General features: G+C 67.5%; 48 protein-coding genes, 1 tRNA gene and 1 pseudogene (1 of these 50 running past the window's edge). 27 read left to right on the top strand and 23 right to left on the bottom strand.

Going from position 1 to position 57,452, the window contains the following annotated elements; all coding sequences use genetic code 11:
• The 4 genes from DA1_RS12145 to mdlC form a co-directional block, all read right to left on the bottom strand.
• Positions 1-77: the beginning of a Bug family tripartite tricarboxylate transporter substrate binding protein gene (locus DA1_RS12145; protein WP_034390581.1), read on the bottom strand. It extends 922 nt beyond the left edge of the window; only the first 77 of its 999 coding nucleotides appear in the window; its start codon is at positions 75-77; the stop codon falls past the left edge of the window.
• A gap of 78 nt (positions 78-155) precedes the next feature.
• The gene (locus tag DA1_RS12140; RefSeq protein WP_034390580.1) at positions 156-1,130 is read right to left on the bottom strand and encodes a Bug family tripartite tricarboxylate transporter substrate binding protein; all 975 of its coding nucleotides are present in this window, start codon (positions 1,128-1,130) and stop codon (positions 156-158) included.
• 42 nt (positions 1,131-1,172) lie between these two features.
• Positions 1,173-2,111, bottom strand: coding sequence for a ketopantoate reductase family protein (locus DA1_RS12135; RefSeq protein WP_034390578.1), 939 nt, complete (start codon positions 2,109-2,111; stop codon positions 1,173-1,175).
• 28 nt (positions 2,112-2,139) lie between these two features.
• A complete protein-coding gene (gene mdlC, locus DA1_RS12130; RefSeq protein WP_172642968.1) occupies positions 2,140-3,774 on the bottom strand; it encodes a benzoylformate decarboxylase in 1,635 nt (544 codons plus the stop codon).
• 130 nt (positions 3,775-3,904) lie between these two features.
• Between mdlC and DA1_RS12125 the strand changes: the two genes are divergently transcribed.
• Both DA1_RS12125 and DA1_RS12120 read left to right on the top strand, forming a co-directional pair.
• Positions 3,905-4,834, top strand: a complete 930-nt coding sequence (locus DA1_RS12125; RefSeq protein ID WP_034390577.1) for a LysR family transcriptional regulator — start codon at positions 3,905-3,907, stop codon at positions 4,832-4,834.
• A 157-nt stretch (positions 4,835-4,991) separates the two neighbouring features.
• On the top strand, positions 4,992-5,774 hold the full coding sequence (locus DA1_RS12120) for a 3-hydroxybutyrate dehydrogenase (protein ID WP_012203473.1): 783 nt from the start codon (positions 4,992-4,994) through the stop codon (positions 5,772-5,774).
• Positions 5,775-5,800: 26 nt separating this feature from the next.
• On the opposite strand, the gene DA1_RS12115 is transcribed toward DA1_RS12120, so the two are convergent.
• The 8 genes from DA1_RS12115 to DA1_RS12080 all read right to left on the bottom strand — a co-directional run bounded on the left by DA1_RS12115 (position 5,801) and on the right by DA1_RS12080 (position 14,333).
• Complete coding sequence (locus DA1_RS12115) at positions 5,801-6,805, bottom strand: tripartite tricarboxylate transporter substrate-binding protein (RefSeq protein WP_034390575.1); 1,005 nt, start codon at positions 6,803-6,805, stop codon at positions 5,801-5,803.
• Positions 6,806-6,984: 179 nt separating this feature from the next.
• Positions 6,985-7,866, bottom strand: a complete 882-nt coding sequence (gene nadC / locus DA1_RS12110) for a carboxylating nicotinate-nucleotide diphosphorylase (protein ID WP_034390574.1) — start codon at positions 7,864-7,866, stop codon at positions 6,985-6,987.
• Positions 7,867-7,990: 124 nt separating this feature from the next.
• Positions 7,991-8,941, bottom strand: coding sequence for an NUDIX hydrolase (locus DA1_RS12105; RefSeq protein WP_034390572.1), 951 nt, complete (start codon positions 8,939-8,941; stop codon positions 7,991-7,993).
• 198 nt (positions 8,942-9,139) lie between these two features.
• Positions 9,140-10,288 (bottom strand): PDDEXK nuclease domain-containing protein, encoded by a 1,149-nt coding sequence (locus DA1_RS12100; RefSeq protein WP_034390570.1) that lies wholly within the window; start codon positions 10,286-10,288, stop codon positions 9,140-9,142.
• Positions 10,289-10,718: 430 nt separating this feature from the next.
• Complete coding sequence (locus tag DA1_RS12095; protein WP_034390569.1) at positions 10,719-11,597, bottom strand: SMI1/KNR4 family protein; 879 nt, start codon at positions 11,595-11,597, stop codon at positions 10,719-10,721.
• A 5-nt stretch (positions 11,598-11,602) separates the two neighbouring features.
• Positions 11,603-12,145, bottom strand: a complete 543-nt coding sequence (locus DA1_RS12090) for a CbrC family protein (RefSeq protein WP_034390568.1) — start codon at positions 12,143-12,145, stop codon at positions 11,603-11,605.
• A gap of 157 nt (positions 12,146-12,302) precedes the next feature.
• Positions 12,303-13,397, bottom strand: coding sequence for a redox-regulated ATPase YchF (ychF, locus tag DA1_RS12085; protein WP_012203464.1), 1,095 nt, complete (start codon positions 13,395-13,397; stop codon positions 12,303-12,305).
• 69 nt (positions 13,398-13,466) lie between these two features.
• Positions 13,467-14,333 carry an MOSC domain-containing protein gene (locus DA1_RS12080; RefSeq protein ID WP_034390566.1) on the bottom strand — a complete coding sequence of 289 codons (867 nt, stop codon included), beginning with the start codon at positions 14,331-14,333 and terminating at the stop codon, positions 13,467-13,469.
• A 174-nt stretch (positions 14,334-14,507) separates the two neighbouring features.
• On the opposite strand from DA1_RS12080, the gene DA1_RS12075 reads away from it, so the two are divergent.
• The 6 genes from DA1_RS12075 to DA1_RS29615 all read left to right on the top strand — a co-directional run bounded on the left by DA1_RS12075 (position 14,508) and on the right by DA1_RS29615 (position 20,274).
• On the top strand, positions 14,508-15,653 hold the full coding sequence (locus DA1_RS12075) for an FAD-dependent monooxygenase (protein WP_172642969.1): 1,146 nt from the start codon (positions 14,508-14,510) through the stop codon (positions 15,651-15,653).
• A gap of 146 nt (positions 15,654-15,799) precedes the next feature.
• Positions 15,800-16,516: a DsbC family protein gene (locus DA1_RS12070; RefSeq protein WP_034390564.1), complete on the top strand. Its 717-nt coding sequence runs from the start codon at positions 15,800-15,802 to the stop codon at positions 16,514-16,516.
• Between the two features lie 130 nt (positions 16,517-16,646).
• A complete protein-coding gene (locus DA1_RS12065) occupies positions 16,647-18,566 on the top strand; it encodes a M61 family metallopeptidase (protein WP_034390563.1) in 1,920 nt (639 codons plus the stop codon).
• Between the two features lie 74 nt (positions 18,567-18,640).
• A complete protein-coding gene (locus tag DA1_RS12060; protein WP_034390562.1) occupies positions 18,641-19,420 on the top strand; it encodes an enoyl-CoA hydratase in 780 nt (259 codons plus the stop codon).
• 129 nt (positions 19,421-19,549) lie between these two features.
• A tRNA-Met gene (locus DA1_RS12055) sits at positions 19,550-19,626 on the top strand.
• A 483-nt stretch (positions 19,627-20,109) separates the two neighbouring features.
• Positions 20,110-20,274: a hypothetical protein gene (locus DA1_RS29615; protein WP_162269877.1), complete on the top strand. Its 165-nt coding sequence runs from the start codon at positions 20,110-20,112 to the stop codon at positions 20,272-20,274.
• 278 nt (positions 20,275-20,552) lie between these two features.
• Here the strand turns inward: DA1_RS29615 and DA1_RS12050 are convergent, their stop codons facing one another.
• The 4 genes from DA1_RS12050 to DA1_RS12035 form a co-directional block, all read right to left on the bottom strand.
• Positions 20,553-21,752: a DUF1513 domain-containing protein gene (locus DA1_RS12050; protein WP_034390561.1), complete on the bottom strand. Its 1,200-nt coding sequence runs from the start codon at positions 21,750-21,752 to the stop codon at positions 20,553-20,555.
• Positions 21,736-22,821, bottom strand: coding sequence for an imelysin family protein (locus DA1_RS12045; protein WP_034390559.1), 1,086 nt, complete (start codon positions 22,819-22,821; stop codon positions 21,736-21,738). The genes DA1_RS12050 and DA1_RS12045 overlap by 17 nt, the downstream gene beginning before the upstream one ends.
• A complete protein-coding gene (locus DA1_RS12040) occupies positions 22,821-24,332 on the bottom strand; it encodes a di-heme oxidoreductase family protein (RefSeq protein WP_034390558.1) in 1,512 nt (503 codons plus the stop codon). Before DA1_RS12040 ends, DA1_RS12045 begins: the two co-directional genes overlap by 1 nt.
• 104 nt (positions 24,333-24,436) lie before the next feature.
• Complete coding sequence (locus DA1_RS12035) at positions 24,437-25,633, bottom strand: imelysin family protein (RefSeq protein WP_034390556.1); 1,197 nt, start codon at positions 25,631-25,633, stop codon at positions 24,437-24,439.
• A gap of 727 nt (positions 25,634-26,360) precedes the next feature.
• Here DA1_RS12035 and DA1_RS12030 point away from each other — a divergent pair.
• Entirely contained in the window at positions 26,361-27,518 is a 1,158-nt protein-coding gene (locus DA1_RS12030) for an MFS transporter (RefSeq protein WP_224986381.1), read from the top strand.
• Positions 27,519-27,611: 93 nt separating this feature from the next.
• Here the strand turns inward: DA1_RS12030 and DA1_RS12025 are convergent, their stop codons facing one another.
• From DA1_RS12025 to DA1_RS12015, 3 genes are all read right to left on the bottom strand, one after another.
• Entirely contained in the window at positions 27,612-28,022 is a 411-nt protein-coding gene (locus DA1_RS12025; protein WP_034398186.1) for a hypothetical protein, read from the bottom strand.
• A gap of 107 nt (positions 28,023-28,129) precedes the next feature.
• Entirely contained in the window at positions 28,130-28,405 is a 276-nt protein-coding gene (locus DA1_RS12020; RefSeq protein WP_034390552.1) for a hypothetical protein, read from the bottom strand.
• Positions 28,406-28,586: 181 nt separating this feature from the next.
• Positions 28,587-29,411 carry a TOBE domain-containing protein gene (locus tag DA1_RS12015; protein ID WP_034390550.1) on the bottom strand — a complete coding sequence of 275 codons (825 nt, stop codon included), beginning with the start codon at positions 29,409-29,411 and terminating at the stop codon, positions 28,587-28,589.
• A 103-nt stretch (positions 29,412-29,514) separates the two neighbouring features.
• Here DA1_RS12015 and modA point away from each other — a divergent pair, with 103 nt between their 5' ends.
• From modA to DA1_RS11970, 9 genes are all read left to right on the top strand, one after another.
• Positions 29,515-30,276: a molybdate ABC transporter substrate-binding protein gene (gene modA, locus DA1_RS12010; RefSeq protein ID WP_013804075.1), complete on the top strand. Its 762-nt coding sequence runs from the start codon at positions 29,515-29,517 to the stop codon at positions 30,274-30,276.
• A gap of 151 nt (positions 30,277-30,427) precedes the next feature.
• On the top strand, positions 30,428-31,108 hold the full coding sequence (gene modB, locus DA1_RS12005) for a molybdate ABC transporter permease subunit (protein ID WP_034390547.1): 681 nt from the start codon (positions 30,428-30,430) through the stop codon (positions 31,106-31,108).
• A complete protein-coding gene (gene modC, locus DA1_RS12000; protein WP_034390545.1) occupies positions 31,105-32,235 on the top strand; it encodes a molybdenum ABC transporter ATP-binding protein in 1,131 nt (376 codons plus the stop codon). Before modB ends, modC begins: the two co-directional genes overlap by 4 nt.
• A gap of 52 nt (positions 32,236-32,287) precedes the next feature.
• Positions 32,288-33,220, top strand: a complete 933-nt coding sequence (fdhD, locus tag DA1_RS11995; protein WP_034390543.1) for a formate dehydrogenase accessory sulfurtransferase FdhD — start codon at positions 32,288-32,290, stop codon at positions 33,218-33,220.
• Positions 33,221-33,293: 73 nt separating this feature from the next.
• Positions 33,294-33,692, top strand: a complete 399-nt coding sequence (locus tag DA1_RS11990; protein ID WP_034398183.1) for a hypothetical protein — start codon at positions 33,294-33,296, stop codon at positions 33,690-33,692.
• Positions 33,693-33,859: 167 nt separating this feature from the next.
• Positions 33,860-35,188: a tRNA (N6-isopentenyl adenosine(37)-C2)-methylthiotransferase MiaB gene (miaB, locus tag DA1_RS11985; protein WP_012203445.1), complete on the top strand. Its 1,329-nt coding sequence runs from the start codon at positions 33,860-33,862 to the stop codon at positions 35,186-35,188.
• A 203-nt stretch (positions 35,189-35,391) separates the two neighbouring features.
• The gene (locus tag DA1_RS11980; protein WP_034390540.1) at positions 35,392-37,680 is read left to right on the top strand and encodes a tetratricopeptide repeat protein; all 2,289 of its coding nucleotides are present in this window, start codon (positions 35,392-35,394) and stop codon (positions 37,678-37,680) included.
• Positions 37,677-38,915 carry a hypothetical protein gene (locus tag DA1_RS11975; RefSeq protein WP_034398180.1) on the top strand — a complete coding sequence of 413 codons (1,239 nt, stop codon included), beginning with the start codon at positions 37,677-37,679 and terminating at the stop codon, positions 38,913-38,915. The genes DA1_RS11980 and DA1_RS11975 overlap by 4 nt, the downstream gene beginning before the upstream one ends.
• Positions 38,912-39,586, top strand: coding sequence for a DUF1266 domain-containing protein (locus DA1_RS11970; protein ID WP_034390537.1), 675 nt, complete (start codon positions 38,912-38,914; stop codon positions 39,584-39,586). Before DA1_RS11975 ends, DA1_RS11970 begins: the two co-directional genes overlap by 4 nt.
• A gap of 48 nt (positions 39,587-39,634) precedes the next feature.
• Here the strand turns inward: DA1_RS11970 and DA1_RS11965 are convergent, their stop codons facing one another.
• From DA1_RS11965 to ffh, 3 genes are all read right to left on the bottom strand, one after another.
• Complete coding sequence (locus DA1_RS11965; RefSeq protein ID WP_034390534.1) at positions 39,635-40,039, bottom strand: helix-turn-helix domain-containing protein; 405 nt, start codon at positions 40,037-40,039, stop codon at positions 39,635-39,637.
• An 80-nt stretch (positions 40,040-40,119) separates the two neighbouring features.
• Positions 40,120-40,674, bottom strand: coding sequence for a C40 family peptidase (locus DA1_RS11960; protein ID WP_034390530.1), 555 nt, complete (start codon positions 40,672-40,674; stop codon positions 40,120-40,122).
• Positions 40,675-40,780: 106 nt separating this feature from the next.
• Positions 40,781-42,175 carry a signal recognition particle protein gene (gene ffh / locus DA1_RS11955; protein WP_012203439.1) on the bottom strand — a complete coding sequence of 465 codons (1,395 nt, stop codon included), beginning with the start codon at positions 42,173-42,175 and terminating at the stop codon, positions 40,781-40,783.
• A gap of 257 nt (positions 42,176-42,432) precedes the next feature.
• On the opposite strand from ffh, the gene DA1_RS11950 reads away from it, so the two are divergent.
• From DA1_RS11950 to DA1_RS11910, 9 genes are all read left to right on the top strand, one after another.
• The gene (locus DA1_RS11950) at positions 42,433-46,329 is read left to right on the top strand and encodes a response regulator (RefSeq protein WP_034398176.1); all 3,897 of its coding nucleotides are present in this window, start codon (positions 42,433-42,435) and stop codon (positions 46,327-46,329) included.
• Positions 46,322-47,248, top strand: a complete 927-nt coding sequence (locus DA1_RS11945) for a GGDEF domain-containing response regulator (protein WP_034390527.1) — start codon at positions 46,322-46,324, stop codon at positions 47,246-47,248. The genes DA1_RS11950 and DA1_RS11945 overlap by 8 nt, the downstream gene beginning before the upstream one ends.
• An 83-nt stretch (positions 47,249-47,331) precedes the next feature.
• Positions 47,332-48,147, top strand: a complete 816-nt coding sequence (locus tag DA1_RS11940; RefSeq protein ID WP_012203436.1) for a cytochrome C assembly family protein — start codon at positions 47,332-47,334, stop codon at positions 48,145-48,147.
• Positions 48,144-48,404 (top strand): PP0621 family protein, encoded by a 261-nt coding sequence (locus DA1_RS11935; RefSeq protein ID WP_012203435.1) that lies wholly within the window; start codon positions 48,144-48,146, stop codon positions 48,402-48,404. The genes DA1_RS11940 and DA1_RS11935 overlap by 4 nt, the downstream gene beginning before the upstream one ends.
• A 2-nt stretch (positions 48,405-48,406) precedes the next feature.
• Positions 48,407-50,170 carry a sensor histidine kinase gene (locus DA1_RS11930; protein WP_034390525.1) on the top strand — a complete coding sequence of 588 codons (1,764 nt, stop codon included), beginning with the start codon at positions 48,407-48,409 and terminating at the stop codon, positions 50,168-50,170.
• A complete protein-coding gene (locus tag DA1_RS11925; RefSeq protein ID WP_034390522.1) occupies positions 50,170-51,717 on the top strand; it encodes a sigma-54-dependent transcriptional regulator in 1,548 nt (515 codons plus the stop codon). Before DA1_RS11930 ends, DA1_RS11925 begins: the two co-directional genes overlap by 1 nt.
• The gene (ampD, locus tag DA1_RS11920) at positions 51,704-52,339 is read left to right on the top strand and encodes a 1,6-anhydro-N-acetylmuramyl-L-alanine amidase AmpD (protein WP_013804091.1); all 636 of its coding nucleotides are present in this window, start codon (positions 51,704-51,706) and stop codon (positions 52,337-52,339) included. Before DA1_RS11925 ends, ampD begins: the two co-directional genes overlap by 14 nt.
• A gap of 530 nt (positions 52,340-52,869) precedes the next feature.
• Entirely contained in the window at positions 52,870-55,791 is a 2,922-nt protein-coding gene (locus DA1_RS11915) for a ribonucleoside-diphosphate reductase subunit alpha (RefSeq protein ID WP_034390517.1), read from the top strand.
• A gap of 206 nt (positions 55,792-55,997) precedes the next feature.
• Positions 55,998-57,089 (top strand): ribonucleotide-diphosphate reductase subunit beta, encoded by a 1,092-nt coding sequence (locus DA1_RS11910; protein ID WP_012203430.1) that lies wholly within the window; start codon positions 55,998-56,000, stop codon positions 57,087-57,089.
• A gap of 38 nt (positions 57,090-57,127) precedes the next feature.
• On the opposite strand, the pseudogene DA1_RS30870 reads toward DA1_RS11910, so the two are convergent.
• Positions 57,128-57,452: pseudogene (locus DA1_RS30870) on the bottom strand (hypothetical protein); the annotation flags it as partial.

The raw sequence follows: 57,452 nt of genomic DNA, 5'->3' as shown, positions 1-57,452 counted from the left end.
GGCGCCGAGGCAGCAGCGCCCAGCAGGGCCAGCAGGCCCAGGCGGCGCCAGCGGCTGAAGGGGGTTGTCTTGTGCATGAGCTATGTCTCCTTGGGTTATGAGTTCTTGAAAACGGTGAGGGCGCCTGAAGCAGCAGCGGCGCAGCGGCGCAACGGTCAATCCAGCCGTATGCCCGCCGACTCGATGACCTGGCCCCAGCGCCGGCTTTCGCTGCGCCAGTAGTCACGCATCTGCGCAGGCGTGCCGGGCAGCGGCTCCAGCGACAGCGCCTCGAAACGCGCCAGCACGGCAGGCGAGCGCAGCGCCTGCTGCAGCGCCACGGACCAGGCCTGTACGGTGGCGTCGTCCGTGCCTGCGGGTGCGACCAGGCCCTGCCAGGCATGGGCCTCGAAATCCTTCACGCCCTGCTCGGCCAGCGTGGGCACGCCCGGGTGGCTCTTGAGCCGCTCGGCGCTGGCCACGCCGATGACGCGCAGCTTGCCGGCCGCAATGTGCTGGGCCGCCGCTGCGCTGTCGGCCAGCATGAAGGGGATCTGGCCGCCGATCACATCGATCAGGGCCGGCCCCGCGCCGCGATAGGGCACATGGGACATCTTCACGCCCATGCGCTGCGACAGCAGTTCGGTGGCCAGGTGGTGGGGCGTGCCCAGCCCCGGGCTGCCGTAGCTGACGGGGCCTGGCTGGGCCTTCACCCACTGCGTGAACTCCTGCAGGTTGTGCACCGGCAGCTGGTTGCCGACCACAAGGAACAGCGGAAAGCGCGCCAGCAGGCCGATGGGCACGAAGTCCTTCTCGGCGTTGTAGGCCAGCTTGCGAAACAGGTGGGGATTGGCCGCCAGCGTGGCGAAGTCGGCCGTGAAGACCAGGCTGCCCAGTTCGCGCGTGCGCGCCGCGTATTCGGCGGCGATGTTGGTGCCGGCCCCGGGCTTGTTCATGACGACCACGGTGCGACCCAGGGCCTTGCCAAAGGACTCGCCCACGGTGCGCGCCACGGCGTCCGAGCCGCCGCCTGCGGCAAAGCCCACCACCCATTCGACGGGCTTGCCGGTCTGGGCGTGTGCCGTGCCCATGCCCAGCAGGGGCGGGGCGCCTATGGCCAGTACGGCCTTGAGTGCTTGTCTGCGCAGCATCTTGTCTCCTTCTTGTAGTGGCTCGTTTTGCCATAAGCGCGTTCAGCGCGGTGCGACGGCGCCCGCGTTCTCCGACAGGCTGACCAGTGCGTGCAGCGTGCGCGTCACGGGCACGGCAATGCCCAGGCGGTCGGCCACATGCAGCACGGCGCCATGGATGGCGCCCGTCTCGGTGGCACGGCCGGCCAGCAGGTCCTGCAGCATCGAGGGCTGGTGGCCCCGGTGGTGGTCCAGCGCATCGCGCACGGCGCCGCCCACGCGCTCGGCGCTGGCAGCGACGCCATGGGCATGGGCGACGGACAGCACCTCGTCCAGCACGCGCTGCAGCAGGGCCTCGCCCTGCGGATTGGCCAGTCCGTCCACGGTCTGGCGCGTCACGGCGCACACGCCGTTGAAGGCGGCATTGAAGGCCAGCTTTTCCCAGATGGCTTCCTGCACCTGCGGGTCGATGCGGCAATGCATGCCTGCGCGGTTGAGTTCATCCGCCAGTTGGTCGAAGACCGCGCTGCGCTGGCCATTGCAAGGCATGAAGCGGATACCGCCCTGCCCCATGGAGCTGACCTCGCCCGGCGACATCACGCGCGCAGGCCAGGTTGTCACGCCCACGGCGATGCGTTCGAGCGGCACCATTTCACGCAACACATCGGCATGCCCTATGCCGTTTTGCAGGCTCAGGAAATGCGTGTCCGGCCCGATGAGGTGGGCAATGCCCTGCAGTGCAGCGCGCGTGTGGGCCGACTTGGTGAAGACCAGCCACAGCGCGGGCCCGGCCGTGAGCTGCTCGGCCCGCGCCGCATGCACGCGGGCCTGCAGCAGCCCCTCATCGGTGTGGCAGCGCGCGCCATCGCGGTTCAGGGCCTGCAGCAGTTCGTCGTTCACATCGACCAGGGTCACGTCCAGGCCGATGCGGGCCAGCCGCGCCCCGAACAGGGTGCCCATGGCGCCTGCGCCGAGGATGCCTATGCTTCTTGTGTTTTCCATTGCCGTGTCTCCTGCAGGGGGCTTCGCCTCAGGCGACCTCGACCTCGACCACGATGGGCTTGGGATGGGCCAGCGCGCGGGCCAGCACATCGGCCAGCTCGGCCGCGTTCTCCACATGCACGCCGTCGCAGCCCTGGCCACGCGCCAGCGCCACGAAGTCGATGTCGGGCAGTTCCGTGCCCTCGACCTTCTCGCCCTCGCGGTAGCCGAAGACATGGGCGAAGTCCTGCAGCGCCGCATAGCGGCGGTTCTTGAGGATCACGAAGCTGATGGGCAGGCGCAGCTGGGCTGCACTCCAGAGGGCCTGGATGGCGTACATGGCCGAGCCGTCGCCGATGACGGCGACCACCTTGGCCTCGGGCTTTGCCAGCGCCACGCCCACGGCGGCCGGCATGCTGTGGCCCAGGCCGCCGCTGCACATGGTGTAGAAGGTGCCCGAGTGGAAGATGGGCAGGTAGGTCTGGATGGTGGAGCGCGAGCTGGGCGCCTCTTCCACCACGATGCTGTGGCGGTCGCGCACCTGGGCCAGCGTGTGCATGGCAAAGGCCACCGACATGCGCTCGCCTGCGGCGGGCGCGGCCGGCACGGGCGCTGCGGGCCGGGGTGCGGGCGCCTGGCGCGGTGCGGGTGCGGGGCGCTGCAGCAGCTCCTCCACGCCCATGCGCACATTGCCCACGGCGGCCGTGCCCACAGGGGCCCAGGCGGCAATGGCCGGATCCTCGATCAGTTGGTAGAGCGCCGTGCCTTCGGGGATGTGCGGGCCCTCGCCTTCCACGTGGTAGGTGAAGGCGGCCGCGCCCACGGCGAAGACCACGTCATGGCCGGACAGCAGCTGCACGATGCGCTCGCGCATGGCGGGCAGGAAGCCGGCGAACAGGGGATGGTCCTCGGGGAAGCTGCAGCGCCCGCTCATGGGGGCCACGAAGACGCGGGCCTGGTGGCGCTCGGCCAGCGCGACCACGGCATCCCAGCCCTGGGCCCGGTCCACGGCCGCGCCCACGACCAGGGCCGGGGCACGCGCGGCGTCCAGCGCCTGGCCGATGAGGTCCAGCGTGCGCGGATCGGGCCGCGTCTCGAAGCCCACATGGCGCAGCCTGACGGGCTCGGCCGGCTTGTCCCAGTCATCGGCGGGAATGGAGACCAGCACGGGGCCGCGCGGCTCCTGCATGGCGATGTAGTAGGCGCGCGCCAGCGCCTGGGGCACGTCTTCGGCGCGCGCGGGCTCGCAGCTCCACTTCACATAGGGCTTGGGCAGCTCGGCGGCCTGGTTGGAGTGCAGGAAGGGGTCGAACTGCAGCAGCGAGCGCGCCTGCTGGCCCGCCGTGATCACCAGGGGCGTGCGGTTCTTGAAGGCCGTGAAGATGTTGGCCATGGCATGGCCCACGCCCGCAGCCGAATGCAGGTTCACGAAGCTGGCATTGCGCGTGGCCTGGGCATGGCCGTCGGCCATGCCCACGACCACGGTTTCCTGCAGGCCCAGCACATAGGAGAAGTCTTCGGGGTAGTCGCGGAACAGCGGCAGCTCGGTCGAGCCCGGGTTGCCGAAGATGCGCGTCATGCCCAGCTCGCGCAGCATGGCGATCACGGCATGGCGCACGGTGTAGGTCGCGGTGGAGGGGGAAGTCTGGGCGGGCTGGCTGCGGGGGGTGGTGGGTGCTTGCAAGATGGGGGCTCCTGGGGAATGGGCCGGCCGCCCGGTGCGTGCCGCGCGGTGGCCATGGAAATCGGCGCCCATGGTGCAGGCGCTTATGATTTCCAGCAATTGAATAAACTATCTAAGAGATATTCACCAAATGGATATCAAGAACCTGGACCTCAACCTGCTGCGCGTCTTCGACGCCGTGTACCGCCACTGCAGCGTCAGCCGCGCGGCCGAGGAGCTGGGCATGTCCCAGCCCGCCGCCAGCCAGGCCGTGACGCGGCTGCGCCTGCTGCTGGGCAATCCGCTGTTCGAGCGCGCGCATGCGGGCGTGCGCCCCACGCCGCGTGCCGAGCGCCTGGCGTTGGCCGTGCGCCAGGCGCTGGAGGTGCTGGAAGTCGCCATGTCCGAGGCCCAGAGCTTCGAGCCACTGCAAGCGCGCCAGCGCTTTCGCATCCACCTGAGCGACATCGGCGAGGCGCGCTTTCTGCCGCCGCTGATGCAGGCGCTGCACCAGCGCGCCCCGCATGTGCAGCTGGAGACCCTGCCCATGCCGCTGGACGGCATTGCCGATGCGCTGGACCGGGGCATGCTGGACATCGCCATCGGCTTTCTGCCGGGTGGCACGCGGACCCGGCAGACCGTGCTGCTGTCCGACCATTACGGCGTGCTGCTGCGCAGCGGCCACCCCGCACTGGCGCACGTGCCCGAAGACGCGCCACTGGCGCTGGCCACGCTGCGCCAGCTGGATTTCGCGGCAGTGCGCTCGCATTCGGAGACGCTGCGCATCCTGCAGGCGCTGCGGCTCGACGAGCGCATCCGCCTGTCGGCCGCACACTTCATGGCCGTGCCCTCCATCGTGGGCAAGACCGACCTGGCGGTGATCATGCCGGCCGAGATCGCGGCCGGCTTTGTCGAGCGCGGCGGCTATGCGGTGCGCGACGCCGACCTGCCCGATCACCGCTTCGACGTGTCGCTGCACTGGAGTTGGCGCTTCGAGCAGGAACCGGCCAAGCGCTGGCTGCGCGAACTGGTCTGCGAGCTGTTCCAGCAGCCCCGGCACCGCGAGGCCGCCGCGCCCTGAAGGGCCGGCCGTCACGGCCATGACTTGCGGGCCTGCCGACTCAGTTTCGTCTAAGAAACCGGCGCCAGACTGGTCCCTGCGCCGACAAGGGCACGCGGCCGGCCCCGCCGAAGATGGACACTGGCCTGTTTCATCCACTCTCCAGGAAAGACTCACCATGCAACTCAAGGACAAGGTCGCCTTCATCACCGGCTCGGCCAGCGGCATCGGCAAGGAGATCGCCACGCTGTTCGCCAGCGAAGGCGCGCGCATCGTCATTGCCGACCTCAACAAGGAGGCAGCCGACGCCACGGCGGCCGAGCTGCGCGCCACAGGAGCGCAGGCCATGGGCGTGGCCGTGGACGTGACCGACGAGGCCCAGGTCAACGCCTCGGTCGAGGAGGCCGCCCGGGCCTTCGGCGGCATCGACATCCTGGTCAGCAATGCCGGGATACAGATCGTGCATCCGGTGGAGGAATTCAGCTTCGCCGACTGGAAGAAGATGCTGGCCATCCACCTGGACGGGGCCTTCCTCACCACGCGCGCCTGCCTCAAGCACATGTATGCGCAGGGCCGGGGCGGCAGCGTGATCTACATGGGATCGGTGCACTCCAAGGAGGCCTCGCTGCTCAAGGCGCCCTATGTCACGGCCAAGCACGGCCTGATCGGGCTGGCCAAGACCGTGGCCAAGGAAGGCGCCAAGCACGGCGTGCGCGCCAATGTGATCTGCCCGGGCTTCGTGCGCACGCCGCTGGTGGACAAGCAGATTCCCGAGCAGGCCCGCACGCTGGGCATCAGCGAGGACGAAGTCATCAAGAACGTGATGCTCAAGGAAACCGTGGACGGCGAGTTCACCACCACCGAGGACGTGGCCCGCGTGGCCCTGCTGTTCGCGGGCTTTCCCAGCAATGCGCTGACCGGCCAGTCGCTGGTGGTCAGCCACGGCTGGTTCATGCAGTAAGTCGCCAATCGGCCCTTCTCTGGCCCTCAATCGGCCTTCAGGCCCAGCGCACGCGTCACGGCGGCATAGCGGTCGATGTCGGCCGCTATCAGCGCCTGGAATTGGCCCGGTGTCTGCCGCGCCAGGGTGTAGCCCTGGTCGCGCAAGCCAGCGCTGACGGCGGGATCGGCCAGCGCCTGTTCCAGCGTGTCATGCAATGCCTGCACCGTGGCCCGGGGCGTGGCGGCAGGTGCCAGCAGGCCATGCCACTGCTCCACCGCAAAGCCCGGCAGGCCGCGCTCGGCCACCGTGGGAACGCCGGCCAGCTGCGGCAGTCGCTGCGGCGCCGTGACGGCCAGGGCGCGCACTCGGCCTGCAGCGATCATGGCCGAGGCACTGCTGGCCGTGACCATGCCCGCCGCCACCTGGCCTGCCGCCACGGCCGTGATGGCCGGGCCGCAGCCCTTGTAGGGCACATGCTGCACAAAGCGCTTCGCATCGCGGGCCAGCATCTCGCCGGCCAGGTGCTGGGGCGTGCCATTGCCGCAGGAGGCGAACAGCAGCGGCCGTTCCTGGCGCGCCTGGGCCAGCGCATCCTCCAGCGTCTGCAGCGCGCTGTCCGCAGGCACGACCAGCACCGAGGCGATGGAACCTGCGTTGAACACTGCCGTGAAGTCCTTGCGCGGGTCGAAATCCAGGCGTTCGTAGACACCGGGGTTGATGGCAAACGAGCTGTTGGCCATCAGCAAGGTGCTGCCGTCCGCTGCGGCCTGAGCCACGGCATGGGCGCCGATGTTGCCGCTGGCGCCGGGCCGGTTCTCCACCACCACGGGCTGGCCCAGGCGCTGCTGCAACTGCTCGCCCAGGCGCCGCGCCAGCAGGTCCGTGCCGCCGCCCGGCGGAAACGTCACGACGATGGTGATGGGCCGCTCCAGGCGCGTGCCGGCCTTGCCCGGCGCCGCCAGCCAAAGCCCCGATGCGCCCGCCAGCAGCGCGCAGGCCGCCAGCGTCCAGAGTCTCCGTCGCTTCAAGGTACGCCCTTCAAAAAACATGGCAACTGCTCCACTGGGCTAGGTGCAAAAAACCGGCGCAGCCCAACTCAGGGACACCGAGCAAGGGCCTAAGCCGGCCGCGCCGCCCCGCAGCCAGGGTGTCGTTCCCCTCCCGCGCAGCGAGAGAGGGCGCCGTGCACACGGGGGAAGCCGCGCAGCGGCTCAGGGGGTGCCTCATTTCAGGTGTCGAGGCCAATGTCGAGAACCCGAGCGCTGTGCGTGATCCAGCCCACGGCGATCTGGTCCACGCCGGTCTCGGCCACGGCGCGCGCCGTCTCGGGCGTGATGCGGCCCGAGGCTTCGGTCACCGCGCGCCCGCGCGCCATGGAGACGGCCGTGCGCAGCGTGTCCAGGTCCATGTTGTCCAGCAGCACCACTTCCACGCCCAGGGACAGCGCCACCTCCAACTGCTCCAGCGTGTCCACCTCCAGCTGGATCTGCACCATGTGGCCCACGCCCGCGCGCGCCCGGGCCAGGGCTTCGGCCACGCCGCCGGCCAGCGCGATGTGGTTGTCCTTGATCAGCACGGCATCGTCCAGGCCGAAGCGGTGGTTGCTGCCGCCGCCCACGCGCACCGCGTACTTCTGCAGCGCGCGCAGGCCTGGCATGGTCTTGCGCGTGCAGGTCACGCGTGCGCCCGTGTCGGCGATGGCCCGCGCGATCGATGCCGTGGCCGTGGCCACGCCGCTCAGGTGGCACAGGTAGTTGAGCGCCACGCGCTCGGCGGTGAGGATGGCGCGCGCGCTGCCTTGGATGCGCGCGATCTCCTGGCCGGGCGCCAGTTCGCTGCCATCGCGCAGCACCGGCTCGAAACGCGACTGCGCATCCAGCGCACGGAACGCCAGCCGCGCCATGTCCAGCCCGGCCAGCACGCCCTCCTGGCGCGCCACCAGGCGCAGTTCGGCCTGTGCGTCGGCAGGAACAATGGCATCCGTGGTCAGGTCACCCGCGCGGCCCAGGTCTTCCAGCAGGGCCGAGCGCACCAGCGGCTCCAGCATCAGGTCGGGCAGCGGCGGTACCGGCAGGCGGGCACTGAGGGCATTGGCAATATTAATGCTCATTTTGAGTATATGTAGGTCAAAAAAATGTGGCGCGCGGCCTTGCGGGCTTGAGCGAGGAACTTATGCTAGATACGAGCATAAGTGCTGTCAAGCCATTGTCACAATCGGGCAAGTGCCGTGCGGCTCAGGGGGAACCGTCGATGCCCTTGGCCAGGGGCAGCTTGCTGCCCGAGATGGCCCGCTCCAGCAGCACATCGCTGCGAAAGCGGAACAGCTTGGCCGGCCGGCCCGCCGAGCCCACCGTGAGCTGGCCGGTTTCCTCGACCAGATCCTGCTGCTCGATCAGGCGGCGGAAGTTCTGCTTGTGCAGCCCGCGCCCGGCCAGGGCCTCCACCGTCTGCTGCAGCTGCAGCAGCGTGAACTCGGGCGGCATCAGCTCGAACACCACGGGCCGGTACTTGATCTTGGCCCGCAGCCGCGCCATGCCCGTGGCCAGGATGCGGCGGTGGTCGTGGTGCATGGCCTCGCCGGGCAGCATGGCGGCCGCGCCATGGACGCGGTGGGCCGCCTCCTGCACCAGTCCGGCCTCGTACAGCAGTTCGTAGCGCTGCAGCACCATGTCCTCGTTCCAGGGCCCGCCGTCCAGGCCGAAGGCAATGTCCGCGCGCTGGCGCCGCAGCGCACGCTGGGCGCCGCGCGCCTCGGCCATCCAGGCATGCAGGCGCGGAGCGATGTGCGAGCGCAGCAGGGCCGGCTCGCCGCTGCGCCAGTCTTCCCAGGGAAAGTAGCGGTACCAGTCCTGCCAGACGGCCTGCCCCGCGCTGCGGTCCGCGGATTCGCGCGTCAGCCCCAGGTAGCTGACCGAGATCACGCGCGCCCCGCTGGCATCGGTGCGATCGCCATCGGCAAAGGTGTAGAGCTGCTCCATGTAGCCCAGCGGGTGATGGGTCTGCTCCTCCACCCAGGCGCGCAGGCCGGCCTGCAGCGAACGGTGCCCCACCTCGAACGGCCCCGCCGGCAGCAACTGTCCGTCCGCCGTGGTCAGCACGCGCGGTGTGCCCTGGGTCACCGCCGCCAGCACGGCAACGAGTTCGGCATGGATGGGAGAGGCTGCGGGACTGGTGGGGTGGGGCACGAAGGTGAGGGAGGTCGGTTGGCGGGATGGGTGATTATGGTGGGTTGCAGGGGCAGCTTCGAGCCCGGCACACCAGACCGCCACGGGCCATCAGACGGTCAAATTCAACCTGTTGAGCATTGGCGTGTTTTTCTATCGCATGACTATCCGCGGCGTTCGAGCGCTCGCAGGTGCTTTTCCAGCAGTTCGGCGGTGTGCTCATTCATGCCCGCCTCCCAGCTCGCGCTCGATCTGTTCGATGCTGGGCAGGCTGCTTTGCAGGGTTTTCGGCAAGGCACGGGTGAGCTCGAAACCGGAAACGCCGATGGGTTTGTCCACGCCACGCAGCGCATATTCGGCCAGCACGTGATTGGGTTTCTGGCACAGGATCAAACCGATGGTGGGTTGGTCGGTTGCGTGTCGCAACCTGTCGTCCACAACGTTGCAGTAGAAGTTCATCTTGCCCGCGTATTCAGGCTTGAAATCGCCCCGCTTGAGGTCGATGACCACGTAGCAACGCAGCTTGAGGTGGTAGAACAGCAGGTCTATGTAGAAATCGTCTCCGCCAAGGTCCAGGTGATATTGGCGCCCCACAAAGGCGAAGCCCTGGCCCAGCTCCAGGAGAAATTTTTCCAGATGGGTGATCAGACCGGTTTCCAACTCACGCTCATGGAAACCTGATTCCAGCGTCAGGAAGTCGAACAGGTAAGGGTCCTTGAGCGTTTGCTGTACCAGGTCGGAATCCGGCGGAGGCAGGCGCAAGGCGAAGTTGCTGGCAGCTCTGCCTTGTCGCAGGTGCGCGGCTGTTTCGATCTGCATCAGCAGGACACTTCGGCTCCAACCGTTTTCGATGGCTGCGCACATGTACCAATGGCGTGCGCCCGGCTCCTTGACCTTGGCGATCAGCTCGGCATGGTGGCCCCACGGCAGGGACAGCAGAACATCAGCAGCAAACACCTGTGCGCCATCTGCCGCCACCCCCGGTGTCTGGCGGCTTTGTGCCACAGCCTGTGGCACTTTTTCGCTGGGGGCAAGTTGTGCCACGGCCTGTGGCACTTTCTCTGTGCTCCCGGCTGTGGCAGCCAGAGAGGGATACTCGCGATAAAAAGCCAGCATGCGCTTGATGTTGCGCTCGGAAAAACCTTTTTCCTCCGGCAGTTCGTTGTGCAGATCCTTGGCCAGCCGAGGGATGACTGCGGCACCCCAGCCTTCCCGTTTCTGGCGCTGGTCGATCAGTGCCCCGATATCCCAATACAGGCGGATCAATTCGGCATTGACCGCCAGCATGGCCCGCGTCTGGGCATGGCGGACACGCTGCTTGATATCGGCCAGCAGTGCCGGGTAGTCGGCGGGCAGGTGGGTGCTCATACTGCACCCCCGCTATTGGCCCTGAGTGCGTCCGGAGGGAATTCTTCGCGCACCTCGGTCCGGGCGTCACATCCAGACTTTTCCATAGCCTGCGTGATGAGCTTGGTACAGATATCGCGTTCGCCAAGCGCCTGCTTATCCATAGGACGTGATTCCTTTCTTGCTGGCGTTACCTTGCTCGGGCCTGTCTTTTCACCCTGTCGGGTGACGACGGGTCATCTTACGGCGCTCGCTCCGAAACAGCCTGGGCCTCTGCAGAGCGATCCGGCACGATCGGAAGCTCAATGGCCAGGCTCCCCACGGGACATCTGCTCTGCACTCCCGCAGAAGAGTTCGGCACGGATGGAGGGGCGGCGGAACTGGAGAGTGGAGGCGGTCGGTTGGCGGGATGGATGACTATGGTGGGTTGAAGGCGCCGGTCTGCCCCCGGTCAGGCGTGCGCGTTCACACTGCCGCCGATGTACTGGTCCACCATGGCCTTGGCCTGTCCCAGGCTGCAGCCATGCTCGCTCTGGCAGGCCCTGATGGCCGCCATCTTCTGCAGGGGATCGGCGGCGAGGGTGCGCCAGTCGATCTTTGCGGACTCTGGCGCAGGGCCATGCCGCGCGTCTCCCTCCTCCACCGAACGCACCTCCCAGCGCGCCACGACGGGAAAGGAAAGGTCCACGGCAGGCAGCCGGTCCAGTTCGGCCGCCAGTTCATCTTGTGAAATCAATGAAGCCACCTGGCGAACACGCGCCCGGGGCCCGTCGCGCCAAGGCCTGATCTCCAAGGGACGCCGACAGAAATCCTGCAGATAGTCGCCCAACTCCTGCTTCATGAAGCGCGTGGTCTGTGCGACATCGGCCCGCAACAGTTGCAAAGCCTCCGACTGCGAGAACTCATCCAGCTGATCGCTCAGGTCCGCAAAGGCCTGCAGAAATCCCGCGCAGACAAAGTCATCGAAGCAGGCGTGCGAAACACTGCTGGCCTCGTCATCGTGCAACACCAGCGCCACGCCCACGCCATGCATGTCCAGCGGCGTCAGGCACCAGGCATCGCCGGCGCCCGACTGGGCGAATGGCAGAAAGCTCCGGCCGTTCTGTGCGCCAGGATGAAGCCAGCCCTCGATGATTTCCCGGCTGGCTTCGGCATCTATCCATTCGAAGTCCTGCCAACTCATGAACAAGGGTGGGTCCTGCAGGCAGCGCTGGCGCCAGGTGGCAGCCCAATCCGGACCGTAGACGGTCTTTCCCGATGCCAGGAGGTCGCTCAACAGCGGCGGCAGCGCAATGCCGGTTTGGGTGGAGAGGTCGGCGTAGGTGGTCATTGGATTCATCCCACGTCCATATGCAGCCGATGCCGGCCGCAATGCACGCACTGGAAAAGGCAGCCGGAAATCATGCCGTCCGTGGACATGCGCTCCAGCATCCACTGCGCATCGTTCCTGTAGCTGCCTTCGATGTCGGGCAGGACTTCAGCAAGGAAAGGCTCGACGGCCTGCCTGTCGGCGTGACCCAGGAAGACACAGGGTGCGTTGCAGTGCGTGAGCCACACAGGCTGCTGCCAGGCCCTGTAGCCGGGCGTGCGCTGCGCGATCTCCAGCAGCAGCTCCCTGGCGATGGTGGGCTCGGGGTCGGCCGGATCAGGCGACACGCCTTCGATATCGGTATATCCCACAAATTCGCCGTCGTATGTCTCGCAAGCCTGCCCGCTGGCAATGCACCAGGGACACAGGTAGTCGGGGCTTTGCTGGCTGTCGAAAGGGCCTTCGTACTTGAGGCTTCGGTTTTGTCCGCAGCAGGAGCACACACCCTCATCCTGCTCGAAGACGGCTTCGTAGGCGCCGGGATGGAATCTGAAATGCGGGCGGTCCATTTCAAGGTCTCTCTTTCCCCAAGGGAAAGGCGCCATTGTCCATGGCGGCTCAGCGCGTGGAAATGAAACGTTCCTGGCAAGAAAAAACCGCGCAAAGCGCGGTTTTTCCGAGAAGCGCGGGAGCTGCTTTAGCAGCCCCGCTGCAGCATGTGCCGCCTCAGACGTTGAACAGGAAGTTCATCACGTCGCCATCCTTGACGACATATTCCTTGCCTTCGGCGCGCATCTTGCCCGCGTCCTTGGCGCCTTGCTCGCCCTTGAAGGCGATGAAGTCGTCAAAGGCGATGGTCTGGGCACGGATGAAGCCGCGCTCGAAGTCGCCGTGGATGACGCCTGCGGCCTGGGGGGCGGTGTCGCCGACCTTGATGGTCCAGGCGCGCACTTCCTTGACGCCGGCCGTGAAGTAGGTCTGCAGGCCCAGCAGGCCGAAGCCGGCGCGGATCAGGCGGTTCAGGCCGGGTTCTTCCAGGCCCAGTTCCTGCAGGAACATGTCGCGGTCCTCGTCGCTCATCTCGGCCATTTCGGCCTCGATCTTGGCGCAGATGGCCACGACGGGAGCGCCTTGTGCCTCGGCATAGGCCTTGAGGCTGTCGAGCAGCGGGTTGTTCTCGAAGCCGTCTTCGCTGACGTTGCCCACGAACATGGCGGGCTTGGCGGTGATCAGGCAGAACTGCTTGAGCAGGGGCGCGTCTTCCTTGGAGACGGGCACCGTGCGTGCGGGCTTGCCCTGGTCCAGGGCAGCCTGGATGGGGGTCAGCAGCGCCACCACCTTGGCGGCTTCCTTGTCGTTGCCCGACTTGGCGGCCTTGCTGTAGCGGTTCAGCGCCTTCTCGACGGTGGCCAGGTCGGCCAGGCACAGCTCGGTCTGGATGACCTCGATGTCGGCGATGGGGTCCACCTTGTTGGCCACGTGGATGACGTTCGGGTCTTCGAAGCAGCGCACCACGTTGACGATGGCGTCGGTCTCGCGGATGTGGGCCAGGAACTGGTTGCCCAGGCCTTCACCCTTGGAGGCGCCGGCCACCAGGCCCGCAATGTCCACGAATTCGACGATGGCCGGGACGATGCGCTCGGGCGTGATGATGTCGGCCAGCTTCTGCAGGCGCGGATCGGGCACTTCCACCACGCCGGTGTTCGGCTCGATGGTGCAGAAGGGATAGTTTTCGGCGGCGATGCCGGCCTTCGTCAGCGCGTTGAAGAGAGTGGACTTGCCCACATTGGGCAGGCCCACGATGCCGCATTTGAGGCTCATGGCAGGGCTTTCTACAGGGATTCTGGGGACAAACCCCGTATTTTAGTCAACCGGGCATTTCCTGTCGTTTCAGGCGAACTGCCAGTCGCCGGCCACGGACTGGCCAACGACCAGTTCAGCCCCGTCGTGCAGGCCTTCCAGCACGGCATTCATGCCGAAGGTGATGGCGCCATCGACACGGTCGTCCTGGCGGTAGGTACGGATGGCATCACCCACGGCGGTGCCCTGCACGGCCGTGACAGGGTCGATGTCGGGAATGGGGCAGCGTGTGCAGGGCTTGGCCATGCGCAGCCGCAGGCCCCGGGCATCGAGCACATCCAGCCCGTCGACCCGGTCCTCGTCATGGGCCTCCAGGCCTTCGATCACGATGTTGGGGCGAAAGCGCCGTGCGTCCACCGCGGCGTGGCCGGCTGCCTGCAGGCGCTGGTTGAGTTCTTCGATGGCGGCCTGGCTCAGTACCAGCAGCGGATAGCCGTCCGCGAAGTGCACAGGTGCGGCCTCGCCCCCGGTCCAGCGCTCGCTGGTGCGGCGCGGCGCGGCCGGGTCGAAGCGCACCAGGGAGCAGTCCGTGCCAAGGGCCTGCGTCAGCCAGTGGGCGGCCTCGGGGCCCATGTCCCAGGCCTGCACCCAGTCCGACCAGACGCGCGCCCGGCGCTCCGGCCCCGTGGCCTGCAGCGCGATGCGCAGCGGCGGCTGCTGGGGAAAGTGCAGCACCAGGTGCCCGGCCTCCAGCTCGGGGCGTATCCAGGCCATGCGCGGATGGTCGCGCTGGGTCAGGAATTCGCCTTGCGCATCGACCACCATCCAGTGGCGGTCCCAGGCCAGGCCGGTGGCGCCGACGCCGCTGCTTTGCAGCGCGATGCCCGCGCAGGATTTGACGGGATATACCCACAACTGGGCAATGCGGCCCTGCACGTCTCTTTCTTGGTCAAACATCGGATAGCTCTTTTTGGGAAATCTGGAGTGTGTATGCCATCCATGGTGCGAATGGCGCCATGCGATGGGCGGCAATATGCCAGATGGCGACGCAGGCTGCGGCAGATCACGCCAAAGCCGGAGTTTGCGCCAGTTGGAATCCCCGGCATGGCCCGGACTCCTACAATGCCGGCCATGGCGCAAACCTTTGATGTATGTATACGCGGGGCCGGCATTGCAGGCCGGACCCTGGCTCTCCTGCTGGCCCGGGAACGGCTGCGCGTGGCCCTGGTGGTGGCCGCGCCGACCGGCAACGCGCCCGATGTGCGCGCCTACGCGCTCAATGCCAGCGCACGCGGCCTGCTGGACAGCCTGCGCTGCTGGCCCGATGACCAGCACGCCACGCCCGTGACGCAAATGGAGGTCTTTGGCGACCTTGACGGCCATGTGCTGTTCGACGCAGCCAGCCAGGATGTCGAGGCCCTGACCTGGATCGTTGATGTGCCCGCGCTGGAGCAGCGCCTGGCCGAGGCCGTGCGCTACCAGCCCATGGTCGAGGTGGTGGACCAGCCTGTGGCGGCGCCGCTGACGGCCATCTGCGAGGGCCGCGCCAGCCGCACGCGCAGCGAGTTCGGCGTGGACTTCGCCGTCACGCCCTATGCACAGCACGCCATCGCCACCCGGCTGCACTGCGAGCTGCCGCACGGACAGGTGGCGCGACAGTGGTTCACGCCCGAAGGCATCCTGGCCCTGCTGCCGCTGGACGGCCCGCAAGGCCACAGCGTGGCCGTGGTCTGGTCCATCGCCCGCGAGCTGGCCGACGGCTGGCTGGCCGCCGACACGCAGGATTTCACCGCGCGGCTGGAAGCCATCAGCCAGGGCGCGCTGGGGCGGCTGGAGCTGAGCGCACCGCGCATGGCCTGGCCGCTGCAGCAGGCCGTGGCCGACCACTGGTGCGGCTCCATGCCCGACGGCGATGCACGCTCGGCCCGCAGCTGGGTGCTGGTGGGCGATGCCGCCCACAACGTGCATCCGCTGGCAGGCCAGGGCCTGAACCTGGGCCTGGGCGATGTGCAGGCGCTGGCACGCGTGCTGCAGGAGCGCGGCTACTGGCGCAGCACCGGCGATCTGCGCCTGCTGCGCCGCTATGAACGCGAGCGCAAGGCCGCGCTGGCGCCCATGGGCCTGGCCATGGACGGGCTGCAGCAGCTGTTCAGCCGCTCCGAGGTGCCGGTGCAGATGCTGCGCAACTGGGGCATGAAGGGCTTCGAGCGCTTCGGCCCGCTCAAGGACTGGATGGCGCGCCAGGCCATGGGCCTGGACCCGCGCAGCGGCGCCTGAGCCTGGAGCCAAGCCGATCCCGTGCCGTTGAACCCTTTGCCGTTTTGCGACTCGTACCCCTGCTCCGTGGCGCCCCGCGCCGCGCAATCCCCCTCAACCACGGCGCGGCCGGCCTGAACGCGGCCCCGCCCACCCACCGCATTGCCATGAAACTCTTCGCCTGCCTGCTGACGGCCGCCAGCCTGACCTGGAGCCTCGGCGTCCACGCCCAGGACGCCAACCTGCGCAAGACGCTGACCGAGCGCATTCCCCAGCTGGAAAAGATCGACGAAATCCGCCCCACACCCATGTCCGGCCTGTTCGAAGTGCGCATCGGCACGGACCTGTTCTACACGGACGCCAAGGGCAACTACCTGATCCAGGGCGAGCTGATCGACACCAAGGCGCGCCGCAATCTCACCGAAGACCGCATGAACCAGCTGACGGCGGTGGACTTCAAGCAGTTGCCGCTCAAGGACGCCGTGACCATCGTCCACGGCAAGGGCGAGCGCAAGATGGCCGTGTTCGAAGATCCCAACTGCGGCTACTGCAAGCGTTTCGAGCGCGACCTGCAGACCGTGGACAACGTCACCATCTACCTGTTCCTGTACCCCATCCTGAGCCCCGACTCGGCCGAGAAGTCGCGCAACATCTGGTGCGCCAAGGACCAGGCCGGTGCATGGGCTGACCACATGCTGCGCGACAAGGTGCCGGCCGCCGCCCAGTGCGACACCTCGGCCGTGCAGCGCAACCTGGCCTTTGGGCGCAAGTACAAGATCACGGGCACGCCCACCGTCATCTTCACCAACAACACCCGAGTGCCTGGCGCCATCAGCGCCCAGGAAGTCGAGAAGAACCTGGCGGCAGCCGCAGCCGCGCGCTGACCGCCACCGGGCGGGCCCGGCGCCATGGATGCCGGGCCCGCCCACCTGATCCCCCTCGGCCGGAGCTTCCCGGCTCCAGCCCGCCGCAGCGGGCCCGGGCAGCCTCCAGGCCACACCTGCAGGAGCCCGAATGACCTCTCCCCTCGCCGCCACCGCCACTGCCGCAGCGGACATCCACTACCGCGTGCAGGCCCTTGATGTGGATGCGCACCTGTTCAGCGTGCAACTGCACATCGCCCGCCCGGCCGCTGGCCAGACCCTGTCGCTGCCGGTCTGGATTCCCGGCAGCTATCTGGTGCGGGAATTCTCCAAGAACCTCCAGGGCCTGTCTGCCGAGCAGGACGGCCGCCCCGTCACGCTGGCCCAGCAGGGCAAGAACCTCTGGCAGGCCGACTGCGACGCCAACACGCCCCTGGTGCTCCACTACCAGTTCTGCGCCTATGACAGTTCCGTGCGCACGGCCTGGCTGGACCGCCGCCGCGGCTTTTTCAACGGCACCAGCCTGTGCCTGCGCGTGCACGGCCAGGAAGATACGCCGCATACGCTGCAACTGCTTGCGTCGGACGCCACGGCATCGTGGCAGGTGGCGACCGGCCTGGACGCCGTGGACACCGATGCGCGCGGCTGGGGCCTGTACCGCGCCGCCCACTACGACGAATTGGTGGACTGCCCCGTGGAGATGGGCAGCTTCTGGCGTGGCGACTTCGTGGCCGCGGGCGTGCCGCACAGCTTCATCGTCGCGGGCGCCGCGCCCAGCTTCGACGGCGCGCGCCTGATTGCCGATGCACGCAAGATCTGCGAGACCGTGCTGGCCTTCTGGCACGGTACGGGCGAGCAGGCCACGCCCGCGCCCATGCAGCGCTACGTGTTCATGCTCAACGTGGTCGATGACGGCTATGGGGGCCTGGAGCACCGCAACTCCACGGCCCTGATCTGCGGCCGGCGCGACCTGCCGCGCGTGGGCGAGCGCAAGGCCGCCGAGGGCTACACCACCTTGCTGGGCCTGATCAGCCACGAGTACTTCCACACCTGGAACGTCAAGCGCCTGCGCCCGGCCGAATTCGCACGCTACGACTACGGGCAGGAGAACTACACCGAGCTGCTGTGGTTCTTCGAAGGCTTCACCAGCTACTACGACGACCTGCTGCTGCGCCGCGCCGGCCTGATCGACAACGCCCAGTACCTCAAGCTCATCACGCGCACCATCAACCAGGTGCTGCAGACGCCGGGCCGACACCTGCAGTCCGTGGCCCAGGCCAGCTATGACGCCTGGGTCAAGTACTACCGCCAGGACGAGAACACGCCCAACCAGACCGTCAGCTACTACACCAAGGGCTGCCTGGTCGCACTGGCCCTGGACCTGCAACTGCGCCGCGAAGGCCGCAGCACGCTGGACGACGTGATGCGCGTGCTGTGGCAGCGCTGCCAGGGCGGACCCATGCGCGAGGCCGACGTGCTGGCCGTGCTGCAGAACCTGGGCGGGCGCAGCTTCGCGCCCGAGATCACGCAATGGGTGCACGGCACCGACGACCTGCCGCTGGCCGAGCTGCTGGCCGCGCACGGCGTGCAGGCCAAGGCCGAACCGGCGCAGACTGCCCAGCGCCTGGGCCTGCGCGTGCAGGAAAGCCAGGGCATCACCATCAAGACCGTGCTGCGCGGCAGCCTGGCCGAGCGCGCAGGCTTCATGGCGGGCGACGAATGGCTGGCCATCGAGCTGCCCACCGGCGCCGAGGATTCACAGCCCGCGCGCTGGCGCATCACCCGGCTGGACGACGTGGCGCTTTATGCAGGCACGGCCCTGGACATCGTCGCCTGGGTGGCCCGCGACCGGCAGATCCTGGCCTTGACCCTGCCCTGGGGCTCGGGCCTGCTGTCCGAGGCCGCCGCCATGGTGGAGAAAACGGACAACGGCGATGCAAAAGCTGCCACATCCGGCACCCTGGCGGCGCCCGCCCCCAGCAATCTCGGACTGGAAATCACGGACGAGGAGACCGCTGGACGCTGGCTGGCCGGGCACACGGGCAGCGCGCAGGCGCCTGCCACGCCCTGAGCGGCGCATGCCGCCCCGCGCCGCCGGCCGGTTATTCTTGAGGATCACGACGACAACCCCAGCAGGAGACTCCCTTGGCCTACGAAATGATTGAAGTTCGCGTCGAAGCCGACAAGGTCGGCATCATCACGCTCAACCGCCCCAAGCAGCTCAACGCGCTCAATGACCAGCTCATGGACGAGCTGGGCCAGGCCCTGCAGGCCTTCGATGCCGATGAGGCCATCGGCTGCATGATCATCACCGGCAGCGAGAAAGCCTTTGCGGCTGGCGCCGACATCGGCGCCATGGCCAAGTACAGCTTTGCCGACGCCTACAAGGGCGACTACATCACGCGCAACTGGGAAGCCATCCGCTCCATCCGCAAGCCCGTGATCGCCGCCGTCAGCGGCTTTGCCCTCGGCGGCGGCTGCGAGCTGGCCATGATGTGCGACTTCATCATCGCCGCCGACAACGCGAAGTTCGGCCAGCCGGAAATCAAGCTGGGCGTGATCCCCGGCGCCGGCGGCACGCAGCGCCTGCCGCGCGCCGTGGGCAAGTCCAAGGCCATGGACATGGCCCTCACGGCCCGCATGATGGACGCCACCGAGGCCGAGCGCGCCGGCCTGGTCAGCCGTGTCGTGCCCTTCGACAAGCTCATGGACGAGGCGCTGGGCGCCGCCATCATCATCAGCGGCTTCTCGCAGATCGCCGTCATGGCGGCCAAGGAATCGGTGAACCGCGCCTTCGAGGGCTCGCTGGCCGACGGCGTCATGTTCGAGCGCCGCCTGTTCCACGCGCTGTTCGCCACCCAGGACCAGAAGGAAGGCATGGACGCCTTCGTCAACAAGCGTCCCGCCAACTTCAAGCATCTCTGAGCGGGCTGAAAGTCGCGCTACAATGCGCGTCTTCCGGCAAGGCGCAGCAAGCCTCTCGCAAAGAAATTTCGAGAAATTTGCACAACTTGCCGGATGGGCCGAAAATTCTGCATATAATTTAGGTCTTACGGCGCTTTAGCTCAGTCGGTTAGAGCGATGGAATCATAATCCACAGGTCCGCGGTTCGAATCCGTGAAGCGCCACCAAACAAAGAAAAGGGTCTACGTGCAAACGTAGACCCTTTTTTCTTGCCCCATCGCATGCGTCCGCGCCGGACAACTGCGACGACACGCCCTCTTGCCCCCGGTCGGCAGCGCATCCCGGGATGCCTGCCGCCAGCCAGCAACGCGGGATGAACAACATTTCTTTCGGCACTTGCACCAGCCCAGCCAGGCCCCACGCAACTGCGTGGCTCGGCGGTCGCTGCAAGCACAACCTGTGCTGCGCTGCACTCTCCCCAAAAATCAGAAAAATCCTAGAAATATGGATTCACTGTGATTTCCAACGGAAAAACATGCCAGGCACTCGTATTTTTCGAGCAACACGAAAAATCCATCGGACTATTCCCAGAAATCAGAAAATATTACTAAGACCATTCCTAGTCACAAAATTTACTGCCTTTGTGCGGCACGCATTAATTTGATCTAATCTCAATGCAGTCTTTTGCTGCTTTTTCAAGGAGTATTTCAATGGCAGAAATCGGCACACTCGCCAAAACAGGTGAAAATTGTCCAGAAAGTGGCACCTGGGAGTCCCAGGACAAACCTTCGACCACAGCACCCATTGCAAAGGGCAACACCATGCCACCGCACAATGGTCATGCTGTCACATGGAAGTTGATCCAAAAGACCTGAGGCCATCTGGCATGCTGCCATGGCAGTAGTCATGGCAGCGACGATCAGGAAATTGATTCAATGGACTTGAATCAATTTCATAGGGATTCAGTACCGGGAGCTGAGCCCACATTCATTGAATATCAACCAGGAGTTGATTTCAACAGGATCGGCATCTGAAAATCAGGATGAAGCATGGAATCCGTGAATTCTTGCGAGATATCCAGGCATAGTCAAATTCAAGCGGCCGTCATGTGACGCCCGCTTGAATATCAAATATGAGATTGCACCAAACTGCGTCAATGACGCATGAGCGCAATCCAGTGATTATCCAACGCCATTCCAGGCACCGGCACCGTGCGCAGCACCTGGCCGCGCTGGCGCAATTGGGCCTGGCGTGCGCCGCCCATCCACAGCGCGGGCTCGGCAGGCAGGGGCCGGCCCTTGGCATCCAGCGAGACACTTGCGTTGGCCACGCAGTACACGCCCGGCATGGCATCGCCGCGCAGCCAGCGGCCGCTGGCCTGGCCGCTGTCGGGCACCTGCCACCAGGTGACGGTGTTCACGCGCGGGCAGCTGACGGCGAAGAGCTGGCCGTCGCAGCCTATGTCGCCGCCATAGCCGGCCAGGGGCTCGCGCCCTTCGGGCAGGGGCACGGCATGCAAACGGTGGCCATCGAACAGGGCCAGCACGGGCGCGGCGGCGCGCGCTTCGGTGTCGCGGTGCTCGGCCTGCAGCGCAATGCCCAGCCAGCGGCGTGCTGGCGCGTGGGCGACCTGCGGGCCCCAGGCCAGGTGGCGCAGGCTCAGGCGGTTGTCGTCCAGCTTCCACAGGCCGGCGCGGGCGCCGCCTTCGGCCGGCAACAGCCGCGCGATGGAGGAGTCCATGTGGTCCAGCTGCAGCTTGCGCCGGCCGGTTTCGGACTGCGTGGGAATGCCGCCGTTGGCGACCATGAGCGTGCCGTCGGCGTCCAGCAGCAACTGGTGCGGGTCCATGCCGCCCGTGCGCCATTCGGCGATCTTCTCCAAGGTGATGGCATCGCGCACGCCGATCAGGCCCTGGGCATCTTCCAGGTCGGTCTCGGTGGTGTAGAGATGGCGGCCATCGGCGCTTTCGATGACATGGCCGTTGAAGAAGCGGTCGGGCTCGATCCACTGCCACTGCGCATCGTCGGCGGCCTGTCCCGGCTTCAGGCGTACCAGCCAGTCACCGGGGCGGCGGCTGGCGAAGACCACGGAGCCGTCGCGCAGCGCGGCCATGCCATGGGCGCGCGTGGGCACATCCAGGGCCTGCAGCACCTGCAGCGGCCTGTCCACCTGCGCACTGGCCTGCACGATGCCGACACGCATCTGCTCGCCCTGCATCCAGGCCGCAGCCAGCGACCGTGCCGGCCCGGACGGCCTGGCCGCATGGGAGGTTGCCAGCGGCATGGCAGCCAGCAGCCCCATGCCCTGCAGCCAGCGGCGGCGATTCAGCGCCTGCTCAATCCCCGTCGGCATCCGAGAACCCGATGTTGACTTCCAGCGCAGGCGCCACCTCGCCTTCCATGAGGCGCTTGAGGCGCGACAGCGGCTTGGTCGCGGCATCGACGGCCTTGGCGCTCGGCTCGGTCAGGGCGCGCATGCCGGCATCGGCCTCGTTGACTGCCTTGAGCCAGCGATCGGCCAGCGGGTTGAGGCCACGGCCGCGCAGGTAGGACTCGATGGGCACGATGTCCACGCCGGGCTGGGGCACCTTGCGGTCCACGCTCACGGCCAGCGTGCGCAGGCCCTGCCAGTGCGCGCGCCAGATCTCCAGGGTGCTGCCGCTGGCGAGATGCTCCCAGGCGGGCGGTTTGCTGCCCGCACTGCCCGCACTACGCAAAGGCTTTTCCATGTCCGCCCAGCGCAGGCGCTCCAGGCCGCCCACCCACTGGTTGATGAACTCGGCCATGGCTTCGGTGGTGGCATCGCCGTCCTCGGACCAATCCTGGGCCGCGAGCTTCGCAAAGCCGTTGCTGAGGATGCCCATCTCGGCGCCGATTTCCTCGGACACCAGGGTGGCATAGGCGCAGGCCGGCGTCTGCGGCTCCACGGGCTGGGTCCACAGCAGGTTCTCGAGCGCCGGGTATCCCTTGGCGGGTGCGCCGATGCGCTCCATGGCAGCCAGATCGGCGGGGGCCGACTGTATGGCCTTCTTGAGCAGGGCCGGGCGCATGGGGCGGAAGTCCACCAGACGCGCCGAGCGGCGCTCCACCAGCGGCCCCAGGGCCACGGCCGAGAGGCTGCTCCACTGCCGCGACGATTGCACATAGGCCTGGCGCGCCGTCTGCAGCGTGGCGGCAGCCGATCCCGCAGGTGCCGCGCAGTGCGCGCGCAGCGCCTGGCTCAGCGCCTGGGCGGATGCCTGCGCGGCCTTGGCCTGGGGCGAGAACCATTGACCGTACAGCCCCTGCACGGCGTGGGCCGTGTTGTAGAAGGGAATGGCCATGTTGGCATCCACTTCCTGGGCATGGACCGGGGCGGCGGCCAGCAGCGCCAGCGCGGCGGCACAAAGGATTTGGCGAGGGGTCATGCGCATGTCTTGCATCAGAGGGACTCCACAAATTTGACCAGGGCTTCACGGTCTTCGGCGCTGAACTGGCGAACCTGTTCGCGCGCGGCTTCGGCCTCGCCGCCGTGCCAGAGGATGGCTTCGAGCACGCCGCGCGCACGGCCGTCGTGCAGCAGGCGCTGGTGGTTGTTGACATCGGGCAGCAGGCCTATGCCCCACAGCGGCGGCGTGCGCCACTGGCGGCCTGAGGCCTTGAAGTCGGGCCGGCCATCGGCCAGCGCATCGCCCATGTCGTGCAGCAGCAGGTCGGTGTAGGGCGCAATGGTCTGGCCCGACAACCCCTTGCTGCTGAGTGCCGGCGACAGCGCGGGAAACAGCTCCCCGCCGGTCTTGTACGAGGGCCGGTGGCACTGCGCACACTGTGCCTGGTGGAACAGTGCCTCGCCACGGCGCACGGCCGGGTCGCTGGCGTTGCGCCGTGCAGGCGGCGCCAGCGTGGCCTGGTAGAAGATCACGTCGTCCAGCACGCGGTCCTCGATCTCCACGCCCTCGGCGCCGTTGCCGTTGGGCGCTGCCAGGCAGTCCTTTTGTGCGGGCGTGCAGGTCTGGTGCGGGAAGCGCTTCGATGTGATGCCGATATCGCCCAGGAAGGCCGAAGCCGTCTGGTGGGCAATGGAGGCCACGTTGGCCTTCCAGCCGAAGCGGCCCAGCATCATGCGTTCGCCGTAGGCATCCCAGACATAGTTGGGCTGGCCCTTGATGGGGCCGCCCAGGGCCGCCTGGGCGGCAGCGTTGGCCAGGATCTCGGACTCCGGGATGTGCTCCAGCAGGCCCAGGCCGATGACCTGGGGCGCAATGCGCGGGCTGGTCATCAGGTTTGCGGCCAGGGGGCCGTAGTTGAGCGCAGCCAGCTCGTAGACCGGCTTTTCCAGCGTGTAGGCCGTGCCGTCGGCAAAGCGGCCATGCACCTGTTCATAGCGGATGCGCAGCTGGCCCTCGCCCTTGACGCCAAGCACGCCCTCGGTATTGAACTGGTCGCCATAGACCGGGTCCGGCACCGGGCTGCCGTGCGGGCCTTCGCCCGGAATGGACAGCCGCATGAGCAGGCCCGCGAAGGGCTGGGGCTTGAGCGGGTTGTGGAAGTCGGGCGGCTGGGCGCGGCCGTCCTGCACATGGCAGCCGCCGCAGGAGCGCGCCAGGAAGTGCGGGCCCAGGCCATCGCGCGCCGTGGTGGAGGCCGGGGCCTGCACCCAGTTGCGCTTGAAGAAGGAGTTGCCGATGACAAAGCGCGTGCGCTCTGCATCCTCCAGGTTGGCGGCAGGCAGCGAGAAGGCGTTGCGGCCCGTGGCGTGGACCGTGGTCTGGCCGCCCGGGGGCAGGGGCTCGCCGGGCGCCGCGAACAAAAGAGCTGGATCGGGAGCTGGATCGGGAGCAGGCTGCGGTGCTGGCGCGCGCGCTGGAGCGGCAGCCACCGTGTCCTGCTGTTGGGCCGAGCAGCCCATCAGGACCAGGGAGGCAGCGACCAGCAGCGAGGGGGAGAGATTCATGGGTGGGGACGTCCCTGGAAAAGCCAGGGCCGCCGAACCCTTTCGGGGGCGGCGGCCTTGGCACATGGGCGCAGGAATGGATGGACGCTGGCGGGGATGTTCTTTTAGTTGGCCTTGGGGTCCACCAGGTTGAGCTGGGTGATGCCGACGGCATTGGCAGCCTCCACCAGGTCCTTGCTCTGCTGGACCAGGCTGTCGATGGTGGCCTGGATCTTGGCGCGCGAGGCCGAGTCGCGTGCGCCCTGTATGGCCTGGTCGAACGGCGCGGGAATGGCCTGGGCCGCCTGCACCGACTGCATGATCTGGCGCGTGGTCCTGTCGGCCAGCGCGCTGTCCTTGGAGGCCACCCAGTCCTTGATGCCAGGGCCTTTCAGCTCGCTGCCATCCAGGCGCTTGTAGCTGCCCTGCCAGACGTTGAGGATGCCCTGGGCATTGGTCACCGCATCGCGGTGCGTGTTGTCCGAGAAGCAGGAGTGCTCGTCTTCCTGGTCGCGGCTGGCCAGGGCCACTTCCAGGCGCTCGCCGGCCAGCTCGCCGCGCGACAGCGAACCCAGGCCCACGAAGATGCGGCGCAGCGCATCGTCGGGCTTTTTCTCGAACTGGGCGCGGAAGTTCTTGGGCGAGCCGGGCTTCCACTGGTCGGCCACGGATTGCAGGTCCTCGATCAGCAGCGCGGTCACCACCTTCAGGTACTCGCGGCGGCGGTCGGCATTGGACTTCTTGCCATCGACAAAGTCGGTGTACGGACGCGCGCCCGGCCCCTTGTCGTTCAGGTCCTGGCCCCAGAGCATGAACTCGATGGCGTGCCAGCCGGTGGAAACGTTCTCCTCGCCGTCATGCTCGTTGAGCTCGGCCAGGCGCTTCTTGGTGATGGCTTCCTTGCGGTTGTTGATGATGCCGGCGTTGGGATTGCCTTCCACATAGTCCACATAGGACTCGTCCATGGGCCAGGCGTTGATCTGGCCTTCGGGTCCTTCATCGTTGTCGATGGGACCGGCGTAGAAGCGGAAGGCCTCGGTCTGGCCGTAGTACTCCCGGGCATCCAGCCAGGCCTTGCGTGCCTGGTTCAGGCCCTGCTCGCTGGGCGCCGCCACAAAGGCCGCAATGGCTTTCTGCATGGTCTTGGCGGAGCTGATGGAGTCCGAGTAATTGGCGTGCACCAGGGTGCCGTAATGCTTGACCACCTCCGCAACGGAGAGGCTCTTCTTCACGGGCTGTTGAACGGTGCCGGCGGCTGCGGCCTGGCTCATCGGGGCGGCCGCGCCCAGGGCCAGGGCGGCTGCAATCAGGATGGGATGCATGGCAGAAAGGATCGGAGGTTGGAGAACTCGGAATGCCAAACTGTAATGAGAATTGTTTTTATTGGCAAAACCTGCGAGATATCGCCGCACTGCACCGCAAGGTCATAGACGGACCCGGGCAGATATGGGGCGCGCCAGCGGCGCAATGGCCGCAGCGGGCGCCAGCCTAGCACGAGCACCCTTGGCGCCCCGGCCAAAGACCCAGCGCCCTGGCATAAGCCCCGCAGCTTGCCTTGGCTGGCGACTTGCCTTACCATTGCGCCCGCTCGCATGGGCCGCCCTCTCCTCGCAGGGCCTGCCCACGGCCTCCAAGCCCTGATCGCCCGGCCGATTTCAGGGCTTTCGCTTTTTGCAGAAGCGGTCTTTTGGCGCTGCACCTTGCGCTCTGTCTTTGCGCGCAGCCCCTGCCATGCTCCGGCATGCCGGCCGCCCAGCTTGTTTTCCCACCAGGATTTCCCGTGCCCATCGCCACTCCAGGATGCCGCACACGCGCAGCGTGCCCGCACGCCGGCCCAGCCGGCGGCGCAGGCGTTTTGCGTGGTGCCGCACCCCAGCGAGAGCGCGCGCCGTCCTGGCTTTCAAGGATTTTCACGTGACCACCACTTCCTCCGGGGCGCTCGCAGCCAATGCTGCCGGCGCCAGCACAGACACGCATGTCGGCACACATGCCACCCAGGTCAATGGCTACAGCTGGAAGGCCCTGGCCGGCTCGGCCGTGGGCTATGCCATGGACGGCTTCGACCTGCTGATCCTGGGCTTCATGCTGTCGGCCATTTCGGCCGACCTGCACCTCACGCCGGGCCAGGCCGGTTCGCTGGTGACCTGGACGCTGATCGGTGCCGTGTTCGGCGGCATCTTCTTCGGCCTGCTCAGCGACCGCTACGGGCGCATCCGCGTGCTGACCTGGACCATCATGCTGTTCGCAGTCTTCACAGGCCTGTGCGCCTTCGCCCAGGGCTACTGGGACCTGCTGGCCTACCGCACGATTGCGGGCATCGGCCTGGGCGGTGAGTTCGGCATCGGCATGGCACTGGCCGCCGAGGCCTGGCCCGCACGCCACCGCGCCCGCGTCTCGTCCTACGTGGCCCTGGGCTGGCAAATGGGCGTGCTGGGTGCGGCGCTGCTGACGCCGCTGCTGCTGCCCCTCATCGGCTGGCGCGGCATGTTCCTGGTGGGCGTGATCCCGGCCGTGGTGGCATGGGTGATCCGCAACAAGCTGCACGAGCCCGAAGTCTTCGTGAAACGCCAGCAGTCCGCCACGCCCTCGGCCCGCGTGCCGGTGCTGCAAAGCCTGAAGCTGCTGGTGAAGGACCGCGCCACGACCAAGGTCAGCCTGGGCGTGATCGTGCTGACCTCGGTCCAGAACTTTGGCTACTACGGCATCATGATCTGGATGCCCAGCTTCCTGTCCAAGCAACTGGGCTTCAGCCTGACCAAGTCCTCGATATGGACTGCCGTGACCGTGGTGGGAATGATGGTCGGCATCTGGGTCTTCGGCCAGTTGGCCGACCGCATCGGCCGCAAGCCCAGCTTCCTGATCTTCCAGCTGGGCTCGGTCATCATGGTCGTGCTCTATTCGCAGCTGTCCGATCCCACGGCCATGCTCTGGGCAGGCGCCCTCATGGGCCTGTTCGTCAACGGCATGATGGGCGGCTACGGCGCCGTGATGAGCGAGGCCTACCCCACCGAGGCCCGTGCCACCGCGCAGAACGTGCTGTTCAACATCGGCCGCGCCGTGGGCGGACTGGGCCCGGTGGTGATCGGTGCGCTGGCCATGAGCTATTCGTTCCAGGTGGCGATCGCCCTGCTGGCGGCCATCTATGTGCTGGACATGCTGGCCACGGCCTTCCTGATCCCTGAACTCAAGGGGCGCGAGCTGTCCTGAGCGGCTCAGATTCTCCGGCTCAGAACGATGCCCCACAACGCAAAGAGCTGCCGATGGCAGCTCTTTTTTGTCCGGCAACCGGCGTGCCCAGGTTCAGCCGCCTTCGCTGCACTCCAGGTTTTCGATGCGATCTGCCGCCTCGCGGATGCCTTCCTGGAACATCTGGTCTCCCAGCATCACGGAGACCTGGCCCTCAAAGCCGCGCAGCTTGACCAGCGCTGCCTCGTAGCCGCCGCTGCCCATGCGCTTGAGCCCGCACAGCGCATAGAGCTTGGCCACGGGAGATCGGCGCGGATCGTCGATCACCGACAGCAGGACGGCATTGGCCTCGGGCCGCCTGAGCATGGCCTCCAGGTGCCGCTCCGCAGGCGAGATCTCGCCCGCGAACCCGACCAGCCCCAGGTTGAACTGCGAGGCGTCCAGCGGCGCCGGATCCAGCGGACGGGCCATGGCCGGGGTGGACAGGAACAGGCAGATCAGGGCGGCGGACAGGGTGGTCTTCATGGCAGGGGCAAGGCCGTGGATGGCCTGGTGAGGCAGTCGAAAAGGATCTTCGATGCAAAGCGTGGCGGCAGGTTCCCCCATCACCGCCTTCACCGCCTTCACCGCCTTCATCCGCCAAACAGCCAGCCTGCGGCCAGCGTGCCGGCATAAAACAGCAGCAGGGTCACAGGCACCAGATGCCAGCCCCAGACCCGGAACCACCAGTGATTGAACCAAGTCACCAGCGCACCGATGACGGCGCAGATGGCCAGCGCATCCAGCCGCTGCCGAAAACTTTCAGCAACACCTTCGGACGCGAAGAAGATGAACGCCGCGATGAAGGAACACAGCAAGGCGGTGTAGACCGCCACTTTCTCTTGCCTGCGCAATTTCAGGATGCTCATGGAGGGCCAGGGAGGTTTCGATGATTCGGTCGCCAGAAAAGCCCGCGCCGCCAGAGCGCGCAGGTTTCACAGCGGCGCAATTCTTCGTATACCGCCCTGAATGCGCCATCAGACCCGTCCGAATCTGCAGCCACTGCTGCGCATGCGCAACGCGCTGCTGCTCCTTCAACACTCCATCCGCTCAATCAGCCACGGCCAGCACCACGGCGGACTCCGGCACCGTCAGCCAGACCTTGCGCCCTGCGCGCAAGGTCCAGGACTCGCCCTCTGCCGGCTCGGCCGCGTAACCCACGCCGCTACCGCCCCAGGGCAGTTGTGCCACCACTTCACGCGGCCCCACCCTGTCGGCCCGGGCCACGCGCTGCACCTGGGCGGGCCAGGCATTGGCCTGGGCATGCACATCGGAGCGTGGCGCCGAAGGCAGCACCTGCACGGCTGCGGCCTTGCACAGCGCCATCAGGGGCAGGCCCGGCGCCAGGCCCAGCAACTGGGCGCTTTCTTCGGTGATGCGTGCGGCAATGCCTGATGCATCCCCGCCGCCGTCGGGCAGCAGCCAGACGCGGACCTGGGCGCCCTGCGCCTGCAGGGCACCAACCCGGCAAGGCCACAGATTGCGCATGCTGGTGCGCAGGCCCAGGCCGTGATTCACCGCAGCAGTTGCGCCTGACGGCTGGCCAAAGCGCTGCAGCACCTGCGCGCGCGCCTGCTCCAGCGCATCGGCCATGGCCAGCAGGGACTGCCCGGCCTCGGTGATGCGCGCGCCACCACCGCCGGCGCCGCCCACCGAGCGCTCCACCAGGGCACGGCCCGCCAGATTGGTCAGCACATCCAGCGCCTGCCAGGCCGCCTTGTAGCTGACACCCGCCTCGCGCGCGGCCTGGGAAATCGAATGCCCTGCCGCGATATGCCGCAGGATGGCGATGCGCCGGTCGGCCAGGTCATGGCCCAGCGCGGGCACCAGGTCTGAGGGAGAAGCGGGGGTTGCGGCAGTCATGCGCAGCATCATGCCCGCCAAGCGTTATTTCCCGCCAAGCAAAACGCCTGCACCCTGCATGCGCATTTTCAGGTCGTTACACTGCGCTATTCACCAACGGAATAGCGAGAGACCCATGAACGTGAACCAGCCCCTGCGTGCCACCGCCTTCGCCGCCCTTGCCCTGTTCGGCTGGGCCGCCGCGCAGGCCGCCGAAGTGTCGGTGGCCGTCGCCGCCAACTTCACGGCGCCCATGCAGAAGATCGCCGCCGAGTTCGAGAAGGACACCGGCCACAAGGCCCTGCTGTCCTTCGGCGCCACGGGCAAGTTCTATGCGCAGATCGTCAACGGCGCGCCCTTCCAGATCCTGCTGGCCGCCGACGACACCACGCCCGAGAAGATCGCCAAGGAAGGCCGTGGCCTGCCCGATTCGCGCTTCACCTACGCCATCGGCCAGCTGGTGCTGTGGAGCCCCAAGGCCGGCTATGTGGACGACAAGGGCGAAGTCCTCAAGACCGGCGACTACAAGCACATCGCCGTGGCCAATCCCAAGCTGGCGCCCTACGGCACGGCAGCCATGGAAGTGCTGAACAAGCTGGGCATCACGGCCCAGGTGCAGCCGCGCATCGTCATGGGCGAGAACATTGCCCAGACCTACCAGTTCGCGGCCACGGGCAATGCCCAGTTGGGCTTCGTGGCCCTGTCGCAGGTGATGGAAAACGGCAAGCTGCGCGAAGGCTCGGCCTGGCAGGTGCCCGGCTCCATGCACGAGCCCATCCGCCAGGACGCCATCGTGCTCAACAACGGCAAGGACAACGAAGCCGCCGCCGAGCTGATGAAGTACCTGCGCGCCGACAAGGCCCGTGCCATCATCCGCTCCTACGGCTATAGCTTCTGACACCTGTTGAGGCGCGCTTGCGCGCCTTGCCTCTCTCCTGGGGAGGGGTCGGCCGGCACGGGCCCGTGCTGAGCGTCGCTGAGCCGGGCCGCGCCGGTTTCGTGCGTTGAGTGAGATCCAACAGCGCTGCGAACCACTGAATTCTTCCCGCATGATTCTTACCGCCGACGACTACGCCGCCATACGGCTGACGCTGAAACTTGCCAGCGTGACCACGGTGCTGCTGCTGACGCTGTGCACGCCGCTGGCCTGGTGGCTGGCGCATACGCGCTCGCGCTGGCGCGGCCCGATTGGCGCCGTGGTGGCGCTGCCCCTGGTGCTTCCGCCCACGGTGATCGGTTTTTACCTGCTGGTGACCATGGGTCCCAACGGCCCCGTGGGGCAGCTGACGCAGGCGCTGGGGCTGAGCACCCTGCCCTTCACTTTTCCGGGCCTGGTCATCGGTTCGCTGGTCTATTCCCTGCCGTTCACGGTGCAGCCGCTGCAGCGCGCCTTCGAATCCCTGGGCACGCGGCCCATGGAGGCTGCGGCCAGCCTGGGCGCGGGGCCGCTGGACCGCTTCTTCACCGTGGCGCTGCCGCTGGCGCGGCCGGGCTTCATCACGGCGGCCGTGCTGACCTTTGCGCACACCGTGGGCGAGTTCGGCGTGGTGCTGATGCTGGGCGGCAATATTCCCGGCGTGACGCGCGTGGTCTCGGTACAGATCTACGACCATGTGGAGGCCATGGAGTACGCCCACGCCCACTGGCTGGCAGGCGGCATGGTGGTGTTCTCCTTCCTGGTTCTTCTGGCCCTGCACCTGTTGCAGCCGCGTGAGGAGCGCCGCGCATGATGACCGCCTCCTCTCCCTCCCTGATGTCCGACGCCGCGCACTCCCATCCCTCCTCGGAAATCATCGCAAACCTGGCGCTGGAGCGTGCCGACTTCCGCCTTGATGTGCAGCTGCAGTTGCCCGGGCGCGGCGTCACCGCCCTGTTCGGCCCCTCGGGCTGCGGCAAGACCACCTGCCTGCGCGCCCTGGCAGGACTGGAGCGCGCGCGCGGCCGCGTCGCCGTCAACGGCGAGGTCTGGCAGGACGATGCGGCCAGCCAATGGCTGCCCACGCACCGCCGTGCGCTGGGCTATGTGTTCCAGGAGGCCAGCCTGTTCCCGCACCTGACCGTGCGGCGCAACATCGACTACGGCATGCGGCGCACGCCGGCCGCGCGGCGCAAGGTATCCCAGGACCAGGCCGTGTCCCTGCTGGGCATAAGCCACCTGATGGACCGCATGCCCTCCACCCTGTCGGGCGGCGAGCGCCAGCGCGTGGCCATTGCGCGGGCGCTGGCCACCAGCCCGCGGGTGCTGCTGATGGACGAGCCCCTGGCCGCGCTGGACGCCCAGCGCAAGGCCGAGGTCCTGCCCTACCTGGACCAGCTGCGCCGCGAACTCGACATTCCCGTCCTCTACGTCAGCCACTCCATCGACGAGGTCGCTCGCCTGGCCCAGCACCTGGTGCTGCTCAAGGCAGGCGGCCTGGTCGCCGCCGGCGCCACCAGCGAGCTGCTGGCACGGCTGGACCTGCCCCTGAGCATGGGCGACACGGCAGCGGCCATGGTCAGCGCACAGGTCCAGCAGCACGATCCCGATGCACACCTGAGCACGCTGTCCTTCGATGGCGGGCGTCTGCGCCTTGTCATGGCCTCCCCGCGCCCCGTCGGCGAAACCGTGCAGTTGCGCGTGCAGGCACGCGATGTGAGCCTGAGCCTGCAGCACCCGCAAGACAGCAGCATCCTCAACATCCTCCCGGCCACCGTGCAGGAGCTGCGCGAGGACGGCCCGGGCCAGGTCATGGTCTCGCTGCAGCTGGGCCCGTCCCGCCTGCTGGCACGCATCACCCTGCATTCCGCCCGGCAGCTGGGCATTGCGCCGGGCATGCATGTCTTCGCCCAGATCAAGGGCATGGCATTGCTGGACTGAGCACGCGCGGCGGCGCCGATATCATGCGGAAGCCGCCTGCGCGGCCCACGCCATGAACGCCACCACCGAACACGCCCCCGCACCCGTCCCCGCCCCAGACGCAGGCCCCGGCGCAGCAGATGCTGCATGCGCCGCCCCGCCTGCCATTGCCGCGCTGCGCACGCATGCGGTGGCGCGCCACCGGCTCGGTGAAGGCGGCGCCGTCAGCATCCAGGCCGAGCCGCAGGTGCTGGCCAGCGAAGTCCCCATCGCCCTGGTGTTCAATGGCATCTCCCATGCCGTGATGATGGGCACGCCCTCGGACCTGGAAGACTTTGCGCTGGGCTTTGCGCTCACCGAAGGCATTCTGGACAGCGCTGCCGACTGCTACGGCATCGAGGTGCGCACCGTGGCTGCACAGGCCGCAGGCCTGCCGGCCGGCATGGACGGCATCGAGGTGCAGCTGGACGTGGCCTCGCGCTGCTTCGCCCGCCTCAAGGACCGGCGCCGCAGCATGAGCGGGCGCACGGGCTGCGGTGTCTGCGGCGTGGACAGCTTCGCGGCGCTGGACCTGTCCTTCGACTCCCTGCCCGCGCATGACTGGATCGCCCGTGTCGATGCCACCACGGTGTGCGCAGCCATCGCGGCACTGCCGCCGCTGCAGTTGCTCAACGCCGAAGCCGGCGCCGTGCATGCCGCAGGCTGGGCAGGGCTGGACGGGCAACTGACGGATGTGCTCGAAGACGTGGGCCGCCACAACGCGCTGGACAAGCTGGTCGGCCGCCTCTCCCGCACAGGCCGCCTGGGCGAGGCCGGCTTTGTCGTGCTCTCCAGCCGCGGCAGCCATGAGCTGGTGCGCAAATGCGCCAAGGTCGGCATCGCCGCCCTGGCCACCATCTCCGCACCCACGGCCATGGGCGTGCAGATGGCCGAACTGATCGGCCTGCGCTTCTGGGGCCTGTGCCGCCCGCCCAAGGCGGTGCTGTATGCGCCGGGCCGCACCTGACCCAATGCCCGAGTGCCGCGCCTGCGCGGCGGCAAGTTCGTAGAATCGCGGGTTCAGCCCCTGGATGTACACCATGAACCGCTGCAAGCCCCATTTCTCTCCCGCCCGCCGCCTGTGTGCCGGCGCCCTGCTCGCCGGCCTGGCCTGCGCCAGCCTGGGCGTGGCCGCGCAGGGCCTGCCGTCCAACGAGACGCGCAATTTCCCGCCGCAGGCCCAGTTCGGCGAGCTGGTCGTGACCCAGTTCCCCGAGGTGGAGATCGACGGCAAGACCATTCGCACCAGTCCGGGCTTTCGCCTGTTCAGCCCTGAACGCACGCTGGTGCAGGCCATCAATTACCGGGGCAGCAAGCTCGTGGTGGGCTATGTGATCGAGCCGCAGACGCAGTGGCTGCACCAGGCCTGGATCCTGACCAAGGCCGAGGCCGACAAGCACTACAAGCCCAAGTCGATGCTGCAGCGCATCTTCAACTGAGCACCGCGCACACCACAGCAAGCGCACAGCACGTACACGGCTGACGCGGCCCGCGCCTCGCAGGCCGCAGCGGCCCGGCCATGGGGCACGCCGCCCCCTGGCCGAGCCACCTTCATTTTTTGCAGACCGCCGCTTGCAGTGCGGCGGCTGCCTGACGGAACCCCACCATGTCCAAGAAAGTCTTTATCAAAACCTTCGGCTGCCAGATGAACGAGTACGACTCGGACAAGATGGCCGATGTGCTGGGCGCAGCCCAGGGCTACGAGTCCACCGACGATCCCGAGCAGGCCGACCTCATCCTGTTCAACACCTGCTCGGTGCGCGAGAAGGCGCAGGAGAAGGTGTTCAGCGACCTGGGCCGCTACAAGCACCTGAAGGAACGCGGCGTGCTCATCGGCGTGGGTGGCTGCGTGGCCAGCCAGGAGGGCGAGGAAATCATCAAGCGCGCACCCTATGTGGACGTGGTCTTCGGCCCGCAGACCCTGCACCGCCTGCCCGAGCTGCTCAATGCACGCGCCGCCAAGCACAAGCCCCAGGTCGATATCAGCTTTCCCGAGATCGAGAAATTCGACCACCTGCCGCCCGCGCGCGTGGAAGGCTCCTCGGCCTTCGTCTCCATCATGGAAGGCTGCTCCAAGTACTGCAGCTACTGCGTCGTGCCCTATACGCGCGGCGAGGAAGTCAGCCGCCCGTTCGAGGACGTGCTGATCGAGGTCGCCGGCCTGGCCGATCAGGGCGTGAAGGAAGTCACGCTGCTGGGCCAGAACGTGAACGCCTACCTGGGCAAGATGGGAGACACGGCCGAGATCGCCGACTTTGCCCTGCTGCTGGAATACGTGTCCGAGATCCCCGGCATCGAGCGCATCCGCTACACCACCAGCCACCCCAACGAGTTCACGCCGCGCCTGATCGAGGCCTACGCTCGGCTGCCCAAGCTGGTCAGCCACCTGCACCTGCCCGTGCAGCACGGCAGCGACAAGATCCTCATGGCCATGAAGCGTGGCTACACGGCCATGGAATACAAGAGCACCATCCGCAAGCTGCGCGCCATCCGGCCCGAGATGGCCATGAGCAGCGACTTCATCGTGGGCTTCCCCGGCGAGACCGAGGAAGACTTCCAGAAGATGATGAAGCTCATCCACGACGTGCGCTTCGACAACAGCTTCAGCTTCATCTTCAGCCCCCGCCCCGGCACGCCGGCCGCCAACCTGCACGACGACACGCCGCACGAGGTCAAGCTGCGCCGCCTGCAGGAGCTGCAGGCCGTGATCAACAACAACATCAAGGACATCAGCGACGAGCGCGTGGGCACGGTGCAGCGCCTGCTGGTGGAAGGCCTGTCCAAGCGCGACGGCAGCGAACTCATGGGCCGCACCGAGTGCAACCGCGTGGTCAACTTCCCGGGCAACGAACGCCTGATCGGCCAGATGATCGATGTGAAGATCACCGAGGCCCGCACCTTCACGCTGCGCGGCGAAGTCGTGGTGCGCCACTGAGCCCAACCCGGCCCCGGCGGCCCAGCGACCTCCTGCGTAACCAAAGCCCGGCAATGCCGGGCTTTTTTGCGTGTAACAGGACGTGAAAACAGCCCGACCACTCTGGCATGGTGCCGGCCGGCCCGCTAGCATCGCGGGGTCGCCGCCCTGAGGTCCGTCGGCCTGCATGGCTTTTCCAGCTTCGCTTGCTTGCTATCGATTCCATGAACACCTCCCAGCCCGCCACCGCCCAGGCCGTCCTTGAGGGCGAAGCCCTGCATGCCTTCATGGACCAAGCGCACGACCTGCTGCAGCAGGAGGCTGATGCCAGCCCCATCGCCCCGGCCGAACGCCAGGCGGCCGTCATGGAGCTGCTCTCGCAGCAGCGTTTCGCCCCGGCCACGGTGGGCGAGCTGGAGCGTCTGCACGATCTCTGGCTGGACCTGGAACGGCCCGAAACCGCCAACGCACTGCTGCGCGAACACCGCGCTGCCACGCTGCAACCCTTGCAGGGCGACAACCACCTGCTGGCCACGGCCAGCCTGGCGCTCAGCGACATCCAGAGCCGGCTGCGCTTTGACCGTGAAGGCGGCGTGGCCCTGCTCGCGCCCGCTGCCGATCTCATGGGCCGGCTGCCGCACACCAGCGAGCCCTACCGCTACTGGAACGGCTGGCACTACCTGGCCCGCGAAGCCCAGGCCTGGGAGCTGGCCGAGCAAGGCGTGGACCTGCAGCGCAGCCACGAACGCAGCGACCCGGATGGCGAGGCCTCCCCCGCGCGCCGCGATGCGCGTGCCTGCCTGCGCAAGGCCGAGCTGGCCCGTCTGCGCGGCGATGTGCCCGCCACCGTGCGCCAGGTGCAGGCCGCCACGGCGCTGCTGACCCAGGCCGATGCAGAGCAGAACGTGGACTTCGACGACTGGCTGCACCTTGCGCGCGAGGTCCTGCCGCTGGCCCCGCAAAGCGTTCCGGCCGTGCTCATGGCGGCGGAGCAGCACCTGGCCCGCACCGAAAGCCCCGCCGCATCGCAGGCGGTACGCACGCACCGCAAGGTCCATGCGGCCCGGCTGCAGGCCATGGCCTGCCATGCCATGGGCCAGCCCGAGGCCGCGCTGCAGCTGGCTGCGCTGGGCCGCTTCGGCCTGGTGGATGACTCCGACGATGCCTTCAGCGGCCTGGTGCTGCAGTGGCTGGAAGAGGCGGGCCGCCTGGCCGATGCGGCGGACCTGGCGCTGGAAAGCGTGCTGCACAGCCGCCCCGGATCGGCCCGTCAGGGCTATGAACTGGCCTTGCGCAGAGTGGACAGCGACACCGCCCATGCACCGGCCTGGGCGCTGATCCTGGCCTGGGCGGGACTGGATTCCGACATGCAGGAGATCCTGGAAGACAGCCCGGCTGCTCCGCGCAGCGCCGACGACTACCTGGCCCTGGCGCGCACCCAGGCGCCCGGCCACCCTCTGCTGGACCTGATCGACGGCTGGCGCCTGGCCAAGGACCGCCAATGGGAGCAGGCCCTGCCTCTGCTGGAGCGCGGCGTGACCGACCAGCCCCGGCACGCCAACTCCGAGCTGCTGCCCATGCTCTGGGCCGCGCGCTTCGCCGTGCTGCCCGCCGCGCAGGCGCTGCAGCGCCCCTTTGCGCAGGGCCATGGCGCCCACTGGTGCTATGCAGCGGGCGTGACCCTGGACGACGAGGACGACCTGGCCTCCCTCATGGGCGAAGGCCGGCAGGTGCCGGGCGACGAGGTGCGCGAGCCGCTGGTGCAGCGTTACTACGAAGAGGGCCTGGCCCGCTTCGAAGCCTTCTGGGCCACCGGCCAGGGCCGGTACAAGGACGCGCACCTGCACGTCTACTCCATGCTCTGCAACAACCTGGCCATCAAATACCGCTCGCAGCAGCGCTATGACGAGGCGGCGGCCCTGCACCACAAGGGCCTGTCCAGCAGCCCCTTTGCCGAACACCATGACGGCCTGCTGTGGTGCGCCATCCGCCGTGACGACCGCCCCGGCATCGTCACGGCGGCCGAGCAGCTGTGGCACTTCACCCAGGACTACGGCTACAGCCGCCACTGCCCCACGGACTACTTCCCCAGCGCGGCGCTGGCGCTCTACCAGCTGGGCCGCGCAGGCGAAATCGGCATCTGGCTGGAGCGCCTGGACCAGTGGTTCGAGGAACTGGACGAGGACGACCAGCGCGAACAGCGGCGCGACTACCTGGCCTCACTGATGTCCCTGCTCGACTTCTTCTCCGAAAACCATGGCGAACTGGTGCGCCCGCGCCTGGACGCCCTGCTGCCCGAAGTGCGCGCCCTGGGCGAGTGCTACACCCTGCGCCGCCTGGCCTGCGCCATGGAAAGCTGCGGCCCCATCGACCAGGCCGTGGCCCTGCACCGCGAGGCCATCGCCAAGCTCACGCCCGACGACGGCGAGGCCGAGCACAGGATGGCAAAGGACGGCCTCAAGCGCTGCCTCAAGCTGCGCTCGGACAGCAAGCCCTGGTGGAAGCTGTGGTGAACCCGGGCGCCGGTGCCAACGCCGCCAGTGCCTATCGGCCGCGCGACGTGGTCAATGCGCCGGCCATCAAGCAGCGCATCCGCGAGCGCAGCGCCGCACGCGGCGACAGCGAGGAGATCGCCGCCTGGCTGGCCAACCACTTCTACCGCCATGTGATCGGCAACCTCGAAGCCGATCCGCCTGCCGTGCAGCCCGTGTCCACGCAGGCCGAGCTGCTGCGCCTGCACCGGCGCGCCGAGCCTGCCGCCTGGGCGCTGGAGCGCCTGCGCGAACATGCGGCCCGCCAGCCGCTGTCACCGGACAGGCCTGCGGCCGACGGCAGCGCGCCGCTGTGGTGGGTGGAGCCCGACAGCGCACCCCTGCTGGCGCTGGAGAGCCGGCTGCTGGAGTTCCTGTCCACCCGGCGCGGCACCGCGCTGGAGGGCAAGCTGCAGCGCATCAACTGCCCGCAGGCGCTGGCGCGCTGGACGCTGGAGCACCTGGCCTTCGCCCGGAGAAGCGACAGCGGCTGGGCCGAGCACCGGCCCGGCGCCGTCCGCCCGCTGCTGCGTGGCCAGCTGGGTGTCTTCGTCGAATTCGATGCCCAAAGCCGGGACCTGCGCGCCGAAATGGCCTATGAAAGCCAGATGATGCGCCACTGCCTGGGCCAGTTCAGCGAGCGCGGCGCACTGCGCGGCGGCTATGGCGAGCACTACGCCGAAGCCTGTGAGCAGGGCCGGCTGCGGCTGTTCAGCTACCGCACGGGCACGGCCCAGCCGCGCATCACCGTCAGCGCCCAGGTGCGGGACGACGGGCGGCTGCGCATCGACCAGATCAAGGGCAAGCAGAACCGCCCGCCGATTGCGCGCTACCTGGCCGATGTGCTGGCCCTGCTCAATCACCTCGATACCGATGGCGAGGCGCCAGCGGACGCCCTGGCCATGGGCATCGTGCGCCGACCGGCACAGCTGCTGGCCACGGGCAGCGCGGCTGCCTGGTGCGCGGCCAGCGAGCTGCACACCGAGGCCGAGCAGCTGTGGCTGCTGCAGTCCCACCCGGCGCTGCTGGTGCAGTTGGACATCCGGTCGCCCCTGATGCAATGGCTGGTCGCGGCACGCCGCGACACCGTGCCCGTGCCCGCCTTCGAGCGCATGCCGCGCAGCGCGGCCCTGCAGCAGTCGCTGGAGCTGGCGCGGCGCCGGGCGGGATCGCCGGGATCGCCGGGAACACCGGGCAGGACAGGAAATCCGCGATGAACGCCTTCACCCTTGTTGTGCTGTCTGCACTGCTCTGGTGGGCAGTGCGCGCCGGCCTGCGGCGCATGCGTGCGTCGCGCCAACGCGGCGACTTCAGCAGCTACCGCAGCGGTGACGCGGCACTGGACTGGGCCCTGGCCCTGGCCCATCCCATGGCCTTTCACGCCATCCAGGGCGGCTTTGCGGACCGGCAGCTCAACGGCGCCGACTCCGCCCTGACCACCCAGCTGCGCCCCATGGTGCTGCACCACCTGGGCCTGCGCACCGACCTGGACGATGCCCAGATCGCACGCCAGTTGCCCGATGGCCTGCGCCAGCGCTGGTTCACGCTGGACCTGCAGCGCCTGCAGGCCGGTGACGATCCCCATGCCGCCATGGCCTTTGCCTGCGCGCGCGTGGCCTTCCATGTGCGCTGCGCCTGGCTGCTGGGCTGGGTGGACGAGGCCCTGCACCAGCAGATCCTGCACCTGAACGCATGCCGCGCGCGGGATTGCTTTGACAGCTGGCAGGCCTTCGGCCAGGCCTACGCACGCGGCCGCAGCCAGTGGCTGGCCCGTGGCCGCGCCGACGTGCTGGGGCGCAGCGTGACGCCCGAGCAAGTGCAGCAGTGGGTGGCCGATCCGCGCCACCCCTGGCATGCCATGCCCTGGCAGCAGCAGGCCGTCCGGTGACTGCCGCCAGGCGGGTGCGCCGCCTGTGCTGCCTACCCTGCCCGGTGCTCAGCCTTCGCCATGCACCTTGGCGAAGGTGAGGATCACCTCCCGCACCACCTGGCGCTGAGGCGCGGGCAGCTTCAGAAAGGCATCGAAGGTTTCGCGTTCGAGATAGCCCACGCCCGGCTCCTGGCATTCGAGCGGCGACGGCAGGGACGGCGGGGACCGGTGGGCCGACTCGCCATAGCGCAACACATCGGGCTCGACCTCGAGCAAACCCGCCAGCAGCACCAGCTTGTCCTGCTCGGGAACGGCCTCGCCGTTCAGCCAGCGCGAGACCGCCTGGAACGAGATCGGCCGCCCCCAGTAACTGGAATTGAACAGCTTCAGAAGCACGCTGGGCCGGGGCTCCAGTCCCGCAGCCTCGATGGCCTGGCGCAGGCGCAGTGCGAATTCGAGCTTGTTACGCATTCCGACACCCTGGATTTCCCTGGAATCTTGATTGACTCATCGATTGAAGACCCGGCTCAAACCCGTCGCCCGGCCAGCGTTCAGGCGAAGATGCTGCGCGCCTCGGTGAAGCGCTTGGCGAAATAGATGTTGTCCATGCGCACGCGCTGCACCGTGCCGCCGCTGGACGGTGCATGCACGAACTGGCCGTTGCCCACAAAGATGCCCATGTGCGAATAGCGCGAGCCCAGGGTATTGAAGAACACGAAGTCGCCGCGCTGCAGGCTGCGGCTGCCCACGGGATTGCTGAACTGCGCCCACTGCGCCGTGGTGCGCGGCAGGCGGTTTTCGGTGATGCCGCCCACGGCCCACTGGATCAGGCCGCTGCAGTCGAAACCGCCTTCGGGCGAATTGCCGCCGTAGGTATAGGGCGTGTTGACCACAAGCATGGTGCGCGCCAGCAGCGCCTCGCGCAATTCGCCGTCCAGATTGAGCGCCTGCGGCGAAGGCACCGGCGCCGGGCCCGAGCCTTTGCGTGGTGCGGACGAGCAGCCAGCCAGCAGCACGGCGGCCGCCAGCAGACCCCAGTCACGGCGCGAGAGCCGCGCCCCGGTCACCGGAGACACTGCAAGGGAAGTCGAAACACCAGCCTTCATGGCGCTGCATGTTCTCACAAAGCCCTCGCGGCCAAAAGAAAAGCCGCAGGCTGCGCTGCGGCTTGGCGGGAAAGAGCGCGCGGCCCGGCGGCTCAGGCGGTGCCCATCAGAACGGGAGCTTGGGCATGCCGCCGCCACCGCCCATCATTCCCTTCATGGCCTTCATGCCGCCCATGCGTTTCATCATCTTCATGAGGCCGCCGCCCTTCATCTTCTTCATCATCTCCTGCATCTGCTCGAACTCCTTGAGCAGGCGGTTGACTTCCTGGACCTGCACGCCCGCGCCATCGGCAATGCGCTTCTTGCGCGTGGCCTTGATGATCTCGGGCTTCTTGCGCTCCTTGGCGGTCATGGAGCAGATGATGCCTTCCTTGCGGCGGATCTCGCGCTCGGCCTTGTCCATGTCCACCTGGCCGGCCTTGGCCGTGAGCTGGGCCGGCAGCTTGTCCATGAGGTTGGACAGGCCGCCCATCTGCTTCATCTGCTGGATCTGGGCCAGGAAGTCGTTGAGGTCGAAGCCGTCGCCGCTCTTGACCTTCTCGGCCAGCTTCTGCGCGGCCTCCATGTCCACGCCCTTGGTGACCTGCTCGACCAGGGCCACGATGTCGCCCATGCCCAGCACGCGCTGCGCGTGGCGGTCGGCGTCGAACACCTCCAGGCCGTCGATCTTCTCGGACACGCCGGCGAACTTGATGGGGGCGCCCGTGATCTGCCGCACCGACAGCGCCGCGCCACCGCGCGAGTCGCCGTCGAGCTTGGTCAGCACGATGCCGGTCAGGGGCAGCGCTTCCTTGAAGGCCTTGGCCGTGTTGATCGCATCCTGGCCCTGCATGGCATCGACGACGAACAGGGTCTCGACCGGCTTGAGCGTGGCGTGCAGATCCTTGATCTCGGCCATCAGCAGCTCGTCGATGGCCAGGCGGCCGGCCGTATCGACCAGCAGCACGTCAAAGAAGTGGCGCTTGGCGTAGTCCAGCGCGGCCACGGCGATGTCGTGCGGCTTCTGGTCGGGCGTAGAAGGGAACCACTCGGCACCGGCCTGGGCGGTCACGGTCTTGAGCTGCTCGATGGCGGCGGGGCGGTACACGTCGCCCGACACGGTGAGCACCTTCTTCTTGCGCCGCTCGATCAGGTGCTTGGCCAGCTTGGCCGTGGTCGTGGTCTTGCCGGCGCCCTGCAGGCCGGCCATCAGGATGACGGCCGGCGGCTGGGCGTTGAGGTTGATGTCGGCCACGCCCTCGCCCATGGTGGCGGCGAGTTCCTTGTTGACGATGGACACCAGCAGCTGGCCCGGCTGCAGCGAGCCCAGCACCTCCTGGCCCAGCGCCTTTTCCTTGACGCGCGCAACGAAGTCGCGCACCACGGGCAGGGCCACGTCGGCCTCGAGCAGGGCCATGCGCACTTCGCGCAGCATGTCCTGCACGTTGGATTCGGTGATGCGGGCCTGGCCGCGCATCTCCTTGACGAGTCGCGAAAGTTTGTCGGTCAGAGCGGAGGCCATAAGCGGGGAGGAACTGGAGTCGTCGGAAAGGAAAAGGTGTGCTGCAGCGAGCCAGCCGGGGCCAGGTGGCCAAGTGGGGCCGGGTCGCGGCACGGACCCTGCAGATCCCGATGATTCTACCCGCTGCCCCTGCCGGGGTAAGTACCGGCCTTCCGTGCCCCACGGCAGGCACCGGCCAGCAGTAACATGCGCAATGTTTCCATAGTTTATGGCTATCACATTCCGCAATGCTGGCTTGCTACCGCCTGGGAGTCTTCATGCCTGATACGCCGTATCGCCAGTTCCTGGACCGTGTGCCCGACGGTTTTCTTCTGTTTGACGAGCAGGGCGGCCTGCTCGATGCCAATGCCCAGGCCTGCGCCAGCCTGGGCCATCACAAGGCCGCCATGCTGGGGCTGGGCATCATGGACGTGTGGCTGGACCTGGATGGACGGCCGCGTGATTTCTGGCGGGACATGGTCGTGGACAGCCAGGCCCGTCTGCGAGGCCGGCTGACCCGCCGCGATGGCACCAGCTTGCCCGCCGAGATCCATGTCCATTGCCTGTCACTGTCGGGCAGGCGGCTTTTCTTCACTACCTGGCACGACCTCAGCGAGCGCACCGGCCAGGACGAGCCGATCGGCCAGCCCAATGCGCAGCTTGAGCCGCACCTGCAAAACCGCACCTGGCCGTGGCAGGACTCGACGCGCCTGCTGGAGACCGTGATGCGCGAGACGCCCGACCTGGTCTTCGCCAAGGACCGGCAGGGCCGCTACACCTTCGCCAACCCCGCCACAGCGCGCTTTGCCGGGCGCGCGCCCGAAGACATCGTGGGCAAGACCGACCAGGAGCTTTTCTCCGACAGCAGCTTCACCGACGGCGACCACCGGGTGCTGGACAGCGATGCGCCCGTGGTGATGGACGATCATCTGCTGGTCGACGGGCAGCGCCGCATCTTCCAGTCCACCAAGATTCCCTATCGCGATGCCGAGGGCCGGACCGTGGGCGTGCTGGGCATTGCGCGCGACATCACCCTCATGCGCCAGACCGAGTCCCAACTGCAAAAAAGCTACGACGTGCTGCGCCAGGCTGAACAGCTGGCGCGCCTGGGCAGCTGGACATGGGAACTGGACACCGGGCACTTTCAGGCCTCGGAGATGATGTATGTGATGAACGGCCTGGACTCCCAGGGTCCGCCACTGACGCGCCATGCCCTGCGCGCGATGCTCGGGCCGCAGGATCTTGCCCGGCTCGCCGCTGCCGTGGATCTGTGCATCAGCACCGGCCAGTCCTACAGCATCGATGTGGTCCAGCGCTGCCCGGATGGCCGGCAGTTCGCTGCCCGCCTCATGGGCCGGGCCCTGCGCGACGAGCAAGGCCGCATCGTCGCGCTCAGCGGCACGCTGCAGGACCTGTCCGAACGCGAGGACGCACGCATGCGCCTCGAAGCCCTGGCCGACAACCTGCCCAGCGGCGCCATCTACCGCCTGGAAGGCGGCTTGACGCAACTGCGGCTCAGCTACATCAGCGCCGGCATAGAGAACCTGATCGGCGTGCCGGCCCACGCCATCATGGCCGATCGGCAGGTCTACCTGAATGCCATCCATCCCGAGGACCTGCCGCTCTACCAGGGGATGATGCAACGCTCGATCGATACGCTGCGGGTCTTCGATTGCCGCTTTCGCGTGCTCAAGCCCGACGGAGAGATCCGCTGGCTGCGCTGCCGCTCGGCCCCCCGGCGCTGTCAGGAGGGCATGGTCTGGGACGGCATCATGCTGGACATCACCCGCGAGCGCGAGGCCGAGCAGGCGCTGCATCAGGCCAAGGAAGCCGCCGAAGCGGCAGAACGCGCCAAATCGGATTTCCTGGCCATCATGAGCCACGAAATCCGCACACCCATGAATACCGTCATCGGCATGACGCGCCTGGTGCAGCAGACCGCGCTGACATCGCGCCAGCGCGGCTACCTGGAGAAGGTGGAGCGCTCGGCCAGCGCCCTGCTGGCCGTGATCAACGACATCCTCGATTTCTCCAAGATAGAGGCGGGCATGCTGGCGCTGGAGGAGGTGGACTTCGCCCTTGACGATGTGCTGGAGACCGTGACGGCCTCCACGGCGCTGCGCGCAGAGGAAAAGGGGTTGGAAGTGGTCTATGCGCTGGACCCGCAGCTGCCGCCCCGTTTGCGCGGCGACCCAATGCGCCTGGGCCAGGTGCTGACCAACCTGGTCGGCAACGCCATCAAGTTCACCGAGCATGGCGAGGTGGTGATCTCCCTGTATCTGGAGCCGCCGGCGGTGGACGCGCCTGCGGATGCCGATGCGGACACCACGGCAGCGCCCCTGCACCACCTGTGCGTGAGCGTGCGCGACACCGGCATAGGCCTGGATGCATCGCGGGCCGAGCGGCTGTTCCAGCCCTTCACCCAGGCCGACATCCAGACCACGCGCCGCCACGGCGGCACCGGTCTGGGCCTGGCCATCTGCCACAGGCTGGTGCAGCTCATGGGCGGCGAGATCGGCGTGTGCAGCCAGCCCGGCCAGGGCAGCGACTTCCGCTTCACGGCCAAGGTCCGGCTTGCCACGGATGCGCTGCTGGACGGCCACGACAACCTGGGCAGCACGGGCGTTCTCATCGTAGATGACAACGCCAGCGCGCGCGAGGCGCTGGCCGCCATGGTGCGCAAACTGGGCATGCGCTGCGATACGGCGGCGGACGGCATGCAGGCGCTGCGCATGCTTCAAGAGGCCGCACGCCAGGAATCTCCCTATGGCCTGGCCCTGCTGGACTGGCGCATGCCCGGCATGGACGGACTGGAGTTGGCACGCCGCATGCGCGAGCGACAGGACCTGGTCAAGACCCCGGCTGCGCTCATGGTCACGGCCTTCGGGCGCGACGAAGTGCAGCTGCGTGCCGCGCAGTTTGGCCTGCGGGGCCTGCTGATCAAGCCCCTGACCGCATCGGCACTGAGGTCCTCCATCCGGGAGGCGCTGCGGGACCCCGAATCGACCCAGCCTGAAGACCCGGCGGCCGGCCCGTCGCCACAGCAGCGCTACCCGGGCCTGCCTGGGCGCAGGGTGCTGGTGGTGGATGACAACGTGCTCAACCGCGAGGTGGCCACCGAGCTGCTGGAGCAGGCAGGCATATCGGTACAGACTGCGCAAGACGGTCTGCAGGCGCTGCAGCTGCTCGACAGCCAGCCTTTCGATGCCGTGCTCATGGACGTGCACATGCCCGGCATGGACGGCCTCAGTGCCACGCGCGCCCTGCGCACGCGCAGCGCGCTGCGGCATCTTCCGGTGATCGCGCTGACTGCACAGGCCTATGTCGAGGAGCGCGCCCGGATCGAGGCCGCAGGCATGAATGCCCATCTGACCAAACCCGTTGACGATGTGCTGCTGTACGAGACGCTGCAGCGCTGCCTGCGCGCAGCCCCCCCGCCAACGGCAGCGCCTGCGCCGGCCCCGCCCTTCCAGCCCACGCCGCCAACCCCTGCCCCGGCCTGGGATCCTGTGCAGCTGCGGCAATGCCTTGCCAGCCAATCGCCGCGCATGCTGCACGCGATCGAAGGCTTTGCCCAGGACTTTGCCGATGCGCCGCAACAGCTGCGCCGCGCCGTGCGCAGCGGCAACTGGGCAACCGTGGCGTCGTTGGCGCATACCTTCAAGGGCAGCCTGGGCTACCTGGGCGCGAACCTGCTGGAGCAATGGTCGGCCATGGCCGAGACCGGCGCGCATGCCTGCATGTCAGGCGACGGCAATGGCGGGAATGCCCGGCCCAGCGGTGATCTGCCATCCCTGGTCCAGGCGCTGGCCGATGGACTGCAGGGCCTGCTGGCGGAAATCGCCGTGCGGTCCAGGCAGGCGGCCTTGCCACCCCTGGCCACGGTGTCCAGCGCTGCGCCCTCGCAGCAGCCGCAGCGGCAGCCGATGACCGCAGAGGAAGTCTCATCCACGCTGGCTCGGCTGCGGCTGCAGATTGCCGACAGCGACTATGCCGCCGTGGCCGAACTGGAACGGCTGCGGCCCCTGGTCAGCGGGCGCCATGCGTCCGTGCTGCAGCGCATCCAGCGCTGCACCGAGTCCCTGGAAACCGAGGCTGCGCTGCAGGCGCTCGATCAGCTGGCGCGGAGCATGGCCGCGAACCGGATGGCCCTACAGGGAGCTGCAGATGCTTGACGCCCTGACCGGGTCGGAGCTGCCCACGGTCCTCATCGTGGACGACGAGCGGCTGAACCGCAGCATGCTGGCCGAGCTGCTGAGCCCCCACTACCGAGTGCTGCTGGCCAAGGATGGCCCTGGCGCCCTGGTGATCGCCCACCGCGAAGCCCACCGCCTGCAGCTGATCCTTCTGGACCTGGCCATGCCCGGCATGAACGGCTACGAGGTGCTGGGTGCGCTGCGCGCGCAGGAGCGCACCGCCCATATCGCCGTCATCTTCATCACCGGACAGAGCAATGCCGAGGCCGAGGAATACGGCCTGCGCCTGGGCGCGGCCGACTATGTCTCCAAGCCCATACGCCCCGCCGTGGTCGAGGTGCGCGTGCGCAACCAGATACGGCTGGCCCTGCAGCGCCAGGCCCTGGAGCGCCTGGCCATGGTGGACGGGCTGACCGGCCTGGCCAACCGGCGCCACTTCGACGACGTGCTGGAGCGCGCCTACCGCCGCAGCCTGCGCACGGGCGAGCCCGTGGGCCTGGCTCTCATTGATATAGACCACTTCAAGCAATACAACGACTGCTATGGCCATCTGCAGGGGGACGAGGCGCTCAAGGCCGTGGCTGCCACGCTGCAGCGCCATGCGCGCCGGCCCTACGACCTGGCAGCGCGCTTTGGCGGCGAGGAATTCGCGCTCATCCTCCCCGGCGAAAGCGATGCGCCGGCCATGGCCGAGCATTTCCGCCAGGAAGTGCTGCGCCTGTCCATCGCCCACGCCGCCTCTCCCACGGCGCCGCAGCTCACCGTCAGTTGCGGCGTACTCACCGTGCGGCAGCCGTCTGCCGCGCCTTTGGAAACCTGGCTGCAGAAGGCGGACGGCCTGCTCTACCAGGCCAAGGCCCAGGGGCGCAATCGCATCGAGGCAGCCGTGGAGCCCTGAAAATGCGCGCCGAACCACGGCATGGCACCCGGATTCTGAGCCTGCACAACCGGCGGCGGGAAAGCCACAGCTATCATTGAAAGATGCTCTCCGTCCCCCTGATTTCCGCCAACGTATCGCCCCTGGGCTGGATGCTGGCGCTTGCCGCAGCCGTGGCCTATGCCGTGCCAGCCGCCGGCGCCCGACGCATCAGCCAGGCCGGCGCCCGCATTGCCCTGCGCCTGGCCTGGGTGCTCCACGCCCTGGCCCTGGCCTGGGGACTGCTCGGGGAGCAGCCTCATTTCGGCTTTGCACCGGCCCTGTCCATGACGGCCTGGCTGGTGCTCACCGTCTATGGCGTCGAGCAGCAGCTGTTCCCCAAGATGCGCGCGCAGCTGGCGCTGTCAGCGCTGGGCACGGCCGCCGTGCTCATGGCCGCGCTGTTTCCGGGAACGCCCCTGCATGTCAACGCCTCGCCCTGGCTGCCGCTGCACCTGGCACTGGGCATTGCCTCCTACGGACTGTTCGCGGCCGCCGTGGTCCACGCCTCGCTGATGACACGCGCCGAGCAGCACATGCGGCTGGGCGGCGGTGGCCATGACAGCGGCCTGCCGCTTCTCACACTGGAGCGCCTGACCTTCCGCTTCGTGTCCGCAGGCTTTGTGCTGCTCACGGCCACGCTGGCCGCAGGCTGGCTGTTCGGCGAGCAGCTCTATGGCAAGGCCTGGGTCTGGAACCACAAGTCTGTGTTCTCGCTGCTGTCGTGGCTGACCTTTGCCGTGCTGCTGATCGGCCGTGCGCGCTTTGGCTGGCGTGGCCGCAGCGCCGTGCGCATGCTCTATGCAGGCGCCCTGCTGCTGCTGCTGGCCTATGCGGGATCGCGCTTCGTCATGGAAGTGCTGCTGGAGCGCACCACATGAAGTACCTGCTGGTCCTGATCGTCATCATCATTGCCGTCGGCGTCTGGCGCAGCCAGCGCCGTGCCGAGGCCCGCGAGCGGCGCCAGGCCGCTGCGCCGCGCAACCCGGCCAACCCGGCCAATGCGCCGCTGGCGGCTCCACAGGACATGGTCGAGTGCGCGCACTGCGGCCTGCACCTGCCGCGCAGCGAGGCCATCGAGGCGGCCGGCCGCAGCTACTGCAGCGCAGAGCACCGCACCCTGGCGCAACGGCGCTGAGCATGCAGGACGCGGCCCCCCCCCAGCCACCCACCATCGACGAGGCCGCGGCGCAGTCGCCGCACGACGCCAACGCCCCCTTTGTCCGGCTATGGCAGGGCTTCCTGACCGGCCGCGTGCTCATCGCCACTGCGCTTTTGCTGCTGCAGCTGGCGCTGCTCAGCGTGCAGCCCGGCGGCAATTCCCTGGTCTGGCTGGTCTGCCTGGGCTACCTGGGGCTGACGCTGCTGCTGCGGCTGACGGCACGCGCGCAGCCGCCCTCGCCCCGCGCCGGCGTGCACTGGCTGCCCGTGATCGGCGTGGACATCGCAGTCATCTGCCTGCTGCAGATGCTGCAGACCGGGCCGCTGAACTACTCGGCCCTGCTGGCCATTCCCATCCTGATCTCGGCCGTGCTGGGCAATCTGACGCTGGCCCTGGCCACCACGGCCAGCGTCACGCTGCTGACCCTGGGCTGGGTGGCATGGCAGGACGTGGCAGGCCGCATAGAAAGCACCCAGGCCTACTACCAGGCCAGCTTTGCCTGCGCAGGCTATTTCGCGGTGGCCTATCTGACGCACGAACTGGCACGCCGCGTGCGGCGCGAGCGCCACCTGGCCCAGCACAGCAGCCGCAAGGCCCAGACGCAGGAACAGGTCAATGCCCTGGTGATCCGCCACCTGGGCGAAGGCGTGCTGGTGGTCGATCCCCAGTTCCGCGTGCAGCAGGCCAACCCGGCCGCGCTGCACCTGCTGGGGCTGGCCGACGCGCATGCCCTGCCCTTCGCCCTCAAGGAGCATTCCGGCTGGCAGCGGCTGCAGGACGCCGTGGCCCAGAGCTTTGCCCAGAACCTGCCCATCTCGGCCGCCATCCATCTGCAGTCCATCGGCCAGGAAGGCATGACGGGCCTGCACCTGCGCACCTGGCTGACCGAGGTCGCCACCCCATCCGAGGCCGCCGACGCGGCCGAGCCCGCACTGCTGCAGCAGCTGTGCGTGGTCTTTTTGCATGATCTGCGCGAGATGGAGGCGCGGCTGCGCACGGAAAAGCTGGCCTCCATGGGCCGCATGTCGGCCGCCGTGGCCCACGAGATCCGCAATCCGCTGGCCGCCATCACCCAGGCCAATGCCCTGCTGGCCGAGGATCTGGCGCAGGACCCGGCCCAGCAGCAGCTGTGCCGCATCGTGGGCCAGAATGCCGAGCGCCTGGCACGCATCGTCGAGGACGTACTCAACATCGCCCGGGCCCAGCAGCACATTGGCGAGGCGCATGCCGGCCTGCTGGCCCTGGACCAGCATGTGGCCCAGGTTTGCCAGGAATGGCAGGCCCAGGGCCAGCCCGCGCACAGCATCCAGCTCCTGCTGGACGCCAGGGACAAGACCGTGGTGTTCGATGGCGAGCATCTGCGCCGCATCCTGGTGAACCTGCTGGACAACGCCCGGCGCTACCGCAGCAACGCCCACGAGCCACACACGCTGCAGGTGCTGACCGGCGCGCCGGCCGGCGGCCAGATCTGGCTACAGGTCTGGAGCGACGGCGCCGCGCTGGAGCCCACGGTGCAACGCCATCTGTTCGAGCCCTTCTTCTCTTCGGAAAGCCGCTCCAGCGGCCTGGGCCTGTATATCTGCCGCGAGCTGTGCCAGCGCTACGATGCCAGCATCAGCTACCAGCGGCTGTCGCGGCCCACGCCGCACGGCCCTGTCGAGGGCAATGCCTTCAGCATCGTGTTCCGTGCCGGCCCGGCCTCGGCCCTGCCGGCCTCCCTGTTTGATCAGATTGTGGTGTGATGCCTTTGAACTCCCTGCCCGCTACCGCATCGATCCTTGTCGTGGACGACGAGCCGGATCTGCGCACCCTCTATGAACTGACCCTTCTGCGTGAAGGCTACCGCGTGGAAACCGCCGCCAGCGTGGGCGAGGCGCGCGAGCAGCTGCAGACCCAGCGCTTCGACGTGGTCATCACCGACATGCGCCTGCCCGACGGCATGGGCATGGAGCTGCTGCAGGACCTGCGCAGCCAGCAGCGGCGCGAGCGCTGCGTGGTCATGACGGCCTACGGCTCCGCCGAGAACGCCGTCGAGGCCCTGCGCTCAGGCGCCTTCGACTACCTGACCAAGCCCGTGGACCTCAAGCAGTTCCGCCTGGTCGTGGCCTCGGCCGCCCAGGGCGTGGGCGGTGTGCCGGCCCCGGGCGTGATGCCGGCGCGCAGCCCTTCGGCCTCTCCCGCCGCCAGCCCGGTGCTCAACGGCAGCGGCGCACTGGACGCCATGGTCGGCGAGTCACCCGCCATGCAGGCCGTCAAGCAGCGCATTGCCAAGGTGGCCCGCGGCATGGCGCCGGTGCTGGTGCATGGCGAGTCGGGCACTGGCAAGGAGCTGGTGGCCCGCGCGCTGCATGCCTGCAGCCAGCGTGCCCATGGCCCCATGGTGGCCGTGAACTGCGGCGCCATTCCCGAAAACCTGCTGGAGGCCGAGTTCTTCGGCGCGCGCAAGGGCTCCTATACCGGCGCCACCCAGGACCGCGACGGCTACTTCCAGGCTGCGCGCGGCGGCACCTTGTTTCTGGACGAGATCGGCGACCTGCCCCTGGCCATGCAGGCCAAGCTGCTGCGCGCCATCCAGGAGCGCCGCGTGCGCCCCCTGGGCTCCGCACAGGAGGAAGCGGCCGATGTACGCATCGTCAGCGCCACCCACCGCGACCTGGCTGCCGATGTGCAGCAGGGGCGCTTCCGGCAGGACCTGTACTACCGCCTCAATGTCATTGAGGTACTGCTGCCCCCGCTGCGCGAACGCCGCGAAGACCTGCCTGCCCTGTGCCGCGCCCTGCTGGCACGGCTGTCGCAGGAATCCGGCCTGCCCATGCCCGAGATCGACGAGCGTTCAGTGCAGCAGATCGCCCGCCTGCCCCTGCCCGGCAATGTGCGTGAACTGGAGAACCTGCTGCACCGCGCCATCACGCTGGGCGAGGACGGACCGCTGCGCATAGATCCCGAGATGCAGCTGCCCTGCGGCACGCCACCAGCCCCGCCCGCACCGCCTGCATCCGCCTCGCCCTCTCCTCCGCTCTCGCCTTCGCGCCCCCTGCCGCAAGGCAGCCCGCTATCGCCAGAGCCAGCCGATGCCGACCTGCCCCGCGACCTGCAGGCCTGGCTGGACGAGCGCGAGCGCAGCATCCTGGTGCAGGCGCTGCAGGAAAACGGCTTCAACCGCACGGCCACCGCCGCGCGCCTGGGCCTGAGCCTGCGCCAGATCCGCTACCGCATCGACCGGCTGAACATCGCCCTGCCCGGCGATGCCAGCGCGGATACGGACGGAGGCGGCCATGGCGAGTCCTGATCCACAGGCGCAAGCCACCCAGGCCCCGGCCTGGACCTGGCAAGGCGGCTGGCTGCAGCAGGCCCGCCACCTGCCCTCGCCCAACTTTGGCGAGCGCCCGGCCCAGGCACTGGTCGATCTGGTCGTCGTGCACTCCATCAGCCTGCCCCCCGGCGAGTACGGCACGGGTGCAGTCCAGCAACTGTTCACCAACCAGCTCGACTGGGACGCCCATCCTTACTACCAGGGGATACGCGGCCTGGAGGTGTCGGCGCATTTCTTCATCACGCGCCAGGGCGAGGTCTGGCAGTTTGTGGACTGCGATGCGCGCGCCTGGCATGCAGGCGCTTCCTGCTGGCGGGGCCGTGACCGCTGCAACGACGACTCCATCGGCATAGAACTCGAAGGCCTGGAGGGCCTGCGGTTCGAGCCGGCCCAGTACGCGGCGCTCGATGCCCTGTGCAACGCCATCGCGGCCCGCTACCCCGTGGCCCATCTCGCAGGTCATGAGCACATCGCGCCGGGCCGCAAATGCGATCCGGGCGCTGGCTTCGACTGGCACCGGCTGCGCGGGCTGCTGGCCCATCACCCTGCCACGGCGAACTGGCAGCTGCCGCCGGGCGCGGGCCAGCCCTCCACGTAAGCGCACACCCTCATCGCAGGCACCGCCAGATCTTGCGCAAAACCCCGCTTGTCCACAGGCAGAGGACAAAGGGTCTGTCAATCCAGAAAGCAACCGATGTGGCGCGCCAGGCGCACACACCGGCTGCCTGATCATTTTTTACAAATTCACGCATGTGTCGCAGCCCCACTGTCCATGGGGCTTTCAGCGGTCCGACCGGCGCAGGGCCAAGGCTGCAGCGGCTTGCGGCGGACCATCGCCCGCAAGCCACCGCGCAGCGGGCCTTTGCTGCTATTGGCTTGTAGGTTGCGCACCCGTTTGGCGCAGCGCAAACAGCGGTTTTCCGGCTGTGAGTACCCCGTGTACATGAGACGGCGATACACTACAGGTAGTGCCCAGAAGCACGCTGGACACCATATCTAGTGTTCACAAGCTGTGCACACCCTGTGAAAACGGTGTGCACATCCGACCCCGATTCCATCTCCCAGCAAGCCTGCCCCCAAGTGCAGGTCCGCGTCCGTTCTATCCACAAACACCCGTTGAGGAAACTCATGCAAGAAGCACTGAATTCTTTGGCTCCCGCTGCGCACGGTGATGCTGCCAATCCTTCCTCCGCCCATCACCTGTCCGTGCAGGACGGCTACCAGATCATCCGCCGCAGCGGCGATGTGGTGCCCTTCACGCCACAAAAGATCGCCGTCGCGCTGACCAAGGCCTTCCTGGCCGTGCGCGGTGCCCAGGGCGCAGCCTCCGCCAGCGTGCGCGAGACCGTGGACGAGCTGACCCAGGCCGTGGTTCGCGCACTGCTGCGCTCGCGTCCGGGCGGCGGCACCTTCCATATTGAAGATGTGCAGGACCAGGTCGAGCTGGGCCTGATGCGCGGCGGCCACCACGACGTGGCGCGCGCCTACGTGCTGTACCGCGACCGCCGCAACCAGGAACGTGCCGAGCAAAAGAAGGCCGCCGAGGCCGCAGCGGCTGCCGCCGCCGCACCGGCGCCCGTGCTGCATGTGACCGACAACGGCCAGCGCGTGCCGCTGGACCAGGCCCGCCTGCTGGCGCTGATCGAGGCGTCCTGCCGCAACCTCAACGCCGATATCCAGGCCGCCCCCATCGTCGCCGAGACGCTGCGCAACCTGTACGACGGCGTGCCGATCGAAGAAGTCTTCAAGGCCTCCATCCTGGCCGCTCGCACGCTGATCGAGAAAGACCCCGACTACACCTACGTCACCGCCCGCCTGCTGCTGCACACGATCGTGCGCGAGGTCATGGGCCGTGACGTGCACCCGGCCGACATCCAGGCGGCCTACGCAGAGTACTTCCCCGGCTTCATCCGCAAGGGCGTGGACAACGAGCTGCTCAACCCCGAGCTGCTGAACTACGACCTGCCCCGCCTGGCTGCCGCCATCAAGGCCGAGCGCGACGAGCAGTTCGACTACCTGGGCCTGCAGACCCTGTACGACCGCTACTTCCTGCACGTGCGCAAGACGCGCATCGAGCTGCCCCAGTCCTTCTTCATGCGCGTGGCCATGGGCCTGGCGCTGCAGGAAGAGGACCGCAATGCACGCGCCATCGAGTTCTACGAGCTGCTGTCGTCCTTCGACTTCATGAGCAGCACGCCCACGCTGTTCAACAGCGGCACGCTGCGCTCGCAGCTGTCTTCCTGCTACCTGACCACGGTGCCCGACGATCTGGACGGCATCTATGAGTCCATCAAGGAAAACGCCCTGCTGTCCAAGTTCGCTGGCGGCCTGGGCAACGACTGGACGCGCGTGCGCGCCCTGGGTTCGCGCATCAAGGGCACGAACGGCGAGTCGCAGGGCGTGGTGCCCTTCCTCAAGGTGGTCAACGACACGGCCGTGGCCGTGAACCAGGGCGGCAAGCGCAAGGGCGCCGTCTGCACCTACCTGGAGACCTGGCACCTGGACATCGAGGAATTCCTCGAACTGCGCAAGAACACCGGCGACGACCGCCGCCGCACGCACGACATGAACACGGCGAACTGGATTCCCGACCTGTTCATGAAGCGCGTCATGGAAAAGGGCCACTGGACCCTGTTCTCGCCCTCCGATGTCGGCGACCTGCACGACCTCTTCGGCGCCGCCTTCGAGCACGCCTACAAGGCCTACGAAACCAAGGCCGACAACGGCGAACTCAAGCTGTTCAAGCGCATCCCGGCCATGGACCTGTGGCGCAAGATGCTGTCCATGCTGTTCGAGACCGGCCACCCCTGGGTCACCTTCAAGGACCCCTGCAACGTGCGCTCGCCCCAGCAGCACGCCGGCGTGGTGCACTCGTCCAACCTGTGCACCGAGATCACGCTGAACACCAGCGACACCGAGACCGCCGTCTGCAACCTGGGCTCGGTCAACCTGGCGCGCCACATCGTCGATGGCGCCATCGACCACGGCAAGCTGCGCAAGACCATCACCACGGCCATGCGCATGCTGGACAACGTGATCGACATCAACTACTACGCCGTGCAAAAGGCCAAGGACTCCAACCTGCGCCACCGCCCCGTGGGCCTGGGCCTGATGGGCTTCCAGGATGCGCTCTATGAAATGCGCATCGCCTACGCCAGCGACGCGGCCGTCGAGTTCGCCGACCAGTCGATGGAAGCCATCTGCTACTACGCCTACTGGGCCTCCACCGAGCTGGCCAAGGAACGCGGCCAGTACTCCAGCTACAAGGGCTCGCTGTGGGACCAGGGCATCCTGCCGCTGGACACGCTGAACCTGCTGGAGAAGGCACGCGGCGGCTATGTGGAAGTGGACCGCTCCTCGCGCCTGGACTGGGATGCCCTGCGCGCCAAGATCGGCCAGCACGGCATGCGCAACTCCAACTGCGTGGCCATCGCGCCCACTGCGACCATCTCCAACATCGTCGGCGTCGATGCCTCCATCGAGCCCTCGTTCGGCAACCTGTCGGTCAAGTCCAACCTGTCCGGCGAGTTCACCGTCATCAACCAGTACCTGGTGCGTGACCTGAAGCGCCTGGGCCTGTGGGACGACGTGATGGTCATGGACCTCAAGCACTTCGACGGCTCGCTGCGCCCCATCGACCGCGTGCCCCAGGACGTCAAGAGCCTGTACGCCACCGCCTTCGAGGTCGAGCCCACTTGGCTGGTTGAGGCCGCTGCGCGCCGCCAGAAGTGGATCGACCAGGCCCAGAGCCTGAACATCTACATGGCCGGTGCATCGGGCAAGAAGCTGGACGACACCTACAAGCTGGCCTGGCTGCGCGGTCTGAAGACCACCTACTACCTGCGCACCACCAGCGCCACCAACATCGAGAAGTCCACGGTGCAAAGCCGCGTGCTCAACGCCGTGCCCTCGGCCGCCGCCGCACAGCCTGCCGCCGTGAACACCTCCAGCGCCCTGGAAGCCGCGGCAGCCGCCGCACGCGCCCAGGCACCGGCGACGGACATCAAGTTCTGCGCCATCGACGATCCCGGCTGCGAAGCCTGCCAGTAAGCCGCGCAGCGCGGGGCCTCGCCACGGCGCAGGCCCCGCGCCCTGCCCGCCAGCCAGCGCCATGCGCAGGATCTTCGCCATGGACCTTGGGCCTGCTCAACACGCCAGGCCACCCATGGTCCTACATTGACCGGAGCAGAAAGAGAGGACTCTTTCGCACCGAATGAACTGAACATATGCCCCAGGGCATGCCGGAGAAATTTGCAATGCTGACCTTTGACGACGACGCCACCCTCTCGAACACGCCCAGCGGCGCGGAGGCTGCGCCGAGCACCACACACAAGCGCGTGAATGCCGCCGACAAGCGCATCATCAATGCCAAGACCGACGTCAATCAGCTGGTGCCGTTCAAGTACAAGTGGGCCTGGGAAAAGTACCTGGCCACCTGCGCCAACCACTGGATGCCGCAGGAAGTGAACATGAACCGCGACATCGCCCTGTGGAAGGACCCCAACGGCCTGACCGAGGACGAGCGCCGCATCATCAAGCGCAACCTGGGCTTCTTCGTGACGGCCGATTCGCTGGCCGCCAACAACATCGTGCTGGGCACCTACCGCCACATCACGGCGCCCGAATGCCGCCAGTTCCTGCTGCGCCAGGCCTTCGAGGAAGCCATCCACACCCACGCCTACCAGTACATCGTGGAGTCGCTGGGCCTGGATGAGGGCGAGATCTTCAACGCCTATCTCGAAGTCCCCTCCATCCGCGACAAGGACGAATTCCTGATCCCCTTCATCGAAGCGATCATGGACCCCGCCTTCAAGACCGGCACCTTCGAGACCGACCAGACCCTGCTCAAGTCGCTGATCGTTTTCGCCTGCCTGATGGAGGGCCTATTCTTCTACGTGGGCTTCACGCAGATCCTTGCGCTGGGCCGCCAAAACAAGATGACCGGCGCCGCCGAGCAGTACCAATACATCCTGCGCGACGAGTCCATGCACTGCAACTTCGGCATCGACCTGATCAACCAGCTCAAGCTCGAAAATCCACAGCTGTGGACACCCGAATTCAAGGAAGAAATCACGGCGCTTTTCGTCAAGGCCGTCGAGCTGGAATACCGCTACGCAGAGGACACCATGCCGCGCGGCGTGCTCGGAATGAACGCATCGATGTTCAAGGGCTACCTGCGCTACATCGCCAACCGCCGCGCCACGCAGATCGGCCTTGAGGCCCTGTTCCCCAACGAGGAAAACCCGTTCCCCTGGATGAGCGAGATGATCGATTTGAAGAAGGAACGTAACTTCTTTGAGACACGCGTCATCGAGTATCAAACCGGCGGCGCACTTTCCTGGGATTAATCGCTTCTCTGCAGGCACAATGCGAACCATGACGCGCTTCACGCTTTTGCAATACCGATGGTGTTGCGGCGTGGGGCGTCTCCGTGTTCATTGCGATGCGTCACTCCACATCGCTTTGGATCGCTTCGGAGCCCCGTACCCCGAAGTGTTTTGTGCAAATCAACGAAGGAGAAGATGATGGCAACTGCGAAGAAGACGGCCTCCACCAAGGCCCCCACCGACAAGAAAACCACTGCCAAAAAGGCGGCTGCTCCCAAGGCTGAAACCGTGAAGAAAACCACGGCCACTGCCAAGGCAGCACCCGTCAAGAAGGCTGCTGCACCTGCTGTGAAGAAGGCTGCAGCTCCTGCTGCCAAGAAGGCC

It is taken from the genome of Delftia acidovorans NBRC 14950 (genome assembly GCF_001598795.1).
GTDB lineage: Bacteria > Pseudomonadota > Gammaproteobacteria > Burkholderiales > Burkholderiaceae_C > Comamonas > Comamonas acidovorans.
The sequence above is the reverse complement of the archived record's forward strand: the minus strand, read 5'-3'. Positions and strand labels throughout refer to the sequence as shown.

Excerpts from the sequence above, each read along its gene's own strand:
- DA1_RS12140 (WP_034390580.1), bottom strand. The coding sequence starts at position 1,130 with ATGCTGCGCAGACAAGCACTCAAGGCCGTACTGGCCATAGGCGCCCCG.
- DA1_RS12135 (WP_034390578.1), bottom strand. The coding sequence starts at position 2,111 with ATGGAAAACACAAGAAGCATAGGCATCCTCGGCGCAGGCGCCATGGGC.
- DA1_RS12125 (WP_034390577.1), top strand. The coding sequence starts at position 3,905 with ATGGATATCAAGAACCTGGACCTCAACCTGCTGCGCGTCTTCGACGCC.
- DA1_RS12120 (WP_012203473.1), top strand. The coding sequence starts at position 4,992 with ATGCAACTCAAGGACAAGGTCGCCTTCATCACCGGCTCGGCCAGCGGC.
- DA1_RS12115 (WP_034390575.1), bottom strand. The coding sequence starts at position 6,805 with ATGTTTTTTGAAGGGCGTACCTTGAAGCGACGGAGACTCTGGACGCTG.
- nadC (WP_034390574.1), bottom strand. The coding sequence starts at position 7,866 with ATGAGCATTAATATTGCCAATGCCCTCAGTGCCCGCCTGCCGGTACCG.
- DA1_RS12100 (WP_034390570.1), bottom strand. The coding sequence starts at position 10,288 with ATGAGCACCCACCTGCCCGCCGACTACCCGGCACTGCTGGCCGATATC.
- DA1_RS12095 (WP_034390569.1), bottom strand. The coding sequence starts at position 11,597 with ATGACCACCTACGCCGACCTCTCCACCCAAACCGGCATTGCGCTGCCG.
- DA1_RS12090 (WP_034390568.1), bottom strand. The coding sequence starts at position 12,145 with ATGGACCGCCCGCATTTCAGATTCCATCCCGGCGCCTACGAAGCCGTC.
- ychF (WP_012203464.1), bottom strand. The coding sequence starts at position 13,397 with ATGAGCCTCAAATGCGGCATCGTGGGCCTGCCCAATGTGGGCAAGTCC.
- DA1_RS12080 (WP_034390566.1), bottom strand. The coding sequence starts at position 14,333 with ATGTTTGACCAAGAAAGAGACGTGCAGGGCCGCATTGCCCAGTTGTGG.
- DA1_RS12075 (WP_172642969.1), top strand. The coding sequence starts at position 14,508 with ATGGCGCAAACCTTTGATGTATGTATACGCGGGGCCGGCATTGCAGGC.
- DA1_RS12070 (WP_034390564.1), top strand. The coding sequence starts at position 15,800 with ATGAAACTCTTCGCCTGCCTGCTGACGGCCGCCAGCCTGACCTGGAGC.
- DA1_RS12065 (WP_034390563.1), top strand. The coding sequence starts at position 16,647 with ATGACCTCTCCCCTCGCCGCCACCGCCACTGCCGCAGCGGACATCCAC.
- DA1_RS29615 (WP_162269877.1), top strand. The coding sequence starts at position 20,110 with ATGGCAGAAATCGGCACACTCGCCAAAACAGGTGAAAATTGTCCAGAA.
- DA1_RS12050 (WP_034390561.1), bottom strand. The coding sequence starts at position 21,752 with ATGCCGACGGGGATTGAGCAGGCGCTGAATCGCCGCCGCTGGCTGCAG.
- DA1_RS12045 (WP_034390559.1), bottom strand. The coding sequence starts at position 22,821 with ATGCAAGACATGCGCATGACCCCTCGCCAAATCCTTTGTGCCGCCGCG.
- DA1_RS12040 (WP_034390558.1), bottom strand. The coding sequence starts at position 24,332 with ATGAATCTCTCCCCCTCGCTGCTGGTCGCTGCCTCCCTGGTCCTGATG.
- DA1_RS12035 (WP_034390556.1), bottom strand. The coding sequence starts at position 25,633 with ATGCATCCCATCCTGATTGCAGCCGCCCTGGCCCTGGGCGCGGCCGCC.
- DA1_RS12030 (WP_224986381.1), top strand. The coding sequence starts at position 26,361 with ATGGACGGCTTCGACCTGCTGATCCTGGGCTTCATGCTGTCGGCCATT.
- DA1_RS12025 (WP_034398186.1), bottom strand. The coding sequence starts at position 28,022 with ATGAAGACCACCCTGTCCGCCGCCCTGATCTGCCTGTTCCTGTCCACC.
- DA1_RS12020 (WP_034390552.1), bottom strand. The coding sequence starts at position 28,405 with ATGAGCATCCTGAAATTGCGCAGGCAAGAGAAAGTGGCGGTCTACACC.
- DA1_RS12015 (WP_034390550.1), bottom strand. The coding sequence starts at position 29,411 with ATGATGCTGCGCATGACTGCCGCAACCCCCGCTTCTCCCTCAGACCTG.
- modA (WP_013804075.1), top strand. The coding sequence starts at position 29,515 with ATGAACGTGAACCAGCCCCTGCGTGCCACCGCCTTCGCCGCCCTTGCC.
- modB (WP_034390547.1), top strand. The coding sequence starts at position 30,428 with ATGATTCTTACCGCCGACGACTACGCCGCCATACGGCTGACGCTGAAA.
- modC (WP_034390545.1), top strand. The coding sequence starts at position 31,105 with ATGATGACCGCCTCCTCTCCCTCCCTGATGTCCGACGCCGCGCACTCC.
- fdhD (WP_034390543.1), top strand. The coding sequence starts at position 32,288 with ATGAACGCCACCACCGAACACGCCCCCGCACCCGTCCCCGCCCCAGAC.
- DA1_RS11990 (WP_034398183.1), top strand. The coding sequence starts at position 33,294 with ATGAACCGCTGCAAGCCCCATTTCTCTCCCGCCCGCCGCCTGTGTGCC.
- miaB (WP_012203445.1), top strand. The coding sequence starts at position 33,860 with ATGTCCAAGAAAGTCTTTATCAAAACCTTCGGCTGCCAGATGAACGAG.
- DA1_RS11980 (WP_034390540.1), top strand. The coding sequence starts at position 35,392 with ATGAACACCTCCCAGCCCGCCACCGCCCAGGCCGTCCTTGAGGGCGAA.
- DA1_RS11970 (WP_034390537.1), top strand. The coding sequence starts at position 38,912 with ATGAACGCCTTCACCCTTGTTGTGCTGTCTGCACTGCTCTGGTGGGCA.
- DA1_RS11965 (WP_034390534.1), bottom strand. The coding sequence starts at position 40,039 with ATGCGTAACAAGCTCGAATTCGCACTGCGCCTGCGCCAGGCCATCGAG.
- DA1_RS11960 (WP_034390530.1), bottom strand. The coding sequence starts at position 40,674 with ATGAAGGCTGGTGTTTCGACTTCCCTTGCAGTGTCTCCGGTGACCGGG.
- ffh (WP_012203439.1), bottom strand. The coding sequence starts at position 42,175 with ATGGCCTCCGCTCTGACCGACAAACTTTCGCGACTCGTCAAGGAGATG.
- DA1_RS11950 (WP_034398176.1), top strand. The coding sequence starts at position 42,433 with ATGCCTGATACGCCGTATCGCCAGTTCCTGGACCGTGTGCCCGACGGT.
- DA1_RS11945 (WP_034390527.1), top strand. The coding sequence starts at position 46,322 with ATGCTTGACGCCCTGACCGGGTCGGAGCTGCCCACGGTCCTCATCGTG.
- DA1_RS11940 (WP_012203436.1), top strand. The coding sequence starts at position 47,332 with ATGCTCTCCGTCCCCCTGATTTCCGCCAACGTATCGCCCCTGGGCTGG.
- DA1_RS11935 (WP_012203435.1), top strand. The coding sequence starts at position 48,144 with ATGAAGTACCTGCTGGTCCTGATCGTCATCATCATTGCCGTCGGCGTC.
- DA1_RS11930 (WP_034390525.1), top strand. The coding sequence starts at position 48,407 with ATGCAGGACGCGGCCCCCCCCCAGCCACCCACCATCGACGAGGCCGCG.
- DA1_RS11925 (WP_034390522.1), top strand. The coding sequence starts at position 50,170 with ATGCCTTTGAACTCCCTGCCCGCTACCGCATCGATCCTTGTCGTGGAC.
- ampD (WP_013804091.1), top strand. The coding sequence starts at position 51,704 with ATGGCGAGTCCTGATCCACAGGCGCAAGCCACCCAGGCCCCGGCCTGG.
- DA1_RS11915 (WP_034390517.1), top strand. The coding sequence starts at position 52,870 with ATGCAAGAAGCACTGAATTCTTTGGCTCCCGCTGCGCACGGTGATGCT.
- DA1_RS11910 (WP_012203430.1), top strand. The coding sequence starts at position 55,998 with ATGCTGACCTTTGACGACGACGCCACCCTCTCGAACACGCCCAGCGGC.